The organism is Actinomadura graeca (genome assembly GCF_019175365.1).
Lineage (GTDB): Bacteria > Actinomycetota > Actinomycetes > Streptosporangiales > Streptosporangiaceae > Spirillospora > Spirillospora graeca.
Genome location: NZ_CP059572.1, coordinates 4,834,444 through 4,890,465, shown reverse-complemented (window position 1 = coordinate 4,890,465; position 56,022 = coordinate 4,834,444). Strand labels below are relative to the sequence as shown.

52 protein-coding genes are annotated in these 56,022 nt (G+C 72.1%); 18 read left to right on the top strand and 34 right to left on the bottom strand.

Annotated elements, in window-relative coordinates; all coding sequences use genetic code 11:
• Window positions 1–617: 617 nt before the first annotated feature.
• The gene (locus AGRA3207_RS21750) at window positions 618–1,361 is read left to right on the top strand and encodes an IclR family transcriptional regulator (RefSeq protein ID WP_273699581.1); all 744 of its coding nucleotides are present in this window, start codon (window positions 618–620) and stop codon (window positions 1,359–1,361) included.
• On the opposite strand, the gene AGRA3207_RS21745 is transcribed toward AGRA3207_RS21750, so the two are convergent.
• A complete protein-coding gene (locus AGRA3207_RS21745) occupies window positions 1,358–1,717 on the bottom strand; it encodes a YkvA family protein (protein ID WP_231328881.1) in 360 nt (119 codons plus the stop codon). The genes AGRA3207_RS21750 and AGRA3207_RS21745 overlap by 4 nt on opposite strands.
• 284 nt (window positions 1,718–2,001) lie before the next feature.
• Between AGRA3207_RS21745 and AGRA3207_RS21740 the strand changes: the two genes are divergently transcribed.
• Window positions 2,002–2,970 carry a prolyl oligopeptidase family serine peptidase gene (locus AGRA3207_RS21740; RefSeq protein WP_231328880.1) on the top strand — a complete coding sequence of 323 codons (969 nt, stop codon included), beginning with the start codon at window positions 2,002–2,004 and terminating at the stop codon, window positions 2,968–2,970.
• 559 nt (window positions 2,971–3,529) lie between these two features.
• Here the strand turns inward: AGRA3207_RS21740 and AGRA3207_RS39880 are convergent.
• From AGRA3207_RS39880 to AGRA3207_RS21715, 5 genes are all read right to left on the bottom strand, one after another.
• Window positions 3,530–4,069 carry a septal ring lytic transglycosylase RlpA family protein gene (locus tag AGRA3207_RS39880; protein WP_273699578.1) on the bottom strand — a complete coding sequence of 180 codons (540 nt, stop codon included), beginning with the start codon at window positions 4,067–4,069 and terminating at the stop codon, window positions 3,530–3,532.
• A 494-nt stretch (window positions 4,070–4,563) separates the two neighbouring features.
• The gene (locus tag AGRA3207_RS21730) at window positions 4,564–5,520 is read right to left on the bottom strand and encodes a hypothetical protein (protein ID WP_231328879.1); all 957 of its coding nucleotides are present in this window, start codon (window positions 5,518–5,520) and stop codon (window positions 4,564–4,566) included.
• A 297-nt stretch (window positions 5,521–5,817) separates the two neighbouring features.
• Window positions 5,818–6,921: a ferritin-like domain-containing protein gene (locus AGRA3207_RS21725; protein WP_231328878.1), complete on the bottom strand. Its 1,104-nt coding sequence runs from the start codon at window positions 6,919–6,921 to the stop codon at window positions 5,818–5,820.
• A 183-nt stretch (window positions 6,922–7,104) separates the two neighbouring features.
• Window positions 7,105–7,713, bottom strand: a complete 609-nt coding sequence (locus AGRA3207_RS21720) for an LURP-one-related family protein (RefSeq protein ID WP_231328877.1) — start codon at window positions 7,711–7,713, stop codon at window positions 7,105–7,107.
• A 134-nt stretch (window positions 7,714–7,847) separates the two neighbouring features.
• Window positions 7,848–8,471: a TetR/AcrR family transcriptional regulator gene (locus tag AGRA3207_RS21715; RefSeq protein WP_231328876.1), complete on the bottom strand. Its 624-nt coding sequence runs from the start codon at window positions 8,469–8,471 to the stop codon at window positions 7,848–7,850.
• Between the two features lie 140 nt (window positions 8,472–8,611).
• Here AGRA3207_RS21715 and AGRA3207_RS21710 point away from each other — a divergent pair, with 140 nt between their 5' ends.
• Together AGRA3207_RS21710 and AGRA3207_RS21705 are read left to right on the top strand one after the other, a co-directional pair.
• Complete coding sequence (locus AGRA3207_RS21710) at window positions 8,612–9,958, top strand: GH1 family beta-glucosidase (protein ID WP_231328875.1); 1,347 nt, start codon at window positions 8,612–8,614, stop codon at window positions 9,956–9,958.
• Between the two features lie 59 nt (window positions 9,959–10,017).
• Window positions 10,018–11,730 (top strand): protein kinase domain-containing protein, encoded by a 1,713-nt coding sequence (locus AGRA3207_RS21705; RefSeq protein ID WP_231328874.1) that lies wholly within the window; start codon window positions 10,018–10,020, stop codon window positions 11,728–11,730.
• Here AGRA3207_RS21705 and AGRA3207_RS21700 read toward each other — a convergent pair.
• Window positions 11,702–12,640, bottom strand: coding sequence for a sigma-70 family RNA polymerase sigma factor (locus tag AGRA3207_RS21700; protein ID WP_231328873.1), 939 nt, complete (start codon window positions 12,638–12,640; stop codon window positions 11,702–11,704). The genes AGRA3207_RS21705 and AGRA3207_RS21700 overlap by 29 nt on opposite strands.
• Window positions 12,641–12,762: 122 nt before the next feature.
• Here AGRA3207_RS21700 and AGRA3207_RS21695 point away from each other — a divergent pair, with 122 nt between their 5' ends.
• From AGRA3207_RS21695 to AGRA3207_RS21685, 3 genes are all read left to right on the top strand, one after another.
• Window positions 12,763–13,428: an FMN-dependent NADH-azoreductase gene (locus tag AGRA3207_RS21695; protein ID WP_231328872.1), complete on the top strand. Its 666-nt coding sequence runs from the start codon at window positions 12,763–12,765 to the stop codon at window positions 13,426–13,428.
• Between the two features lie 226 nt (window positions 13,429–13,654).
• Window positions 13,655–13,987, top strand: coding sequence for a hypothetical protein (locus tag AGRA3207_RS21690; protein ID WP_231328871.1), 333 nt, complete (start codon window positions 13,655–13,657; stop codon window positions 13,985–13,987).
• A gap of 83 nt (window positions 13,988–14,070) precedes the next feature.
• Complete coding sequence (locus AGRA3207_RS21685; protein ID WP_231328870.1) at window positions 14,071–14,304, top strand: hypothetical protein; 234 nt, start codon at window positions 14,071–14,073, stop codon at window positions 14,302–14,304.
• A 62-nt stretch (window positions 14,305–14,366) separates the two neighbouring features.
• Here the strand turns inward: AGRA3207_RS21685 and AGRA3207_RS21680 are convergent, their stop codons facing one another.
• The 5 genes from AGRA3207_RS21680 to AGRA3207_RS21660 form a co-directional block, all read right to left on the bottom strand.
• Window positions 14,367–15,266 carry an alpha/beta fold hydrolase gene (locus AGRA3207_RS21680; protein WP_231328869.1) on the bottom strand — a complete coding sequence of 300 codons (900 nt, stop codon included), beginning with the start codon at window positions 15,264–15,266 and terminating at the stop codon, window positions 14,367–14,369.
• Window positions 15,267–15,304: 38 nt separating this feature from the next.
• Window positions 15,305–15,868 (bottom strand): GyrI-like domain-containing protein, encoded by a 564-nt coding sequence (locus AGRA3207_RS21675; protein WP_231328868.1) that lies wholly within the window; start codon window positions 15,866–15,868, stop codon window positions 15,305–15,307.
• Window positions 15,868–16,623: a MerR family transcriptional regulator gene (locus AGRA3207_RS21670; RefSeq protein WP_231328867.1), complete on the bottom strand. Its 756-nt coding sequence runs from the start codon at window positions 16,621–16,623 to the stop codon at window positions 15,868–15,870. Before AGRA3207_RS21670 ends, AGRA3207_RS21675 begins: the two co-directional genes overlap by 1 nt.
• 39 nt (window positions 16,624–16,662) lie before the next feature.
• A complete protein-coding gene (locus AGRA3207_RS21665) occupies window positions 16,663–17,760 on the bottom strand; it encodes a CapA family protein (protein WP_231328866.1) in 1,098 nt (365 codons plus the stop codon).
• A 139-nt stretch (window positions 17,761–17,899) separates the two neighbouring features.
• Window positions 17,900–18,964: a CapA family protein gene (locus AGRA3207_RS21660; RefSeq protein ID WP_231328865.1), complete on the bottom strand. Its 1,065-nt coding sequence runs from the start codon at window positions 18,962–18,964 to the stop codon at window positions 17,900–17,902.
• Window positions 18,965–19,122: 158 nt separating this feature from the next.
• On the opposite strand from AGRA3207_RS21660, the gene AGRA3207_RS21655 reads away from it, so the two are divergent.
• Together AGRA3207_RS21655 and AGRA3207_RS21650 are read left to right on the top strand one after the other, a co-directional pair.
• The gene (locus AGRA3207_RS21655; protein ID WP_231328864.1) at window positions 19,123–19,557 is read left to right on the top strand and encodes a Fur family transcriptional regulator; all 435 of its coding nucleotides are present in this window, start codon (window positions 19,123–19,125) and stop codon (window positions 19,555–19,557) included.
• Window positions 19,558–19,606: 49 nt separating this feature from the next.
• Entirely contained in the window at window positions 19,607–21,052 is a 1,446-nt protein-coding gene (locus tag AGRA3207_RS21650; protein WP_231328863.1) for a catalase, read from the top strand.
• A 322-nt stretch (window positions 21,053–21,374) separates the two neighbouring features.
• Here AGRA3207_RS21650 and AGRA3207_RS21645 read toward each other — a convergent pair whose 3' ends face one another.
• The 3 genes from AGRA3207_RS21645 to AGRA3207_RS39875 are packed head-to-tail and all read right to left on the bottom strand — an operon-like array spanning window position 21,375 to window position 23,115.
• Window positions 21,375–22,415 (bottom strand): CU044_5270 family protein, encoded by a 1,041-nt coding sequence (locus AGRA3207_RS21645; RefSeq protein ID WP_231328862.1) that lies wholly within the window; start codon window positions 22,413–22,415, stop codon window positions 21,375–21,377.
• On the bottom strand, window positions 22,412–22,996 hold the full coding sequence (locus AGRA3207_RS21640; RefSeq protein WP_231328861.1) for an RNA polymerase sigma factor: 585 nt from the start codon (window positions 22,994–22,996) through the stop codon (window positions 22,412–22,414). Before AGRA3207_RS21640 ends, AGRA3207_RS21645 begins: the two co-directional genes overlap by 4 nt.
• Window positions 22,993–23,115 (bottom strand): hypothetical protein, encoded by a 123-nt coding sequence (locus tag AGRA3207_RS39875; RefSeq protein ID WP_273699569.1) that lies wholly within the window; start codon window positions 23,113–23,115, stop codon window positions 22,993–22,995. Before AGRA3207_RS39875 ends, AGRA3207_RS21640 begins: the two co-directional genes overlap by 4 nt.
• A 133-nt stretch (window positions 23,116–23,248) precedes the next feature.
• Here AGRA3207_RS39875 and AGRA3207_RS21635 point away from each other — a divergent pair, with 133 nt between their 5' ends.
• Both AGRA3207_RS21635 and AGRA3207_RS21630 read left to right on the top strand, forming a co-directional pair.
• The gene (locus AGRA3207_RS21635) at window positions 23,249–25,468 is read left to right on the top strand and encodes a molybdopterin dinucleotide binding domain-containing protein (protein WP_231328860.1); all 2,220 of its coding nucleotides are present in this window, start codon (window positions 23,249–23,251) and stop codon (window positions 25,466–25,468) included.
• Between the two features lie 181 nt (window positions 25,469–25,649).
• Window positions 25,650–26,567 (top strand): Rieske (2Fe-2S) protein, encoded by a 918-nt coding sequence (locus AGRA3207_RS21630; protein ID WP_231328859.1) that lies wholly within the window; start codon window positions 25,650–25,652, stop codon window positions 26,565–26,567.
• Between the two features lie 56 nt (window positions 26,568–26,623).
• Here the strand turns inward: AGRA3207_RS21630 and AGRA3207_RS21625 are convergent, their stop codons facing one another.
• From AGRA3207_RS21625 to AGRA3207_RS21615, 3 genes are all read right to left on the bottom strand, one after another.
• Window positions 26,624–26,869, bottom strand: a complete 246-nt coding sequence (locus tag AGRA3207_RS21625; RefSeq protein WP_231328858.1) for a hypothetical protein — start codon at window positions 26,867–26,869, stop codon at window positions 26,624–26,626.
• Between the two features lie 98 nt (window positions 26,870–26,967).
• The gene (locus AGRA3207_RS21620; RefSeq protein ID WP_231328857.1) at window positions 26,968–27,741 is read right to left on the bottom strand and encodes a sulfite exporter TauE/SafE family protein; all 774 of its coding nucleotides are present in this window, start codon (window positions 27,739–27,741) and stop codon (window positions 26,968–26,970) included.
• 146 nt (window positions 27,742–27,887) lie between these two features.
• On the bottom strand, window positions 27,888–28,676 hold the full coding sequence (locus AGRA3207_RS21615) for an ABC transporter ATP-binding protein (protein ID WP_231328856.1): 789 nt from the start codon (window positions 28,674–28,676) through the stop codon (window positions 27,888–27,890).
• Between the two features lie 200 nt (window positions 28,677–28,876).
• Between AGRA3207_RS21615 and AGRA3207_RS21610 the strand changes: the two genes are divergently transcribed.
• Window positions 28,877–29,632, top strand: coding sequence for a hypothetical protein (locus AGRA3207_RS21610; protein WP_231328855.1), 756 nt, complete (start codon window positions 28,877–28,879; stop codon window positions 29,630–29,632).
• Between the two features lie 88 nt (window positions 29,633–29,720).
• Here AGRA3207_RS21610 and AGRA3207_RS21605 read toward each other — a convergent pair whose 3' ends face one another.
• The 5 genes from AGRA3207_RS21605 to AGRA3207_RS21585 form a co-directional block, all read right to left on the bottom strand.
• Window positions 29,721–30,440 (bottom strand): RDD family protein, encoded by a 720-nt coding sequence (locus AGRA3207_RS21605; protein WP_231328854.1) that lies wholly within the window; start codon window positions 30,438–30,440, stop codon window positions 29,721–29,723.
• An 88-nt stretch (window positions 30,441–30,528) separates the two neighbouring features.
• Window positions 30,529–30,969: a DUF2752 domain-containing protein gene (locus AGRA3207_RS21600; RefSeq protein ID WP_231336340.1), complete on the bottom strand. Its 441-nt coding sequence runs from the start codon at window positions 30,967–30,969 to the stop codon at window positions 30,529–30,531.
• Between the two features lie 232 nt (window positions 30,970–31,201).
• Complete coding sequence (locus AGRA3207_RS21595) at window positions 31,202–31,987, bottom strand: PP2C family protein-serine/threonine phosphatase (RefSeq protein WP_231328853.1); 786 nt, start codon at window positions 31,985–31,987, stop codon at window positions 31,202–31,204.
• Window positions 31,988–32,023: 36 nt separating this feature from the next.
• Complete coding sequence (locus tag AGRA3207_RS21590; protein ID WP_231328852.1) at window positions 32,024–32,728, bottom strand: response regulator; 705 nt, start codon at window positions 32,726–32,728, stop codon at window positions 32,024–32,026.
• Window positions 32,725–33,930, bottom strand: a complete 1,206-nt coding sequence (locus AGRA3207_RS21585; RefSeq protein WP_231328851.1) for a GAF domain-containing sensor histidine kinase — start codon at window positions 33,928–33,930, stop codon at window positions 32,725–32,727. Before AGRA3207_RS21585 ends, AGRA3207_RS21590 begins: the two co-directional genes overlap by 4 nt.
• Before the next feature lie 214 nt (window positions 33,931–34,144).
• Here AGRA3207_RS21585 and AGRA3207_RS21580 point away from each other — a divergent pair, with 214 nt between their 5' ends.
• The 3 genes from AGRA3207_RS21580 to AGRA3207_RS21570 are packed head-to-tail and all read left to right on the top strand — an operon-like array spanning window position 34,145 to window position 37,217.
• Window positions 34,145–34,825 carry an SDR family NAD(P)-dependent oxidoreductase gene (locus AGRA3207_RS21580; protein ID WP_231328850.1) on the top strand — a complete coding sequence of 227 codons (681 nt, stop codon included), beginning with the start codon at window positions 34,145–34,147 and terminating at the stop codon, window positions 34,823–34,825.
• Entirely contained in the window at window positions 34,822–36,195 is a 1,374-nt protein-coding gene (locus AGRA3207_RS21575; RefSeq protein ID WP_231328849.1) for an MFS transporter, read from the top strand. The genes AGRA3207_RS21580 and AGRA3207_RS21575 overlap by 4 nt, the downstream gene beginning before the upstream one ends.
• Window positions 36,192–37,217, top strand: a complete 1,026-nt coding sequence (locus AGRA3207_RS21570) for an S-adenosylmethionine:tRNA ribosyltransferase-isomerase (protein WP_231328848.1) — start codon at window positions 36,192–36,194, stop codon at window positions 37,215–37,217. The genes AGRA3207_RS21575 and AGRA3207_RS21570 overlap by 4 nt, the downstream gene beginning before the upstream one ends.
• Before the next feature lie 12 nt (window positions 37,218–37,229).
• Here the strand turns inward: AGRA3207_RS21570 and AGRA3207_RS21565 are convergent, their stop codons facing one another.
• Window positions 37,230–37,685: a winged helix-turn-helix transcriptional regulator gene (locus AGRA3207_RS21565; RefSeq protein WP_231328847.1), complete on the bottom strand. Its 456-nt coding sequence runs from the start codon at window positions 37,683–37,685 to the stop codon at window positions 37,230–37,232.
• A gap of 243 nt (window positions 37,686–37,928) precedes the next feature.
• Here AGRA3207_RS21565 and serB point away from each other — a divergent pair, with 243 nt between their 5' ends.
• Window positions 37,929–39,161 carry a phosphoserine phosphatase SerB gene (serB, locus tag AGRA3207_RS21560; protein ID WP_231328846.1) on the top strand — a complete coding sequence of 411 codons (1,233 nt, stop codon included), beginning with the start codon at window positions 37,929–37,931 and terminating at the stop codon, window positions 39,159–39,161.
• Window positions 39,162–39,323: 162 nt separating this feature from the next.
• Window positions 39,324–41,585: an FUSC family protein gene (locus AGRA3207_RS21555; protein ID WP_231328845.1), complete on the top strand. Its 2,262-nt coding sequence runs from the start codon at window positions 39,324–39,326 to the stop codon at window positions 41,583–41,585.
• Here the strand turns inward: AGRA3207_RS21555 and AGRA3207_RS21550 are convergent.
• The 4 genes from AGRA3207_RS21550 to AGRA3207_RS21535 form a co-directional block, all read right to left on the bottom strand.
• Window positions 41,560–42,027 carry a SixA phosphatase family protein gene (locus tag AGRA3207_RS21550; protein ID WP_231328844.1) on the bottom strand — a complete coding sequence of 156 codons (468 nt, stop codon included), beginning with the start codon at window positions 42,025–42,027 and terminating at the stop codon, window positions 41,560–41,562. The genes AGRA3207_RS21555 and AGRA3207_RS21550 overlap by 26 nt on opposite strands.
• 408 nt (window positions 42,028–42,435) lie before the next feature.
• On the bottom strand, window positions 42,436–44,883 hold the full coding sequence (locus AGRA3207_RS21545; RefSeq protein WP_231328843.1) for a sodium-translocating pyrophosphatase: 2,448 nt from the start codon (window positions 44,881–44,883) through the stop codon (window positions 42,436–42,438).
• Between the two features lie 1,607 nt (window positions 44,884–46,490).
• Window positions 46,491–46,931, bottom strand: coding sequence for an ATP-binding protein (locus tag AGRA3207_RS21540; protein ID WP_231328842.1), 441 nt, complete (start codon window positions 46,929–46,931; stop codon window positions 46,491–46,493).
• A 19-nt stretch (window positions 46,932–46,950) separates the two neighbouring features.
• The gene (locus tag AGRA3207_RS21535; RefSeq protein ID WP_026402937.1) at window positions 46,951–47,304 is read right to left on the bottom strand and encodes an STAS domain-containing protein; all 354 of its coding nucleotides are present in this window, start codon (window positions 47,302–47,304) and stop codon (window positions 46,951–46,953) included.
• Window positions 47,305–47,551: 247 nt separating this feature from the next.
• On the opposite strand from AGRA3207_RS21535, the gene AGRA3207_RS21530 reads away from it, so the two are divergent.
• Window positions 47,552–49,858 (top strand): DEAD/DEAH box helicase, encoded by a 2,307-nt coding sequence (locus tag AGRA3207_RS21530; RefSeq protein ID WP_231328841.1) that lies wholly within the window; start codon window positions 47,552–47,554, stop codon window positions 49,856–49,858.
• Here AGRA3207_RS21530 and AGRA3207_RS21525 read toward each other — a convergent pair.
• The 6 genes from AGRA3207_RS21525 to AGRA3207_RS21500 form a co-directional block, all read right to left on the bottom strand.
• On the bottom strand, window positions 49,855–50,244 hold the full coding sequence (locus AGRA3207_RS21525; protein ID WP_231328840.1) for a hypothetical protein: 390 nt from the start codon (window positions 50,242–50,244) through the stop codon (window positions 49,855–49,857). The two genes, AGRA3207_RS21530 and AGRA3207_RS21525, sit on opposite strands and share 4 nt — an antisense overlap.
• A 468-nt stretch (window positions 50,245–50,712) precedes the next feature.
• Window positions 50,713–51,996 (bottom strand): hypothetical protein, encoded by a 1,284-nt coding sequence (locus tag AGRA3207_RS21520; RefSeq protein WP_231328839.1) that lies wholly within the window; start codon window positions 51,994–51,996, stop codon window positions 50,713–50,715.
• A 259-nt stretch (window positions 51,997–52,255) separates the two neighbouring features.
• On the bottom strand, window positions 52,256–52,639 hold the full coding sequence (locus AGRA3207_RS40285) for an Rv3654c family TadE-like protein (RefSeq protein WP_420830762.1): 384 nt from the start codon (window positions 52,637–52,639) through the stop codon (window positions 52,256–52,258).
• A 642-nt stretch (window positions 52,640–53,281) separates the two neighbouring features.
• Window positions 53,282–53,623: a TadE family type IV pilus minor pilin gene (locus tag AGRA3207_RS39870; protein WP_273699559.1), complete on the bottom strand. Its 342-nt coding sequence runs from the start codon at window positions 53,621–53,623 to the stop codon at window positions 53,282–53,284.
• Between the two features lie 26 nt (window positions 53,624–53,649).
• Window positions 53,650–53,844, bottom strand: a complete 195-nt coding sequence (locus AGRA3207_RS21505) for a DUF4244 domain-containing protein (RefSeq protein WP_231328838.1) — start codon at window positions 53,842–53,844, stop codon at window positions 53,650–53,652.
• 184 nt (window positions 53,845–54,028) lie between these two features.
• Complete coding sequence (locus tag AGRA3207_RS21500; RefSeq protein WP_231328837.1) at window positions 54,029–54,664, bottom strand: type II secretion system F family protein; 636 nt, start codon at window positions 54,662–54,664, stop codon at window positions 54,029–54,031.
• Window positions 54,665–56,022: the final 1,358 nt, after the last annotated feature.

The following is a 56,022-nucleotide window of genomic DNA, read 5'->3' as shown; positions in this document are numbered from 1 at the left end:
CGGATCACACGCGAGGACGTGTTGGCGGCACTCGCCGCCATGACGACGGTCAGCGCTTTCGTCGTGACAGCGGACCTGGGCACACGGACCGTGGCCGCCCGCTCCGTCATGGACGAATCGACGTCCCCGAGGGGACAGCGCAATCGCTGCTCGGTGGCGACACAGTCGGGCGGATGGCCCGTCCAGGACATGGGACGTTGCGCCGTCAGAAGGACGACGGCATCACGCGCGACCCCATCGGTCGCATGGACCCGCACCGTGTAGGTCACCCGGAAGTCGGAACCGGCGCCCTGTCCCCCGCTCATCTCCAGGTCGGCGACTAAGCGCACCAGTGGCGGGTTGTCCGCCCCGGTCAAGGCCCCCGCGGACGGGCTCGCCAGCGTCATCGGCGGGACGGCGAGCACGCAGCCCGCTACGATCGCGCCCAAGCGTCTCCCTCGGCCCCCCGTGTGCACCCGATCCCCTCTCCGTCGTTGGCTGCCAGGGGGGCGGCGACATCGGACGCCGGGCGTAGACAGTTATTGCCACGCGGTGGCCGCGCGTAACCGTGGCGCTCCATTTTCGCGTGGCGAAATTTTCTCCGTAGACTCAGATGATCGCGAAGAGGGGGAGGACCTGTGGCGGAGGCCGTACGGTCGCTGGAGCGCGCGTTCGAGCTGCTGGAACACCTGGCGGACGCGGGCGGCGAGATGGCGCTGTCGGAGCTGACGGAGGTCTCCGGGCTGCCGATGCCGACGATCTACAGGCTGATGCGGACGCTCGTGAGCCACGGGTACGTCCGGCAGGAGCCGTCCAAGCGCTACGCCCTGGGCCCCCGCCTGATCAGGCTCGGCGAGGGCGCGAGCCGCCTGCTGGGGACGTGGGCCCGGCCCGTCTTGAGCCGGCTCGTGGACGACGTGGGCGAAACGGCCAACATGGCCGTGCTCGAAGGCGACGAGGCCGTGTACGTCGCGCAGGTCCCGTCCAAGCACTCGATGCGGATGTTCACCGAGGTCGGACGGCGCGTCCAGCCGCACTGCACCGGCGTCGGCAAGGCACTGCTCTCACAACTGCCGGACCAGAGGGTCAGGGAGATCCTCACCCGGACGGGCATGGACGCGCACACGCCCAACACCTTCACCGACCCCGAAACCCTCATCACGGAGCTGGCACGCATCCGCGAACAGGGCTATGCGGTAGACGAGGAGGAGCAGGAGATCGGCGTGCGGTGCATCGCCGTCCCGCTGCGGGGCGCGCCCGCGCTGACGGCCCTCTCGGTGTCGGGGCCGTCCGCGCGGATGACACGCGAGACCGTCATCGACGTCGTGCCCATCATGCGCGACGCCGCAGAGCGGTTCACCAAGGAACTCGGTCCGCCCTAGTCGACGGGCTCTCCGACCACCACGGTGGGCCGGCCACCCCTCTCCCACATGACGAAGTCCCCGGCGGACTTGACGAGCGCCGCCGCGAGCCACAGCGCCATACCGGTGTCGTCGACGATGCCCACGACGGGGAACACGTCCGGGATGGCGTCGATCGGGGACACGATGTAGACGATGCCCAGCGCCAGCAGCCCGAGCGTCCCGAAGGACATGCCCTTGTACTGCCCGCGCAACACGGCCTTCAGCATCCGGGGAACGGCGCGCACGCGCTCGAACAACCCCGGTGCGTCAGGTCGCAGGGTCTCACTGTAGATCTGCCACGCCTGCCCGGCGGCGGCCGCACGCTTCCTGTCCACAGACCCTCCTATCGCACGTCCGGAGGGCGTGCCCCCGCAACGCCCACGACTAACTACGACGTGACAAGTGCCCGAAATGTTCCCCTTCAACGGCCATGAGGCCGGTCACAGCACGGCACCCATGAATTCAGTTACCGGAAGTGAGTTCTGTATCACTCTCGTGCCGATCCGGCCGCGCCGCCCCACGTCCGCTGCAACCATGAGATAGGGGGATCTCTAGCTTCGGGGGAGGAGCGCCGCCTCCCTGGCCTGGCCGTCCAGCACCGCGGGAGCCGACGAACGACATGAGCGGCGACGATCCGATCGACTTCACCCTTCCCGTCCACGGCACGGCCGCGGGCGTCGCCTACATCGCCCTGCCGCCGACCGCGGTGGACGCGGTCGCCTCGGGCCCGCCCCACCTCATCGTGGCGTGGCCCGGCTTCGACCCGCCCCGCACGGCGGGTGCGCTGGCCGCCGCCGTCCCGATGACCGGCGTGCCCGCCTGGCGCGTCTTCCTCGACCTCGGCCAGGCGCCCGGCGGCCTCGGCTCCGGCGCGATCCTTGAGACCGAGACCATCGACGCCTACTGCGACGCGATGGAACGTGCCGTTGACCGCCTCCCCGACACCGTCGCGCACCTCCGCCACGACCTCGGCGTCCCCGACGGCCCGCTCGGCCTGGCCGGTTTCAGCGCGGGCGCCTCGGCCGCCCTGCTCGCCGTGGCACGCGGCCCGATGCCCATCGCCACCGCCGCGCTCATCGCCCCCGTCATCGCCCCGTCCCGCGCCGCCCGCGCCGTCGAGACGCGCGCCGCCCGCGACCGCGCCTGGACCGACACCGCCCGCGCCCGCGCCGACCGCCTCGACCTGAGCGCGCTCACCGACGACATCGCCGCCCGCGACACGGCGCTGCTCCTCATCGCCGGCGCCAAGGACCGCGTCGTCCCGCCGGGCGAGGTCACCGCCCTGTGCGACAGCCTCCGCAAGGCCGGCGCACCCGCCGCCGAGTCCGTCACCCTCCGCATGGGCCACGCCCTGACCCCGGAACCCGGCACCGAGCCCACCCCGCCCATCACCGAGGCCGTCCGCGTGGACAGCGTCCTCACCGACTGGTTCCGCGACCGCCTGGCGAGCCCACCCTCAGAGGACGTCCCGCCCTTCCAGTTCAACCTCCCCGATCCCCCCGCACCCGCCCCGGCCCCGACCCAGAACCCGGCCCCGCTCCACCCGGACGAAACCCTTCCCCGGGCCACAGCAGCCCACCCCCACTGACAAGGCAGCCCGCCCGCAGGTCAGCCACACGCACCAAGCGTCCGCCGCACACTGCGCAACTATGCACCTCATCTGGTTGAACACACGTGTGAGCAGAGCAAGGCGCCGTCCCCAGCGAACGCCCTCGACCGCGCCGGCAGACGCACACCGCGCGGTCGAGGATCACAGCGGCGTCCCAGGGCTCGCACACCTCACGGAGCCTTCAACCTGAGCCACCGGTTACGTGACAAGCACGCGAAGCAAGCCCACCGAGCGCAGTGGGTATCCCCGGCGCGTCACCTCCCCGCAACGCAGCGAGTGCAGCGAGCGGAATGGAGGAAACCCGTGCCGCGCACCCGGGCCCCCAGGCAAACACGACCAGTACGCCTGCCCCTGCAGGCTGAGCCACACCCGGCAGGGCGAGGCCCAGCCAACGGCTACGGGAGGCACGCGCAGCGAGCCGAGCAGGTATCCCCTCCGCGCCGCGACCCCACAACGCAGCGAGTGCAGCGAGCGCAGTGGAGGAGACCCGTGCCGCGCAGCCGGGGGGTCTGGGGGGTTGCCCCCCAATGAATGCCGGTTACGCCAGGACTTCGTAGCGGACTGGGATGACGCCTGAGCCGGTTCCGCCCACCTTGACCATCGCGGCCTTGGAGAGGTCCAGGCAGCGGCCGCCGGCGTAGGGGCCTCGGTCGTTGATGCGGACGATGACCGAGCGGCCGTTGTTCTTGTTGGTCACGCGGACCTTGGAGCCCATGGGCAGGGTCTTGTGCGCAGCCGTGAGCTCGCTTGGGTCGAAGGGTTCGCCGCTGGCGGTCATCTGGCCCTCCCAGTAGTAGGAGGCTTGGCACGAGCCGGACTGCAGCACCTTGCGGGGCTTCTTCTTCGGCTTGGGCCTCGGCTTGCTCTCGGGCTCGGTGTTCTTCTCGGGCTCTGGGGAGCGGGTGCCGCCTCTGCTGGCACGGGTGGGCGCGGTTCTCGGCGGGTCTGCCTGCGGTCTGGTCGCCTGGGGCGATGTCTGCGCGGCTTGTGCGGATTCGGTGGAACCGTCGCCGTTGAAGAGGGCGAAGGCGCCGGCCGTGAGAAGGGCGACGGCGACGCCGGTAGCGATCAGGATCATGCGAAGGCGTGCTTGAGGGCTACCCACGAAGGAGTCCTTTGGTCGGGGACAGGGCCCCGGACGCCCGGTGTTTCGACACCACCGTGCAGCGGCGTGCTCAGGTGACCTTCGTGTCCCCGAACACCGTGCCGCCCGCGGGCGTTGAGGCCCGTCTTCGCGCCGATCTCTAGGCGCGTCCGCTTCGTCGCGGATCCGGCGTCCGGCAGGTGCGGCGGGAACGCATCTTCACTTTTTGATCACCGTAGGCGCCGCACAAGTCCTTGACCGTACGGTGTGTCCGCCATGAATCAAGCCCCAGAACCCCCGTTTGTGGGGTTTATCACCTCCTTCTTTGCCCTCCGAAGTTGATCAACTGCGCGCGGTGACTGGATTTGAAGATCCACTTTACTGGCACTGGAAGATGTGATTTCGGGCAGATAACGTGCACTTTCGTGACATGGAAACGGGGCGTTCCACATAGCGTGGAACGCCCCGTCCGGGGTGGCGGGAGGTCGTCAGACCAGGCCGTTGGTGGGGAGGCCGCCGGTGTTGACCGGCAGGCGCGGCAGGCCGTTCAGCGGCCCGGCGGGCGGCTTCGGCCGGGCGGTGCGGGCGGTCTGGGCCATGCCGGGCGGCATCTGCGACTGCTTGATCGGCATGGCCGCGGGCCGGGTGGCCGGGCGGTCGTCGGCCTTCAGGACCTCGACCACCTGTCCGCGGGTGGCGTCGACGCCGGTGGCCGTCTCGCGGACGACGTCGCCCGCCTGGTCGAGGACCTGGTCGGGCGCCGGGCGGCCGAGAGCGCGGCGGTGGGCCGGTGGGAAGAGCGCGGCGTAGCTCACGGGGAGGCCGGCGGCCTCCGCCGAGCGGACCGCGCCGGGGACGACGCCCATCGCGTCGAGGCCGCGCCGCTCGTCGGAGGCGCGGCGGGCGTTCCGGAGGAGCGGGGTGGTGGAGGCGGACCGGGTGACGGCGGCGACCTTGCCGAGGGGGCCCGCCTGGACCTTCTTGGTGGCCTTGGAGGCGTTGCCGACGACCTTGCTGGTGCTGCCGACGACCTTCCCGGCGGCGTCGACGGGGTTGTTCGGGTTCGGCTTGGCGCGGCGCTGGTTCTCGGGGCAGGCGCGGCGGCCGGTGCCCGCCGGGATGGAGAACGGCTTGGCCAGGTCGTCCAGGATGCAGCGGGAGGCGCCCGCGTCCCTGGCGGTGCGGGGCCGGGGCCTGGTCGGCCTGTCCTTGAGGACACCGTCGACGGTCCCCGTGGTGAGCTTCGCGGCGTGGCCGGCGGGGGCCGTGGTCGGTTCGGGGACGACGTCGGACGGGAGGGTGTGCGCGACCGGCGCGACCGTTCCGTAGAGGAGTTCGGCGGACGGGCCCCGCGCGGCGCTCGACGGGGCGGTCGCCACGGCGAGCGCCGCGGCCGCCGGGACGAGGACGGACACGCTGAGCAGGTTTCTGGCGGATCGATGCATTTTCTTTCCCCCTGGTTTTCGGAGTGACCGCGCGCGGTGTGCGCCCGCGTTGTCCGGCGCACCATCGACCGGGGACGTTAGTACAGACCGCCACCGCGCACCCTCGATACGGGAATCAATTGGGGGAGAAAATAAAGATCGCGGGAATTGATCGGAGACATTCCGTCCGACATAGGCGGTAAAGCCGGACGTTCCTCCTAGGAGAATCCGGGACGACCCCGGCCCCGGCGCGGCCGGGCACGCGAAGCGGGGGCGTTCCTTTACGGATCCGGAACGTCCCCGCTTTCTACCTGTCCGCTACTCGCCGCCGAGCGTGATGGCCTGCTCGACCTCGTCCTTGCGGGAGGCGAGTTCGGCCGCGTACCGCTCTTCGTCGATCTTCTCGGCCACCTCCTCGTCCTGGCGCATGAGTGCTTCAAGGTCGGCCTTCGCGTGGTCGAGGACGCCCATGTCGGCGTAGGCCGCCTGCACCTTCTCACCCCAGAGGCCGACATCCCTGACGCACGGGACGATCCGGCTGAACAGCAGGGACTGATAGAGCGAGTACATTTCGGAGTTGTCAACGAATTCCATGCACTTGTCGACGGGGAGATCGAGCTGCTCGAATATCTCGCGTCCCTTGAAACGGTCGCGCATCAGGTAGCAGCCCTCGACGACGAACTCCTCGCGCTCGCCGCGCTCCTTGTCGGTGAGCCCGGCGTAGTAGTCCTTCAGCGCGAGCCGGCCGAACGCGACATGCCGCGCCTCGTCCTGCATGACGTAGGCGAGGAGCTGCTTGACCAGCGGGTTCGTCGACATGTCGCGGTAGAGGCCGAAGGCGGCGAGGGCCAGGCCCTCGATGAGCACCTGCATGCCCAGGTAGGGCAGGTCCCAGCGGCTGTCCTCCAGCGACTCCGCCAGGAGCTTGGCGAGGTCCTGGTTGATGGGGTAGTACATGCCGATCTTCTCGTGCACGAACTTCCCGTACAGCTCCACATGGCGCGCCTCGTCCATGGTCTGGGTGGCGGCGTAGAACTTGGAGTCCAGGTCGGGGACGGACTGGACGATGCGGGCCGACACGTTCAGCGCGCCCTGCTCACCATGCAGGAACTGGCTGAACAGCCACGCACCCTCGTGGCGCCCGAATTCATCCTGTTCCTTCTTATTCATCCTCTCCCAGATGTCCGACCCGTAGAGGGGGTTGAAGTACTCCGGCAGGCCCGCCGGATTCAGCGGATCCACCTCCAGGTCCCAGTCGATGCGCTTCTGGGCGTCCCACTGTTTGTCCTTGCCCTTTTGATACAGGTTGAGCAGCCGGTCGCGTCCCTCGTCGTACTCCCAGGTGAAGCGGGCATCACCTGCCATCTGGACATTCCACGTATCGGTGGGCACGGGCGTGGAGTACAGGTCAAAGGAACTCACGAGAGGGCCTCCTCCGGGCATGGGCGCAGCGTTCGCGGCGTGGACGCGGTCCGCCGCTGGCTTTACATCCCTTCGTAACATGTAAAGCAGGCGGAGGCCATACCCCCCAAGGTGCCGATTCACGTGGACGTCCCACCGGGAGGGAACTGCCCCCGGTCCCTTGCAGGGACGCCCCCAGCCTGGTCAGCGGGACTGGAGCGCGTCCAGTCCGATGGCCTGCGCGATGACCAGGCGGCGGTCCAGCCGCGGGTCCTTGATGTCGACGACGTACCGGTCGCGGAAGCCGAACTTCTTCTCCACCGAGAAGGCGATCTGGTCACCGGTATAGAAGTCGAAATGGTACGGCCAGGCGAACGGCAGCGACTCGGCGTACGGGATGACCTGCCAGACGCGCCGCAGCAGTGCCACGAACTTGTTGCGCTCGCTGCCGGTCGTCACGCCGAGACCGGGCTGCTCCAGGTGCCAGGTCGAGGCGAGCAGGGACTTCTTGAAGTCCTTGCGGAAGACGCCGATCGCCCGCCCGGAGGCGTCGGTGATGTCGTAGGCGGAGGCCAGGTCGATGCGCTTGCGGGCCTTGAACCCGAGGAGGGGACGGCTCTTGGAGTCGTCGGCGTACAGGGTGACCTGCTCTTTGAAGGCCATCCTCTTCTGCTGGGCGAAGGCCAGCAGTTCGCCCTCGCCCCCGCCGGGGGTCTCGGCGTGCACCTCGTACTGGTTCACCATCAGCCGCAGCCGCTGCCGCACCAGCAGCCGGCTCTGCTTCTGGAGGCCCTCGTCGTCCAGCGAACTCACCCGTCCTGATCGTGATTTTGTGAATCAAAGGCGGATTCTGCCATAGGTGGACTAAAACGGGCGGCAGATCCACCGGCCACGGATCCACGTGGGCGGGACGGGACGGAGGAGCCGGAGGGGCGCGTCCGGCGCGGTCAGGACTCCTGGATGTGCGAGGCCAGGTAGCCGTGGATGAGGCGCTCCGCCTCCGCGAGGATCGCCGGGTCGCCGTCGGGACTGCGGCGGAAGGCCAGCTTCAGGACGGCGTCGCCCGCCTCCACCGCGATGGCGAGCGCGTTGGCGAGGCCCGGGCCGTCCTGCACGGCGAAGGTCTCGACGATCATCGTGCGGATCCGGCCCGCGACGACGGCGTTGTTGTCGGCGTCGGAGTCGAGCAGGTTGACGTCCGCGACGTCGCCGAACCGCAGGACGCGGAAGCCGGGGACGGTGCGGTGCATGTCCACGAAGATCTCGATGATCGCGCCGACCGTGTCGGACCAGTGGGCGAAGGAGCCCTCGGCGAACGTGCGGGAGATCCGCTGCCCGAACATCTCCAGGTTGCGCTGGGCGAGCGCCTGCGCGACCGCGCGCTTGTCGGGGAAGAACTGGTAGACCGAGCCGATGGCCACCTCGGCGCGCTGGGCGATGCGCGTGGTGGTGAGGCCGTCGTAGCCGTCCTCGTCGAGGATCTCCGCGCACGCGTCGAGCATCCGCTGGACGCGTTCGGCGCTGCGGCGCTGGGCGGGGCGGCGGCGGAGCGGGGTCCGGATCTCGGTCACCGCCCTATTGTCACCGAAGCCGGGCGTATGGCGTCAGCGTCTCATTGCACATCCGGTCCCCGCGGACATGGGAGTCTTCCGCCCGGACCACCGCACACCCTAGGGTCCGAATCAGATTCATCTTTCGGTGTGGGGAGGGGATGGGAGTGCCGGAGGGATTCCGCTGGGGCGTCGCCACGGCCGCGTACCAGATCGAGGGGGCGGTCGGTGAGGACGGCCGCGGCCCGTCCACCTGGGACGTGTTCTCGCACACTCCCGGCCGCGTCAGGGACGGCCACACCGGCGACGTCGCCTGCGACCACTACCACCGGTGGCCGGAGGACGTCGCGCTGATGGCGGGGCTCGGCGTCGACGCGTACCGGTTCTCGATCGCGTGGCCGCGCGTCCAGCCGTCCGGCGGAGGGCCGGTGAACCGCGCGGGCCTCGACTTCTACGACCGCCTCGTGGACGGCCTGCTGGACGCCGGGATCATGCCCGCCGCGACCCTCTACCACTGGGACCTGCCGCAGCCCCTGGAGGAGGCCGGCGGCTGGATGGTGCGGGACACCGCCCACCGGTTCGCCGAGTTCGCCTACCTCGCCGCCGAGCGCCTCGCCGACCGCGTCGGCATGTGGATCACCCTGAACGAGCCGGCCGTGGTCATGGCCTACGGCTATGCCCTCGGCGTGTTCGCGCCCGGCCGGACCCTCATGCTGGACGCGCTGCCCACCGCGCACCACCAGCTCCTCGCCCACGGTCTCGCGACGACCGCGCTCCGCGCCCGCGGCGCCCGGGAGGTCGGCCTGACGAACCACTACTCGCCCGTCTGGGCACAGGACGCGGCCTCACCGGACGACGCGCGCGCCGCGTCCGCCTTCGACACGCTCATGAACCGCCTGTTCACCGACCCCGTGCTGCACGGCGCCTACCCGGACGTCACCGGACTCGGCGTACCCGACATGTCGGCGTTCGTCCGTCCCGCGGACCTGACGGTGATCGCGTCGCCCGTCGACTTCCTCGGCGTGAACTACTACCAGCCGACGCGCGTCCGCGCGCCGTCCGAGGGCGGCGCGCTGCCGTTCGACCTGGTCGACATCACCGAGTACCCCCGGACGGGCATGGGCTGGCCGATCGTCCCGGACGGGCTCGCCTCGATGCTGCGCACCCTGCGCGACCAGTACGGGGAGGCGCTGCCGCCGCTGTACATCACCGAGAACGGCGCCGCGTTCCCGGACGCGCCCGGCCCGGACGGCACGGTCGACGACACCCCCCGCATCGCGTTCCTGGACGCCCATATCGCGGCGATGCGGGCCGCGATCGGCGAGGGCGCCGACGTCCGCGGCTACTTCGCCTGGTCGCTGCTCGACAACTTCGAATGGGCCGAGGGCTACCATCCGCGCTTCGGGCTCGTCCATGTCGACTTCGCGACGCAGGCGCGCACGCCGAAGCGGTCCTATGCCTGGTTCCGCGATCTGATCGCGGACGACCGGCGGCGGGGAACGGGCTGAGCTCGACCGGCTCGCACGGATAGTCTGCTTTCGCCCTTTCTCAGGTGGAGGTCTCCGCGATGCCCGATCCCCGTCCTCTGCGTCCGAACGACCCCACCGAGGTCGGCGGATTCCGGCTCACGGGACGGATCGGCGAAGGCGGCCAGGGGACCGTGTACGCCGGCGAGTCGGACACCGGAGAGCGCGTCGCGGTGAAGCTGCTGCACGCCGACTTCGAGGGCGACGAGCAGGCCCGGCTGTACTTCGAGCGCGAGCTGGCGACGGCCCGGCAGGTCGCGCCGTTCTGCACCGCCCGGATCATCGCCGCGCGGGCGGACGGCGAGGCGGCGTACATCGTCAGCGAGTACATCGACGGGCCGTCGCTGCGGCAGCTCGTCGCCGAGCGGGGCGTGCTGCCCGCCGGTGAGCTGGACCGGCTCGCCATCGGGACCGCGACAGCGCTGGCGGCGATCCACGAGGCGGGCGTCGTCCACCGCGACTTCAAACCGGCCAACGTGCTGCTCGGCGAGGACGGGCCGAAGGTCATCGACTTCGGCGTCGCGCGGCCCCAGGAGGCCACGTACGCGACCCTGACCGGGGCGGTCGGCACGCCCGCGTACATGGCGCCCGAACAGGTCGCCGGGACGTCCGGCGGCCCGCCGCTGGACATGTTCGCGTGGGGCTGCACGATGGCGTACGCGGCGAACCGGGTGCCGCCGTTCGGGCACGACTCGATCCCCGCGACGATGCACCGGATCCTGCACGCCGAGCCGGAGCTCGGCGCGCTGGGCGGTGACCTGCGCGAACTGGTCACCGCCTGCCTGGACAAGGACCCCGGGCGGCGGCCCACGGCGGTGCAGGTGCTGACGCGGCTGCTGGACCTCGGGACCGGCGGGGACCTCCTCGCGGAAGGGACGTCGGCGGCGGCGACGCTGACGCCCGCCGTCCGCACCGTCCCGGCCCCGCCCCCGCCGCCGGGCCTCCAGGCTCCGGCTCCCGGGCCGGTGATCGGTGACCCGACGGGACCCCGCACCGTCCCGGCGCCGTCGTTCGGACGTCCGCCGGCGCCGCCCGGACGGCGGGGGCGGGTGCTCGCGGTCACCGGCGCCGCGGCCGGCGTCGTCCTGCTCGCGGCGGCGACCACCGCCGCGGTGCTGATCGGCAACGGCGCCGACGGCAAGGGGAGCGGGCACGCGACCAGCGGCGGGAGTTCCGCCGCGGTCGCCTGCGCCTACCTTCCGGCGGACGGCCCGGAGCTGAAGGACGTCGGCAAGCCGCCGGCCAACCCGCCGGCCCGCGGCCTCGTGCGCGCCACCGTCACGACCAACCTCGGCACGATCGAGATGGAGCTCGACGGCGCCAAGGCGCCGTGCACCGTGAACTCGATCGTCTACCTGGCGGTCACGGGGTTCTACAACGACACGTCCTGCCACCGGCTGTCGACCAACGCCTCCCTCAAGGTCCTCCAGTGCGGCGACCCGTCCGACACCGGCACGGGCGGCCCCGCCTACCGCTTCCCTACGGAGAACACGGCCGGCGCGCGGTACGACCGGGGCGTCGTCGCCATGGCCCGCGCGGAGAGCCCGGTCAGCAACGGCAGCCAGTTCTTCATCCTCTACGGCGACTCGCCGAGCCTTCCCCCGTCGTACACGGTGTTCGGCCGGGTCACGTCGGGGATGCGGATCATCGACGACGTCGCCGCGGCGGGCGTCGCTCCGGGCGCGAGCGTCGCCGACGACGGCACGCCGAAGAAGAAGATCACCATCACGGCGTTCCGCACGGTCCCGGCATGACGGCGAGGCCGAGCGCGCGGAGCCGCCCGGGGTCGGTGACGACGTCGATCGCCGTGACACGGCCGCCGTCGATCCGCAGCCTGAGGACCAGCTGAAGCCGTCCGAGCGGCGCGACGACCGCCCCGGGTGCGCCGTCCACCAGCGCGGGCCGGGCGAAGCGGGCGCGGGCGGCGTTGGTGCGCGTCTCCTCGGCGATGCGCCGGGCGCCGCGCAGTTCGGTCACCTCGGCGCGGTCGGTGCGGCGGACGGCGTCCGGGGCCAGGACGGCGAGGAGCGCGTCCAGGTCGCCCGCGCGCGACGCGGCCAGGAACGCCTCGACGACCTCCCGCTGCCGGGCCAGATCTGCCGCCGCAGCGGCGGACCTGCCGTGGCCCGTGCCGCCGCCCGTGCCGTGGCCCGTGCCGCCGCCCGCGTCGGGGTCCGTGCCGTGGACCCGGGCGCGGGCGCGGCTCGCCAGCTTCTTCGCCGCGGCGGGCGACCGTCCGACGATCCCGGCGATCTCCGCGAACGGCACGGCGAACAGGTCGTGCAGGACGAACGCGACGCGCTCGGCGGGTCCCAGCCTGTCCAAGACGACGAGCAGCGCGAGCCCGACGGAGTCCGCCAGCACCGCCTCGTCCTCGGGACCGGCGGCGTCGCCCGCGAGCGTCTCCAGCCCGGCCAGGTCGGCGGGCTCCTCACCGCGGCGGCGCCGTGAGCGCAGCAGGTCGAGGCAGACGCGGCCGACGATCGTGGTGAGCCACCCGGTCACGTTCGCGACGCCGCCCGCGCCCGCCCGGCTCGCGCGCAGCCAGGTCTCCTGGACGGCGTCGTCCGCCTCGTCCGCCGATCCGAGCATGCGGAAGGCGACGGCCCGCAGATGGCCCCGGGCCCCGTCGAAGTGCGCGGCCAGCTCGGCCTGATCGTCCATCGGTCACCATCCCTGGTCACGTGCCGTCATATCGGTGAGGAGAGACGACGGACGAGACAGGGAGACCGGAACATGGCCATTCTAAGCGCGCGGCACGGGGGTGGGCGGTGACGGGGGCGTCGTTGCTGCATCTCGATTCCAGCCATTCCGGCGACTCCGTCACCAGACGGCTGACCGCGCTTTTCGCCGACACCTGGCGGAAGGCGCACGGGCCGTCCGGCCACCGGCACCGGGACCTCGCCGCCGACCCGGTGCCTCCGGTGGCCCCGGCCTACTGCGCGCTCGGACGGCGGGTGGAACGCCACGGCCCCGTCCCGCCCGCCAAGGTGGAGGCACTGGCGGAGGACGCGGACGAGCGGCGGGAGTGGGCGCTGACCCGTCCGCTGATCATGGAGCTGCTGGCCGCCCGCACCGTCGTGATCGGCGCGCCGATGTACAACTTCTCGGTGTCCACCGCGCTGAAGGCGTGGATCGACCGGGTGACCTTCCCCGGGGCCTTCTCCGATCCGGGCTCGGGAGCGAGCCTGCTCGACGGCACCCGCGTGGTGGTCATCACGGCGCGCGGCGGCGCGTACGGCCCCGGCACGCCGCGTGAGGGGTTCGACTTCCAGGCGCCCTACCTGCGGGCCTACTTCGGCGGGCTCGGGGTGGCGGAGGAGAACCTGGAGCTCGTCCACGCCGAGATGACCCTCGCCTGGCTGGTGCCGGAGCTCGCGCGCTTCCAGGACATGGCGGCCGCGTCGCTGGCGGCCGCCGAGGCGAGGATCACCGCGCTGGCCACCGCCTGACCACGCCGGGCGGCGGTTCCGGGCGGGCACCGGACAGGTCAGGACGCGCCGCCGCCCGTCGCGTCGATGACCTGGCCGGTGATCCACCGGAGCTCACCAGCACCGCCGACCTCGCCCTCGCCGCCTGGGCCGTCCGCGAGACCTGAGCGCGACCTCCCCCGGCGATCCTGGACGGGCCGGACCGGGCGCCAACCGGCGGCCCCGGCCGCCCGCGGAGGGAGGACGCGTGGACGGGGACGATCCGCACATCCATGTCGAGTCCAGGGTGGTCCACCGCGACGCGGCCGTCCGTGACGTGACGGCCTCGGTGTTCGGGCTGGCCGGTGACCTGCCGAGCCGCGTCACCAGCGGATGCGGGCTCCGGGTGCCGTACGCGATGACCTCACCGCACCCGGAGCGCGTCACCTGCCTCGCCTGCCGCGAGCACGCGCGGGCCGAGCACCTGCGCTTCGCCGGGCAGGTCGAACGGCTGGGCCGCATGCCGGGGTCGGTCATCGGCGTCGACGAGGCGAGACAGGCCGCGGACCGGCACCGCGGCCTCGCCGAGAGGTTCTCCTGAGCATGCCGCGGGGGTGACCTCCGGACCCGCGCTATCGACCTTGGTCGCTATCCGCGGGCGCACACGCGCGGGAACCTGGACGCATGAACGACCCGAAGTCCTATGACGGGCTGTCCGGCTTGGTCCTGTTCGTGGGGTTTTACGAGGGCGCGATGCCGTTCGTGGCGAAGCTGTGGGACGGCAAGCCGCTGCTGGCCCTGCCGACACGGCTGCCCGGCCCCGCCTGGTGGATCGTGTCGTCGGCGGTGCTCGTGGCCGGGTTCCTGCTGCTGTGGTGGATCGACGCCGCGAAGAAGCGCCGCTTCCCCGACGCCTAGGGACTGCCTCGAAGCGGCCTCGGCCACGCGCGCGAACGCGTGAGCGAAAGTGGGCCGGGACTTCACAACACCTCGGGGGTCTCCGGGCCGCCGCCGACGTGCTCGGCGAACTCGGTGATCCAGCGGGCGATCAGGTCGGGGTGGCTCCGCGCCACCCAGTGCCCGCCGGGTGCGCGGCGCACGTACAGGCGGGACGCGTGGCCCCGCGCGGACAGCAGGAGCGGCTGCGAGCCGTACCGGTCCCTGACCGGGACGATGAGCTGGACGGGCACGTCCGTCCGCCCGTCGCCGGGCGGGCCCGCGCCGCGTCGCATGTTGGCGCGGTAGAGGCCGAGGCCGTTGCGGGCGTCCCGCGCGAGGGAACCGGCCGGGTGCCCGGGACGCGGCTCGGCGCCCTCGCGCAGCCGCAACCCGCGCGCGAACCCGGCCGCGAGGAGGCGGGCGGCCAGCTCACCGATGCGGGGCGCCATCAGCACCGGCATGTAGACGCTGCGCAGCGCCTGGTCGAGCACCTCCGCGATCCCCCGCGGGCCGGACCGGACGGCCCGCCGCGCCCACGCGGCGACGTGCCGCCGGTCCGGCCCGGAGATCGAGGTGAACGAGGCGATCCGCCCGCGCAGCCGGTCCCCGGTGACGGCCTCCCAGCCCTGCACCGAGCCCCAGTCGTGTCCGGCCAGGTGGACGGGCCCGTCCAGGCCGGCGCCGTCCAGGACGGCCTCCAGATCGCCGATCGAAGCGTCCAGCCCGTAGTCGAGCGGGTCGGACGGGGCCGACGAGCCGCCCGCGCCGCGCACGTCGTAGACGATCACGCGGAAGCGCACGGCGAGCCGGTCCGCGACCTCGTCCCACATCGCGCCGGTGTCGGGGTAGCCGTGGACGAGGACCACCGCCGGGCGGTCCCCGTCGCCGCGTTCCCGCACGGCCAGCTCGATCCCGCCCGACCTCACCCGGTACTCCCGCACCGCGTCCTCCCGCCGCTCGATGGCGTCCTCAGGAGAACCTACGCCGCAGGTGCCGCCGCCCGGCGCACGGGCTGGCGGAGGATGGTGCGCATCTTCTCCGGGTCCGTCTCGGACGGATCGGACAGGTAGATCTCATGGTGCAGGCCGTTCCGGACGAGCCCCTCCGCCGTCATCAGCGCGTCCATGCGGGCGAGGCTCGCGGGCTCGTCGGAGTAGGCGCCGCGATGCAGCATCTGCACGCAGCGGCCCACGGTGAACGTCACCTGCTGGACGCGCGCCGCGGCGGGCACACCGGCACGGACCTCCTCGATGACGGCGTCGACCGTGCCCGAGAGGCCGCCGGTCCCGTCGGGGAGGCGGATGAACAGGTGCCACCGCCACTCGTCGCGGGGGACGTCGAACGGAGAGCGCTCGTCCTCGACCCACCAGCGCCCTTCCAGCGGCGCCATGGGCGCGCCGAGCGCCCCCATGACCGCGTACAGCGCCCCGACACTCGCCCCGTAGGCCGCTCCCCCGGGCGCACCCTGCCCGGACACCGACAGTCCCGAGACCGGGCCGAACTCCGCAGGCTCCGGCTCCCCGGCCGCGTCGTACCAGTTCATCACGCATCCTCCAGTCGGATCATCACCTGCGTCCTCAGGCGGCCGGGGTCCGTGGCGGCCGGGTCGTCGAGGTAGACCTCCCGTACCGGGCCGCCGGGCGCGTGCCCGTGGTCCCCGATCCACGCGAGAACGCCGTACACCGTGAGCGGGATCTGGTCGTACGGGCCGGTGTGGGTGGCTACGGCGAACGGGCCGCCGGGCAGCAGGTCGTCGCCGTCGGGCGCCTCTAGGGCCACGCGGACGTCGAACTCGTCCGTCATGTCCAGCGGGAACAGCCCGATGAGCGCCCCCTGCGGGACGCCCCCGGCGAGGACGCGCCGCACGCACGCCGAGGTCGCCCCCGGGATCGTGGACGGCGTCGCCGCCTCCCGCGCCACGCGGACCCTCCGCGCGGGCTCCCGGACGATCGTCACCCGCGCCTCCGGCAGCCCCTCCGCGAGCACCCGGTCGAGCAGCCGCAGGCCGCGGCGGCGCCGGTCCAGGTCGTCCTCGATCCGGTCGCGGGCCTCCTTCAGCGCCTGCGCGGCATCCCCGGACAGGACGCGCGCCACCACGGGCAGCGGCACGTCCAGCGCCCGGAGCAGCCCGATCGACAGGGCGTCACGTGCCTGGTCCGGCCGGTAGTAGCGGTACCCCGACGCGGGATCGATCCAGGCAGGGGCGAGCAGCCCCAGGTCGTCGTAGTGCCGCAGCTGCTTGACGCTCAGCCGGCACAGCCGCGCGAACCGCCCGATGGGCAGCAGATCATTGCTCACACCCCCACCTTGACCTCTCCCACGGGGGGAGAGTCCAGCTCAGGGCCTGGCCTTGAGGCCGGTGCAGCCGCGCAGGCCGTTCCAGCGCTTGACCTCGGCCGCCGCGGCGGCGCCCTTCAGCGGGATGGGAAGGCCGCCCGAGATGCGGGCGGGCTTCCACTTGTCGGCCGTGACCTTGCCGTCCTGGACGCGCAGCAGCAGCACGCCGGAGTTGGCCGTCTGGCCGGAGGCGGACGAGAAGACGAAGTTGCCCATGCCGTAATGGACGTACTTGCCGTCCATGTAGCCGCCCCCCAGCGGGACGTGCGCGTGACCGCCGACGACGATGTCGGCGCCCGCGGCGACGAGGCGCCTGGCGAGTTCCTGCTGGCGGGGCAGCGGGCACGCCTTCAGTTCCTGGCCCCAGTGCAGGTGGACGATCACGATGTCGGACCCCTTGCGGGCCTCCTTCACCGCCTGCTCCATCCGGGGCACGTCCTTCGCCGACGCGAGGCCGCCCTTGCTGCCGGTGGCCGTCCACGCCTGGATCAGGTTGTCGTCGAGGACCTGCGTGGCGCCGACGATCGCGAGCCGGTTGCCCTTCACGGTGACGCGGTAGGGGCGGTACGCCTCGTCGGCGTTCCTGCCGATGCCGACGACGGGGAAGCGGGTGCGCTTGATCGCGGCGAGGGTGTCGCGCAGGCCGCCCTCCATGTAGTCCATGCCGTGGTTGTTCGCCATGGACGTGACGTCGACGCCCGCGCCCCTCAGCGCCGCGAACGCCGACGGCGGCGCACGGAAGGTGAACTGCTTGCCGGGCGCGGGCGTCCCGCCCGTGGTGATCGCCGTCTCCAGGTTCACCATGGCGAGGTCGGCGCTGCGGAGCTGCGCGGCGATCGGGCCGAGCGCCGTCCTCGGCCGGGCGAGGCGGGAGCGGAGCTGTCCTTCGAAGTGCGTGTCACCGCCGAACGCGATGATGATCGGCTGCTTGGCGGACGGCGTCTCCGGGCTCTCCCCCTGGCCCGCCGGACCCGACGCGGCCGGTGCACGTGGCGAGGTCGCGCCCTGCGCCTTGGGATCGCCCGACCCGCCGCACGCGGCGGCGACCAGCGCCGTCACCCCGGCGACGGCCGTGACCGCGACAGTCTTCCCCCGCATCGGACCTCCCTTTTCCGCTCGGCCAAGCATGCCACGGCCCGCCCGGCGTCCCGCCGGTGGCCGCCCGCCCGATGTCCCGCCGGGGGTCGTCCCCCGATGATTCACGTGAAACGCGTCCCTTTGCCGAGCCGGGCCATGATCATGCGGCGGCCTTGACGTCCGCGCAGCGGCGCAGGCCCTCCCACTCCGCGCGGGCCTGCTGCGCGGCCGTGCCGGACAGCGGCTGCGGGACGCCGTCGGAGATCACGGCCGGTGCCCAGTCGGCGCGGGTCACGCGCGGGGCGGCCCCCTTCGCGGACGGGTCGAAGGTGAGGGTGAGCACGCCGCTCTGCGCCGTCCTGCCGGAGGAGTTGTAGAACACGAAGTTGCCGAGCCCGTAGTGGACGTACTTGCCCTTCAGGTAGCCGCCCGCGAGCAGGACGTGCGCGTGGCTGCCGACGATCGCGTCCGCGCCGGCGTCGGCGAGCTGCGCGGCGAGCTGCCGCTGGACGGGCGTGGCACAGGAGTTGAGCTCCTGCCCCCAGTGCAGGTCGACGATGACCACGTCCGTGTCCTTCCGCGCCTCCTTCACGGCCTGGACGAGGCGGGGCGCGTCCTTCGCGGAGGCCAGCCCGGGTTTGGCGTCCGTCGCCGTCCACGCCTGGACGAGGTTGTCGTCCAGCACCTGGGTGGCGCCGATGACCGCGACCCGCGCGCCGTTGACCGTGACGCGGTGGGGACGGAACGCCTCGGCGGCGCCGCGCCCGATGCCGACGACCGGGAACCCGGCCTGCTTCGCCGCGGCCAGGGAGTCCTGGAGGCCGGTGTCGCCGTAGTCCATGCCGTGGTTGTTCGCCATGGTGGCGACGTCCACGCCCGCGGATTTCAGGGCCCGGAACGCGGTCGGCGGCGCGCGGAACGTGAACTGCTTGGGCGCGGGCGTGCCGCCCGCGGTGACGGCCGTCTCCAGGTTGACCACCGCGAGGTCGGCGCGCCGGAGCTGCTCCGCGACCGGGCCGAGCGCGGTGTCGGGGGAGGCGTCCAGCCGGGCGCGCAGCGCGCCCTCGAAGTGGACGTCGCCGCCGAAGGCGACGGTGAACGGCTTCGCCGCGGGCCGCGGGTCGCCGGTGGCGCCGGCGAGCATCCCGCATCCGGCCAGCGCCGTCACCAGAACGGGCCCTCCCAGCAGGGCGAACGCCCGCCTGATCGTACGTGCGGTCGTCATGGCGGCTCCCAGCTCCGAATCACTTGTGCAGGCTTGGACTCGGGTGATCAAGCGGAGGTTCGCGGCGAGGGCCTCCCGGCCACCTGACGGACGCCGGACCAAGACACGCAGCCTTCAATAATTTGAATAATTCAAGTTATGGCGGGTAGGTTGGCGGCATGACCGAGTCACGGACCCCGAACCCCGCCGCCGACCTGCGCGACGCGGGTCTGCGGGTGACGGCGGCCCGCGTGGCGATCCTGGAGGCCGTCCGCGCCGGGGACCACCTCGGCGTCGACGCGATCGCCGGGAACGCCCGCGACCGCGTGGGACACGTCTCCCTCCAGGCCGTCTACGAGGCCCTTCACGCGATGACCGCCGCCGGGCTCGTGCGCAGGATCGAACCCGCCGGAAGCCCGGCGCGCTTCGAGGGCCGGGTCGGCGACAACCACCACCACCTGGCGTGCCGGAGCTGCGGGACGGTCACGGACGTCGACTGCGTCGTGGGGCACGCCCCGTGCCTGCGGCCGGCCGGCGACGCCGGCTTCCTGGTCGAGGAGGCCGAAGTCACGTTCTGGGGCCTGTGCCCCGGATGCCGGTCCCGGTCCCGCTGACGACGTCCCGCGGACCGGACCACCAACGGAGCGAGGAGGAACCGCGCCCATGTCCGACAGGCCCACCACCACGACCGACGCCGGCATCGCCGCGCCCAGCGACGAGCATTCGCAGTCCGTCGGCCCGAACGGCCCGCTGCTGCTCCAGGACCACTACCTGATCCAGAAGATGGCGCACTTCAACCGCGAGCGCGTGCCCGAGCGGGTCGTGCACGCCAAGGGCGGCGGCGCCTTCGGCGTCCTGGAGATCACCGAGGACCTCGGGCAGTTCACCAAGGCGAAGCTGTTCCAGAAGGGCGCCCGCACCGAGTCGCTCGTGCGGTTCAGCTCCGTCGCCGGCGAGCTCGGCAGCGCCGACGCCGGGCGCGACCCGCGCGGCTTCGCGATGAAGTTCTACACCGAGGACGGCATCTACGACCTCGTCGGCAACAACACGCCGGTCTTCTTCATCCGCGACCCGCAGAAGTTCTCCGACTTCATCCACTCGCAGAAGCGCCGCGCCGACAACCACCTGCGCGACCACAACATGCAGTGGGACTTCTGGACGCTCTCGCCCGAGTCGGCGCACCAGGTCGCGCTGCTGATGACCGACCGCGGCACCCCGGCGAGCTGGCGGCACGTCAACGGCTACGGCTCGCACACCTTCCTCTGGTACAACGCGGCGGGCGAGAAGTTCTGGGTCAAGTATCACTTCAAGACCGACCAGGGCATCAAGAACTTCACCCGGCAGGAGGCCGACGCCGCGGAGCAGGACGTCCACATCCGCGACCTCTACGACGCCATCCAGCGCGGCGACCACCCGTCCTGGACCGTCCAGGTGCAGATCATGCCGTTCGAGGAGGCCGCCGACTACCGCTTCAACCCGTTCGACCTGACCAAGGTCTGGCCGCACGGCGACTACCCGCCGATCACCATCGGACGGTGGACGCTGAACCGCAACCCCGAGAACTACTTCGCGCAGATCGAGCAGGCGGCGTTCGAGCCCGCCAACCTCGTCCCCGGCATCGGCGCCTCGCCCGACAAGATGCTGCAGGGCCGCCTGTTCTCCTACCCCGACGCCCACCGGTACCGGATCGGCCCGAACTACCTGCAACTGCCGGTCAACCGGCCGGTGAGCCCCGTCCACAGCTACAACAAGGACGGCGCCATGGCCTACGTCAACCCGGGCGACCCGGTGTACGCGCCGAACAGCGCGGGCGGCCCCGTCGCCGACCCCGAGCTGTGGAAGGGCGACTCCTACGAGGTGGCGGGCGAGATCATCCGCAGCGCCTACACCCTCCACCGCGAGGACGACGACTTCGGCCAGCCCCGCGCCCTGTGGGAGAAGGTCCTGTCCGACGTCGACCGCGACCACATGGTCGGCAACATCGTCGCCCACGCCACGGCCCCCGAGGTCACCGGCGACATGAAGAAGCGCGTCGTGGCGTACTGGCGCAACGTCCACAAGGACCTCGGCGACCGCGTCGCCGCAGGACTCGGCGTCAACGGCTCCTGACCCTGCCTCGCAGGCCAGGGGCGTTACAGGAGACCGGCCGCCTCTAGCAGAGGCGGCACCGGAGAGGGCGGCACCGCACCGGCGCCGCCCTCTCCGCACGCTGGGCTGTGTTTTCAAGTCCAGGCCCACCTCGCCCGCCCAGCGGCTCGCCACGCAACCGGACCCGGGCGAACGCGGCTCCGCGTTCGCGCGCGTGGCCGGGCGGGGCTTGCCTTCGGCATTGCGCAACCCGGCCGGATCGTGAGGCGATATCGCACTCACAAGGCACGGTCACGGGACGGGCCGCGAGCCCGGTGGGCCGGGGCTAGGACGGATTGCGCCCTCAGCGGGGGATTTGGCCCGCCCTGTCGGTCACGGCCATCCTGACCTCGGCCGAGGCGTAGACGACGGAGCCCTGAGCGCCGGTCCCTCCGCCGTCCCCCGTGCCCGGGGACGCGGTGGCGCCGGGTGGTGGCGCGCCTTGGCCGTCGACGAGGGTGCGCTCGCCCAGGAACGCGTACGTCGCCGCGTCGAAGATGAGCTCCTGGCGGTGTCCCTGCCAGGTCTGGCCGACGGCGATCCCCTTGCGGCCGAGGAGGTCCGTCACGCCGCGGGTCACGGTGACCCCCGGGATCCGCGCCGCCGCCGCAAAGATCACCGACAGTGTCCGAGGCTGGACGTACCGCTCGCGGATCGTGTCCCCGACGGTGATGAACGCCTGAACAGCCGGTGGATTCTGACCGTTTCGGTGGTCGAAGAGCCAGCGGCGCATCGCCTCGACATTGTCCGGCATCCCGGTCAGCCGCACGTCGTCGTTACGGCAGCCGGTGGGCGGGTGCGCGAGGTCGATCGGCGGCTCCCGGCCCTCGGCGCTCGCGGCGGCCTCCCGCTTCGCCAGTTCCCCGGAGCCCTCGCACAGCCAGATGCCCTCGTCACCGGAGTTGCGGATCAGCCCGGCGCGGCTGCCGTCCACCGAGAACCAGGCCCGCCGGTGCCCGGACTGGGGCCGCTCCAGGCCGCCGGAGCCCATCTCCGCGGCCTGGTAGTCCCGCGACTCGAAGTAGAGGAACTGGTCCGGGCGCGGATGGAGGCCGGGACGGGCCGCGGCGGCGCGGGACGCGCGGTTCAGCACCTCGGTCGCGGCGGCGTTCATCACGACCGGCCCGCGCTCCTTCCCGTCCCCGGGGACGAGCAGGACGGCGGTGACGGCCGCCGCCAGACCGGCCGCGGTGACGCCGCCGAAGACGAGGCGGCGGCCCGAGAAGCGGAACGGGAGGCCGCGCGGACGGCGCGCGGCGGCGAGCTCGCCGGCCAGGTGCGCGCGGCGGGCCTCGTGCCGTCCGGCGGGCAGGTCCCGGCGCGGCGGCGGGGCGAGATCGTTCATGGGGTCTCCTCCGAGAGGTGGGGCGTGGGGTTCCCGGGGACGTCGCGGAGCCGGGCGCGGGCGCGGGCCAGCCGTGACCGGACGGTCCCGACCGGCACGCCGAGCGCCTCCGCCGCGTCCGCGTAGTCCAGGCCCTCCCAGACGCACAGCGCGAGGACCTCCTGGTCACGGCGGGGCAGCGCCCGGATCGAGTCCATCACCCGGCGCATCCGGCGCTCGGCGTCCAGCCGGGCCGCCGCGTCGTCGGCGCCGTCCGGCTGCGGGGGCGGCGCGGGCAGCCGGGCCAGCGCGGCACGGTGCCGGCGCAGGCTCCGCCGGTGGTTGTGCACGACGTTCGTCGCGACGCCGTACAGCCAGGGCAGCAGCGAGCCGGACGGCAGGGGCACCGCGGCGCGGCGCCGCCAGGTCTCCAGGAAGACCACGGAGGTGAGGTCCTCGGCCTCCGACCAGCTCGCCGTCCGGCGGAAGCAGTAGTTGTAGACCGTGCGCGCGTGCCGGTCGAAGAGCGTGCCGAAGGCCGCCGCGTCGCCGTCGCGCGCCAGGCGCCACAACTCGGCGTCCGGGGGGGTGTGCGGGTTCATACCCTGAAGGTGTCCGCTCGGCGGCGCGGGTTCCCGCCCAGGGTCAACCGGCCCGCGGTCAGCAGTTCGGCGATGCCGAGCAGCGCCGCCACCGGCAGCCGGGCGATCCACGCCTCCATGGCGACTCCCTGAGGCGGGCAAGAGTCCTCTTTCTGAAGGTAACTCTGTCAAGGCCGCCGAGACAGGCCATGCGATGGCGCCGCCCGAGGGGGCGCGCCATGATGAAGGGGGTCCGGTTGACGAGGAGTCTCGATGGGCGACCGCACGGCCTTCCGCACCTGTCCTCTCTGTGAGGCGTTGTGCGGGCTTGAGCTGACGCTGGACGGCTCGGGGGCGGTGACGGGCGTCCGCGGCGACAAGGACGACCCGTTCAGCAAGGGGTACATCTGCCCGAAGGGCGCGACGCTCGGGAGTCTGGACGGCGATCCCGACCGCCTCACCGGGCCCCTTGTCCGCGACGAGGGCGGGCATGTGCCCGCGACCTGGGAGAGCGCCTTCGGGGCCGCCCGGCGGGAGATCGGCCGCCTGATCGCCCGGTATGGAACGGACTCCGTGGCCGTCTACGCCGGCAACCCGACCGGCCACTCGATCGCCGGGCCGCTGTACACCGAAGCGCTCGTCAAGGCGCTCGGCACCCGCAACCACTTCTCCGCCAGCACGACCGACCAGATGCCCAAGCACGTCAGTTCCGGTCACATGTTCGGCGATCCGCATGCCATCCCCGTCCCCGACCTGGACCGCACCGACCACCTCCTGATGCTCGGCGCCAACCCGCTGGAATCCAACGGGAGCCTCTGCTCGGCACCCGACTTCCCCGGGCGGCTCAAGGCCATCCAGGCGCGCGGGGGCAACGTCACAGTCGTGGACCCCCGCCGCACACGCACGGCCGCCCTGGCGAACGAGCACGTGTTCATCCGCCCGGGGACGGACGCGTTCCTGCTCATGGCGCTCGTCCACACCCTGTTCGCCGAGGAGCTGATCGTCGCCGCCGAGCACCTCGCCGGGCGGGTCAACGGGCTGGACGACCTGCGCGCCCTCGCCGTCGACTTCCCGCCCGAGCGGGTCGCGCCCGTCACCGGCGTCCCCGCGGCGACCGCCCGCCGCATCGCCCGCGAGCTGGCCGGGGCCCGGCGCGCCGCCGTCTACGGCCGCGTCGGCACCTGCACGCAGTCGTTCGGGACGCTCAACAGCTGGCTCGTGGACGCCCTCAACGTCCTCACCGGGAACCTGGACCGGCCGGGCGGCGCGATGTTCCCGCGCCCCGCGCACGCGCCGGTCCACCGCCGCCGGAGGCCGTTCACCACCGGGCGGTGGCGCAGCCGTGTCCGCGGGCTCCCCGAGGTCAACGGCGAGCTGCCCGTCGCCACCCTCGCCGACGAGATCGAGACGCCCGGCGAGGGCCGGGTCAGGGCGCTGATCACGATCGGCGGCAACCCGGTGCTGTCCGCGCCGAACGGCGCGCGGCTGGACCGCGCGCTCGCCGGGCTCGACTTCATGGTCAGCGTCGACCCGTACCTGAACGAGACGACCCGGCACGCGCACGTGGTCCTGCCCCCGCCGCGGCCCGCGCAGACCCCGCACTACGACATCGAGCTGACCCGGTTCGCCGTCCGCGACTATGCCCGCTTCTCCCCGCCCGCCGTGCCGCCGGACGGCCGTCCCAGCGAGGCCGACCTGCTCACCCGGCTCGCCATGATCGCCTCGGGGGCGGACGGCGACCCGTCCGCGCTCGACGAGACGATCATCACGTCGACGCTGAAGCGGGCCGCCGCGCTCACCGGCTCCCCGGTGCACGGCCGCGAGCCGGACGAGCTGCGCAAGATGCTCGACACCGGGACCCTCGCCGAGCAGCGGCTCGACATGATGCTGCGCCTCGGCCCGTACGGCGACGGCTTCGGCGCCGACCCGTCCGGCCTCACCCTCACGCGGCTGCGGTCCGAGCACCCCCACGGCCTCGACCTCGGCGCCCTCAAACCCCGCCTGGACGAGGTCCTGTGCACCACCTCGGGCCGGGTCGAGCTGTGCCCGTCGACGTTCGCGGCCGACGTGGGCCGCCTCCACGCCGCCCTCGCCGGCCCGGCGTCCGGGATGGTGCTGATCGGCCGCCGCCAGCTGCGCTCCGCCAACAGCTGGCTGCACAACGTCCCCGAGCTGGTGGACGGCTCCAACACCTGCACCCTCCAGCTCAACCCCGCCGACGCCGCGCACCTCGGCATCGCCGCGGGCGATACCGTCCGGGTCGTCTCCCGCACCGGGACGATCGAGGCCGTCGCCGAGCCCACCGACACCGTCATGCCCGGTGTCGCCAGCCTCCCGCACGGCTGGGGCCATGATCGTCCCGGTACCCGCGCGGCCGTCGCCGCCCGGCACGCGGGCGTCAGCGCCAACGCCGTGACCGACGACCGCGAGATCGACCCGCTGTCGGGCAACGCCGTGTTCAACGGCGTCCCGGTGACCCTCGAACGCGGCTGACCGGCGGGTCCGGCAGGTCCGGCCGGGCCGCCCCGGTCCCGGTGTTTAGGCGTTCTACCTGCAGGTACGTATCCTTCGCCGCCCCCGGGTGGCCCATGCCGAACGCGGAGGCTAGTGTCACCAGCGTCCCATTACGGCCGTCTCAATACTCCGAACCGGATGCACGCACCCGAGGAGGGACATGAACCGACGGGCGAGCAACATCTTCCGGCGGTCCGGCCCGCAGCGCTCCCAGCGGCTGGTGGACGCGACCGAGGGGCTGGAGCAGGCCCGCGCCCTCGACCGCGCGATCCGCCCGATCTCCGCCGCCGTGCGGCGGACGCTGCGTCCCGGGCCGGTCAAGGACGTCCTGCACGGCGTCCCGTTCGGGCATCCCGCGCACCCCCCGCTGACGGACGTGCCGATGGGCTGCTGGATCTCCGCCGCGGTGCTGGACCTGGTGCCGGGCACCCGGCGCGCCGCCCAGGTCCTCGTGGGCGCCGGGCTCGCGGCCGCCGTCCCGGCCGTGCTCACCGGGATCGCCGACTGGTCCGCGCTGCACCGCGAGCAGCAGCGGGTCGGGCTCGTCCACGCGGCCGGGACGGCGACGGCGAGCATGCTGTACTCGGCGTCGCTGCTCGCCCGCCACCGGGGCCGCGACGGCGCCGGGCGCACCCTCGGGTTCGCCGGCCTCACCGCCCTGATGGCGGGCGGCTACCTCGGCGGCCACCTGGCGTTCCGGCAGGCGGCGGGCGCCAACCACGCCGACCAGCTGGCGCACCTGGTCCCGCTCGGGTGGCACGACCTGTGCCAGATCGAGGACCTCCCGGACGGCTGGCCCGTCGCCCGCAGTCTCGGCTACATCAGCCTGTTCGTCCTGCGGACCGGCGAGGACGTGCACGTCCTCGCCGACCGGTGCAGCCACCTGGCCGGGCCCCTGCACCAGGGCCGCGTCCTCACCGACGACGACGCCGAGACCTGCGTCGTCTGCCCCTGGCACGGCAGCACCTTCCGCGTCCGCGACGGCTCGGTGATCCACGGCCCCGCCACAGCCCGCCAGCCCGCCTTCGAGACACACGTGACGAACGAGGGCCTCATACAGGTCCGCCCCCGGGGCTGAGGCTCCCACCGCGCGAACCCCGCCACACCGGGCAAGGCCGGTCGCGGCCGGCACGGTCAGGCGGGGGCGTCGTCGGGGTGGGCGGTGTCGGCGCTCGGGTACTCGACCAGGGCCAGGACGCGGCTGGCCATGAAGCGGGCGGTGCGGACGGCGGTGCCCGTGCGGGTGACCTCGCTGACCTCGACCACGCCGCGTCTGGTCGCGACCTCCACCCGGCGTCCGGCCCGGCTCGCGACGACCTCGTACGTCCGCGTCCCCTCGCCGCCGGCGTCGATCATGATCTCGACCCTGTCGCCCTTCATCGGCGAACCTTCCGTCGTCGAACATATATTCGACCTATACCCGCACGGGCCGTCCGCGAACCCCGCCGGCAGGTACCGGGCGCATCGAAAACCGCTGGTCAGGCCAGCAAATTGATGATCGCGACGACGCCCACGATCACGATCACGCCGCGCAGCACCAGGGGCGGGATCCGCCGTCCGACCCGGGCGCCGATCAGCCCGCCGACCGTGGATCCGGCGGCGATCAGCAGTACCGCCCACCAGTCGATCCGCGTGCCGGAGAAGATCCACAGCGCGATGAACAGGACGGCGGCCGTGCCGTTCACGACCGCCGACAGCACGTTCTTGGCGGCGTTGGCCCGCTGGAGGTCGTCGTCCAGCGCGATGCCGAGCATGGCGATGAGCACGATGCCCTGCGCGGCGCCGAAATAGCCCCCGTACACGCCCGCGAGCAGCACGCCCGCCCACAGCCACGGGCCGCCGTGCGGGTGGTGCTCCTCGCCCTCGCGGCGGCGCAGCATCCAGCCCTGGAGGCGGGGCTGCGCGATCACCAGGACCAGCGCGATGACGATCAGCGCGGGGACGATGACCTGGAAGGCGCCCGCGGGCAGGCCGAGCAGGAGCAGGCCGCCGGCGATCGAGCCGGTCACCGACGCGCTGCCGAGGCGCAGCAGCCGCTCCCGCTGCCCCTTCAGCTCGTTCCGGTACCCGTACGCGCCGGTCACGCCGCCCGGGACGAGCCCGATGTTGTTCGAGACGTTCGCGACGACCGGGACGTAGCCGAGCGCCAGCAGGGTCGGGAACGTGATCAGCGAGCCGGAGCCGACGACCGTGTTGATGCCACCCGCGGCGACCCCCGCCGCGAACACCGCCACCGCGTCGAGCAGGTTCACGGGCGTCCCATCCAAGCGCTCGGCGTTCCCAACAGCGATCACGATGGTAGAGACCGCGCGGTTCCGCGAGCCGAACGGGGGTCTTTTTCGGTATCGGCGGGCGAACGCCGCGTCACGGGCGGCCCGCCGGACGAGGGTGACGCAGGTCAGCGGGAGGCGCGCGCGTACCAGCGGCCGTGCTGGCGGTCCACGTCGAGCGCGAGGCCGAAACAGGCCGACAGGTGCTCCGGGGTGAACACCTCGTCCACCTTGCCCTGCGCGACGGCCTCGCCCTTGCGCAGCAGCAGCGCGTGGGTGAAGCCGTCCGGGACCTCCTCGACGTGGTGCGTGACCATCACCATCGTGGGAGCGCCGGGGTCGTCGGCGAGGCGGGCGAGGCGGGCGACGAGGTCCTCGCGGCCGCCGAGGTCGAGGCCGGCGGCGGGCTCGTCCAGCAGCAGCAGCTCGGGGTCGGGCATCAGCGCGCGGGCGATCTGCACCCGCTTGCGCTCGCCCTCCGACAGCGTGCTGAAGGTGCGGCGGATCAGGTCGCCGCACCCGAGCGCGTCCAGCAGCCCGACGGCGCGGGACACGTCGGTGGAGTCGTACTCCTCCCGCCAGCGTCCGAGGATCGCGTACGAGGCGGTGAGCACCAGGTCGATGACCTTCTCGCCCTCGGGGACCCTCTCGGCGACCGCCGAGCTGGCCAGGCCGATCCGCGGGCGCAGCTCGAAGACGTCGGCGCGGCCGATCTCCTCCTCCAGGACCTCGACCGCGCCCTCCGTCGGGTGCAGCATCGCCGCGGCGACTTGGAGCAGGGTGGTCTTGCCGGCCCCGTTCGGGCCGACGATCACCCACCGCTCGCTCTCGTTGACCGTCCATGTGACGTCGCGCAGGAGGGCTGCGCCCCCGCGCCTGACCCCGACTCCGCGGAGCTGCAGTACCTCGCCGGCCATCGCGCGCCCTCGACCTCGATCCCGCAATCCAGGTGGTCCCGTTCAGGAAAGAACCTATGCGATTGGCGGCGCGCGCCGTCCGCCGCCTCCCCGCCGGAGCGGCCTCCCGGGCGGGCGGCGCGCCACACGTGGTCCGGTGGCACCGGCGATCCCAGCGCTTATGGTGGTTCGCATGCCCATAGGGGAGTGTTGGGAATCGGATGAGTAAGGACGTGGCGACCACGCTGGTGGCGTGGGGCAACGCGTGGCTGACGGGGCACGTCGGCCTGGACGAGGCCGCGGACGCGGTCGAGCGGGCCGCGGGCCCGCAGATACTCGGCGTCGCGCCCGCCGAGGTGCCGCTGCGGCGGGGCCTCGGCGACCTGCGCGTCGGCGGCATGAGCGCGTTCCGGCTGGCCCTGCCCGGGCCGGGCGACCCGCTCGGGCTCACCGGCCCGCCGGACTTCAACCGCGCGGCGATCGACGCCGGCGCCGCGGTCGTCGTCAGGCTGGGGGAACGTGCCATGGGCCTCGTCCCGGCCGAGGACCGGCGCGGCTCGTCCTACGTCGGGATCCGCTGGACGACCTGGGACGCCGCGCCCGGCCAGCCCGACGTCCCGTCCCTCGCCGACGCCGACCGGCAGCTGACCCTCGCCATGCGGGACGCGACGGAGGCGCTGCTGACGGTGGACGGCGTGTCCGGCGTCCCCGCGGAGATCGCCGACGCGCTCGCCGACCTGCGCGACCCGGACCGCGGCGACCATCCCCTCGCCCCCGGCTACCCGCCCCGCGCGCACCGCGTCGCGGCGCTCGCCGACCGGTTGTCCCTGGTCGTGGACCTTGCCCGGCGGATGGATGACCGTGGCCTCACCGCCAACCAGATGTTCTGTCGCGGTGAGGCCCTGCGGCTGCTCGACGGGGCCGTGCGGCGCGCCCTCGTGGCCGCGTGCAACAGCGCGTTCGACCCCGTCCCATAGCCGGCCCGCTCGCGGTGGGCCGGCCGGTCAACGCGAAGCGGGGCGCCCCGGGCTGGGGGACGCCCCGCTCGAACCGCGGCCGGGCCGCTCAGGCGCGGACGACGATCGTGTTGCAGATCTTGTCGGCGAAGGTCTGCTTGCGCTCGTCCCACAGCGGCCAGAGGAAGCCGATGTAGCACAGGAAGCTGTCGGCGATGTGCGCGAGCTTGCGGACGAACGCCATGCCGAAGCCGATGGGCTGGCCGGTCTGCGCGCTGACGAGGCGGATGCCCATCTGGCGCTTGCCGATGGACTGGCCGGTGGTGCCCTCCTGGTAGCAGATCCACAGGCCGCCCGCGATGGACAGCGCCAGGCCGATCAGCATGAACAGCACGCCCAGCAGCGCCGCGCCGCCGCTGCCCGAGCCGCCGAGCAGCACCCCGAGCAGGTACAGCACGAACGTCGGGGCGGCGAAGATCAGGTAGTCGATGATGTACCCGCCCGCACGCGAGCCCCACTCGGCCAGCTGGCCCGTCGAGCCGTAGTGGTGGTGGTGCACCTCCTGGTACCCGGACTGCCCCGGCGTGGTCGGGGGCTGGCCGTAACCAGGCTGCGCGGAGGGCTGGCCATAGCCGGGCTGCGCGGGCTGCTGCCCGTAACCGGGCTGCGCCGGAGGCTGGCCGTAGCCGGGCTGCGAAGGGGGCTGGCCGTAACCCGGCTGCGCGGGCTGCTGGCCGTACCCGGGCTGGGCGGGAGGTTGCTGGCCGTACCCGGGCTGCTGTTGCCCGTAGCCCGGCTGCTGACCGTAGGGGTCGTAGGGGTTACCCACACTTGCTCCTTATTGATTGACCCTGTGGATATGTGACGCCCGCCGGACCCGGGGGGCTCCGCAAGTCTGACCGACGACTGAACGCGGCTCACACCCGCAAGAGACCGAGCCGGACGAGCTGCCACAACTCCGACCCCACCAGGGCGGAGCCGAGCAACCAGGCACGGGTCTTCGGCTGGAGTGCCCACCACCGCCGTCCCGGCCCCAGCGGCGCGAGGGCCACGCCGAGCGCGGCGGTGAAGGCCACCGGGTTCGCGAGCACCGCCTGGGCCGGACGGCCCGAGCCGAGCTCGATGAACACGGTGGTCCCCCCGCACAGGGGACACGGGATGCCGGTGAGCGCCCGGAGGGGGCAGAGCACGCCGGGGTCGTTGACGCGGTGGATCCAGGACGCGCCGACGGCCGCCAGGGCCATCGCCGCCACGCGCAGCACCACGCCCACGGGGCCGTGCCGCGCCGCGGTGAGGGTCCGGCTGACGATCCCGCCGAGCGCACCGTCCGGTACGCCCGCGGCCGCCGCCCCGGGCACTCCCCCCAAGGAATCCTCCGCCTCGATGACATTCGTCTGAGTGATCCGTATACCGGGTCCACCCCGCGGTGGGTCAAGTCTCGGCGACCATCCGCGATCTGACCGTTACCGAGAGCGTGACCGACACCACCTCGGGCAAGAGTAGGACAAACCGCCAGCTACATGCGCACTTTTCTGCTCCGGCTACCGCGAAAACGTTCAAAGGAGTGATGCAGGAAGGAAGCGGGCAGGTTCAGGCGTTGGCGGCGGCGCCCACGATCTGGGGGGCCAGGGTGTCGGAGATGTGCTCGGACTCGACGACGTCGGCGACGACCGCGGTGATGTTGTCGGGCCCGCCGTTGTCGCGGGCCTGCTCGATCAGCACGGCGACCGCGCGGTGCGGCTCGGCCTCCGCGGACAGCACCTCGTAGATCCGCTGCGCGTCCACGGGGCCGCTGAGCCCGTCGGAGCACAGCAGGTAGCGGTCGCCCAGACGGGCCTCGCGCAGCCGCAGGTCGGGCTCGCGGTCCTCGCGTCCGTCCAGCACCCGGTACAGGACGTGCGACAGCCGGGACGTCTCGGCCGGGTCTGCGGTCTGCCCCGCCTGTTCCGCCTCGGCCTTGAGCAGCTCGTCCATCGTGTGGTCCTGCGTCATCTGGAAGAGCTCGCCGTCGCGCAGCAGGTAGCCGCGCGAGTCGCCGATGTGCGCCAGCGCGACGGACGCCCCCGACCACAGCATCGCGGTCAGGGTCGTGCCCATCCGGCTCAGATCGGGCCGCTCCTCGCGGACGATGCGCAACTTCTCGTTGGCCTCGGCCACCGCGCGGCCCATGATCTCGACAAGGTCGTCACCATGGGCGCCGGTGTCCAGCGAGCGCAGGGAGCCGATGACGGTCGAGCTCGCGACCTCGCCGCCGGCATAGCCCCCCATGCCGTCCGCGACCGCGATCAACCGCGCACCGGCGTAGCCCGAGTCCTCGTTGTTCTCTCGGTTGCACCCGATGTCACTGCCTGCTGCGTACCTGATTGCTACGTTCATACCAATTTCGATGACGATCCTGTCAGAGGAGTTGTCTCAGTCACGGGCGGTCTCCCCGGCGGCTCCGACACCATGCCCGCCGGCGTCTCCGACACCATGCCGGACGGCGTACAGCGCCGCCTGCGTCCGATCCTGGACTCCCAGTTTCATGAGCAGATTACTGACGTGCGTCTTGACCGTCTTCTCCGAGACGACGAGCACGCGGGCGATCTCCCGGTTGGACCTGCCCCGCGCGATGTGCACGAGCACCTCCCGTTCCCGTTCGGTCAGCGCGGCCAGGCCGCGGTTCTCCTCGGACGCCCGCTCCGCCCGCAGCATCGCCTCCGCCGCGTCGGGCGCGAACAGGACATGCCCGTCGTGCACCGCTCTGATCGCCTGGACGAGCGCCTGCGGGTCCACGTCCTTGTACAGGTACCCGGCGGCGCCCGCCCGTACTGCCGGCAGCACGTGTCCGCGTTCCGTGACGCTGGTCAGGATCAGGACCCGCGCGGCCACCCCACGAGCCCGCAGCTCCGTCAGCGCGGTCAGGCCGTCGACGCCCGGCATCTTGAGGTCCATCAGCACGATATCGGGCTTCAGCGATTCGGCCAGCGTCACGGCCGACGTGCCGTCACCGGCCTCGCCGACGACCTCGATGTCGTCCTGGATCCCGAGGTAGGTGCGCAGCCCCTGCCGGACGACGGGATGGTCGTCGGCGATCAGCACCCTGATCGCCTCGCGGCCCGCGCCGCCCGCGCTCACAGCGGCACCTCCAGCCGGACGGTCGTGCCCCGGCCGGGCGCGGCGTCGATCGTCAGCGTGCCGCCGATCGACAGCGCCCGCTCGCGCATGGACGCCAGCCCCAGGCCGCCCGCGTCGCCGTTCCCCTGGCCCCGCTCGCCGCCCCGGCCCGGTCCGCCGCCCTGGCCGGGTCCGCCGCCCCGCCCCGGCTCGGACGCGTCGAACCCCGAGCCGTCGTCGGCGACCTCCAAGACGACCCGCTCGCCGTCGCCCGCGAGACGGACGTCCACGGCCCGCGCCCCGGCGTGTCGCAGCGCGTTGTAGAGCGCCTCCTGCGCGATGCGGTAGGCGACGGCCTCGTGCTCCTCCGGCAGGACGTCCGCGCCGTCGGCGGCGAAGCGGACCTCGGTCTCGTGGGCCCGGTCGAGCACCTCGACGTGCTTGCGCAGCGAGGCGGCCAGCCCGTCCGCGAGGTCGGCCGGGCGCAGCTCGAAGATCACGGCGCGCAGCTCGGCGAGGGCCTCCGCGGCGAGCCGCTCGACCTGCTCCAGCTCCCGGACGGTCCGGACCGGGTCGCGTTCGGCCAGCGCCGAGGCGGTGCGCGCGGTCAGCCGCAGCGAGAACAGCTTCTGCGCGACCGCGTCGTGCAGCTCGCGGGCGAGCCGGTTGCGCTCGGCGACGACCGTCAGCTCGCGGTTGTGCTCGTACAGGCGGGCATTGGCCATGGCGATGGCGGCGTGCGCGGCGAAGAGCCTCAGCAGTTCCTCGTCGCCGTCGGTGAAGCCGCCGGGGACGCGCTTGTTGGCGAGGAACACGATGCCGAGGACGTCCTCGCCGTCGCGGATGGGTACGCCGAGGAAGTCCTTCAGGACGGGATGCGCGGCAGGCCAGCCCTCGAACTCCGGCTCGCGGCGGATGTCCGCCAGCCGCTTCGGCGTGTCGCCGCGCAGCATCGCGGCGAGCATCCCGTGCTGGCGGGGCAGCGGGCCGATCCGCTCCCACTCCTCGTCCGTGACGCCCTCGACGACGAACTCGGCGAACGAGCCCTCGTCGTCGGGCACGCCGAGGGCCGCGTACCGGGCGTCCAGCAGCTGCGCGGCGGCGCGGACGATCACCTGGAGCACCTCGTGGACCGACAGGTGGCGGGTGACCGCGAGCACGGCGGAGCTGACGGCGCGGAGGGTCGCGCCCTCGTCACCGCAGCGGCCTTCCTCGATGACCATCCCGGCCTCTCGTGTCCACGGCGGGCGCCGCCCGGCACCCGCATGTGAAGACCGTACTCTCTGGCCAGGTCGTCCCGAATCAGCCCGAGGGCCTACGTTCGGGCCGCGTCGCTCCTCCCGGGGCCCCCGACGGGGGTCCTACGACCATGTGACCACCATCGGGGGACTTCGCGGCCGATGTCGTGAAGTGCACGGAATCCCTAGTGTCAAGGGCATGAGGACCGCATTGATCACCGGGGGTTCCCGGGGCCTCGGCCGGGCGCTGGCCGCCGGGCTGGCCCGGGACGGCTGGACGATCGTCATCGACGGGCGCGGCGCGGCGGCCCTGCACGCCGCCGCCGCGGACATCGGCGGGTCCGTGACCGCCGTCGCCGGGGACGTCGCCGACCCCGCGCACCGTGCCGCGCTGTCCCGTGCCGCGGCGGACGCGGGCGGGCTCGACCTGCTCGTCAACAACGCCGGCACGCTCGGGACGACGCCGCTGCCCCGGCTGGCCGAGCAGCCCGTCCGGGACCTGGAGGAGACCTTCGCCGTCAACGTGCTCGCCCCGCTCGCGCTGATCCAGGCCGTCCTGCCGGGCCTGCGGGCGCGGCGCGGCGCCGTCCTGAACATCACCTCGGACGCCGCGGTGGAGGGCTACGAGACGTGGGGCGGCTACGGGGCCGGCAAGGCGGCCCTGGAACAGATCTCCCGCGTCCTCGCGGCCGAGGAGCCGGACCTGGCGGTGTGGTGGGCCGACCCGGGCGAGATGCGCACCGACATGCTCCGCGCCGCGGGCGAGGACGCCGACGCCGCGCCGCCGCCGGAGGAGGCCGCCGCCGCGCTGCTCCGCCTGATCTCCGACCGCCTGCCGAGCGGCCGCTACCGTGCCGCCGACCTCGCCGGTGCGCGATGACGACGACGCTCGGACCCGGACCCGCCGGCCGGACCGAGGGCGCGCCCGCGCAGCGGCTGCTGGCCCCCGGGTACCGGGGCGTGACGGTCGGCATCGTCCTGCTCGTCACGCTCCTGGCGTTCGAGAACATGGCCGTCGGGACGGTCATGCCGGTCATCGCCCGGAACCTGGACGGCCTGTCCCTGTACGCGTGGGGCTTCAGCGCCACCCTGATCACGAGCCTGCTGTCCACCGTCGTGGCGGGCGGCTGGGTCGACCGGTCGGGTCCCGCGCGCCCGTTCCTCATCGGGGTCGTCACGTTCGTCGCCGGCCTCGCCATCGCCGGCGCCGCCCCGTCCATGTGGCTGTTCGTCGCCGGACGGGCCGTCCAGGGCCTCGGCACCGGCGTCCCCATGGTCGCGCTGTACGTGCTGGTCGCGCGCGCCTACCCGGAGGAGCTGCGCTCGCGGGTCTTCGCCGCCCTGTCGGCCGCCTGGGTCCTGCCCTCGCTGATCGGCCCGGCCGCGGGCGGCGTCCTGGCCGAGCACGTCGGGTGGCGGTGGGTGTTCCTCGGGCTGATCCCGCTCGTGATCCCGCCGACGCTGCTGCTGCTCCCCGTCCTGCGGCGCCTCGCGGGGCCCGCCGCGTCCGCCGCGCCCGCCCGGTCCCGCCACCTCGCGGCCGTCGCGGTCGCGGCCGGCGCCGGGATCCTCCTCTACGGGCTGGACGGCCACGGCTGGGCGGCGGTCCCCCTCGTCCTCGCGGGCCTGGCCGGTCTGGGCCTCGGGCTGCCCCGGCTGCTTCCCCCCGGGACGCTCCGGATGCGCCGCGGGCTGCCGAGCGTGGTGCTCGTCCGCGGACTGCTGTCCGGGGCCTTCTTCGGGACGGACGTGTTCATCCCGCTCGCCCTCACCTCCCTGCACGCGTTCAGCCCCACCCAGGCGGGCGTCGTCCTCACCGTCGGATCGCTCGGCTGGTCGGCGGCGTCCCAGTTCCAGGGCAGGTCCGAGCGTCCCCGCGAGTTCTTCGCCCTGCTCGGCGCGATCCTCATCGCCACCGGCATCGTCACCGCGACGATCGCGCTCCGGTTCTCCGGCTGGGCCACCGCGCCCGCCTGGATCATCGGCGGCGCCGGCATGGGCTTCGCGATCGGCAGCCTCAGCGTCCTGACCCTCGGGATGTCCGCCGAGGACGAGCAGGGCGTCAACTCCTCCGCGCTCCAGATCAGCGACACCCTCGGCTCGTCCCTCGTGGTCGGCGCGGCGGGCGCGCTGGTCGCCGGCTTCGGCGAGGACCGGCTCGGCACGGGACTGGTCGTCGCGGGGGCCCTGTTCACCGCGATCGCCGCACTCGGCGTCATCGCCGCACTCCGCCTGGAGGCCGCCCCATGACCGACACCCTCGACTTCGACCTGCCCCCGGCGCTGGAGGCGCACGAGCCGCCCGAGGCCCGCGGCCGGACCCGCGACGGCGTCCGCCTGCTGGTCGGACGCCGCGGCACCGGCGAGGTGTCCCACCACGAGTTCGCCGACCTGCCGTCCCTCCTCGCCCCCGGGGACCTGCTCGTCGTCAACACCTCGGCGACGCTGCCCGCGGCCGTCCGGCTCGATCGGATCAGCGTGCACTTCTCCACCCCCCTGCCCGGGGACGACGACGACCTGCTCTGGCTCGTCGAGCTGCGCCGCCTCACGGGCAAGGCCAGCCGCCCCTACTCCGGCGGCTCCCCGGGCGAGTGGATCCCCATGCCCGGCGGTGCCACCCTCACCCTCATCGGACGGCGGACCGACCGGCTCTGGCAGGCGCGGCTGAGCACGCCCGTCGTCCCCTACCTGCGACGCCACGGGACGCCCATCCGGTACGGATACGTCCGCCGCGACTGGCCCACCGCCGCGTACCAGACCGCGTTCGCCCACGACCGCACCACCGGCAGCGCCGAGATGCCGAGCGCCGCCCGCCCCTTCACCCCCGAGCTCGTCACCCGGCTCGTCTCCCGCGGCGTCCACATCGCGCCGATCACCCTGCACACGGGGGTCGCGTCACCCGAGGCGCACGAACCCCCGTACGCGGAGCGCTACGAAGTCCCCGAGCCGACCGCCGCGCTTGTGGAACACGTCCGCGCGCGCGCCGGACGTGTCATCGCCGTGGGTACGACCGCCGTCCGCGCCCTGGAAACGGCCGTGGACGCCACTGGACACGTCCAGGCGTCCGCCGGATGGACCGAGCACATCGTCACCCCGGAGCAGGGCGTCCGAGCCGTGAACGGGCTTCTCACCGGCCTGCACGAGCCCAAGTCGTCCCACCTGATGATGCTCACCGCCATCGCGGGCCGCCCTCTGCTCGCGGCCACCTACCGGGCCGCGCTGAACGAGCGCTACCTGTGGCACGAGTTCGGCGACGTCAACCTCCTGTTCTGAGGACGGGCCCGGTCACACCGCCGCGGCGCCGGGACCCGGCAGCGGGTCCACGTCACCCGCGTGCATCGGCTCGCCGCAATGGGCGCAGCGCAGGTCGACGCGGCTGACCTCGCCGCACGCGTGGTGACGCAGGAGCACGGGCGGCCCCGCCTCCCCCGCGAGCCACCTGTCCCCCCAGCCGGCCATGACCATGAGCAGGTCGACGAGCTCGGTTCCCTTGTCCGTCAGCCGGTACTCGTAGCGGGGCCGCCGGTCGTAGGGATGACGTTCGAGCACACCCTGCGCGACGAGATGGTTGAGCCGCTCGGTCAGCACCTTGCGCGAGATCCCGAGATCGGCCTGGAGCTGGTCGAACCGCGTGATCCCCACCCAGACGTCACGCAGGATCAGTGGCGACCAGGGCTCTCCGATCACGTCCAGGGTGCGCGCGATGGAGCAGGCCATCTCCGCGAAGTTCGTCCGTTGCATGGGACCACTCTAGCCCTCAGAGTTCCCTTACGGAACTCCGAGGGCGGTCGCCGACCGGCGGAGCGTGGGCCGACCCCGCCGACCAGGCGCTCGTCTCAAGTCGTGACACCGGTAAGTCCACCTGACTCGCGGTTGTCAACCTTCTGCTCCCATGATCTTAAGGAGCATGTCACGGAGCCGACGTCTTGCATTGTGGACGCCAGGAACGACGCACGCGCCACGCCCGGTACCGTGGTGAGCAGCATGGACGGTCCAGCGCAGCGCACGCTGCTCATCACACTCACCGGACGCGACCGCCCCGGCGTCACGTCCCGGCTCTTCCGCACGCTCGCCGAGTTCCCCCTCACGGTCGCGGACGTCGAGCAGGTCGTGATCCGCGGACGGCTCGTCCTCGGCGTCCTCCTCACCTACATCGAAGGCGCCGACATCGGCCGCGTCTGGAACGCCGCCGAGAAGGTCGCGAGTGACCTCGACATGGAGATCGAACTCTCCACCGGCCGCGAGAAGCGCCTCCCGAGGCGCCGCGGCCGCCTGCACGTCACCGTGCTCGGCAACCCGCTCATGCCCGCCGCCATGTCCGGCATCGCCAGCCGCATCGCCGCCAACGGCGCCAACATCGACCGGATCGAACGCCTCGCCTCGACCCCCGTCACCTGCATCGAGATGGACGTCTCCGGCGCCGACCCCGACGCCCTGCGCGCCGGTCTCGCCGCCGAGGCCGCCGAGCGGCGCGTCGACATCGCCGTCCAGCACGGCGGCCTGCACCGCCGCGCCAAACGGCTGATCGTCATGGACGTCGACTCCACCCTCATCCGCGGCGAGGTCATCGAGCTGCTCGCCGAGCACGCGGGCTGCCTCGACGAGGTCGCCAAGGTCACCGAGGCCGCCATGCGCGGCGACCTCGACTTCGAAGGCTCCCTCCGCGAACGCGTCGCCCTCCTCGCCGGCCTCGACGCCTCCGCCATCGACGACGTCCGCGACAGGCTCCAGCTCGCCGCGGGCGCCCGCACGATGGTCCGCACCCTCAAGCGCCTCGACTACGAGTTCGCGATCGTCAGCGGCGGCTTCACCCAGGTCACCGACGCCCTCGTGGAGGACCTCGGCATCGACTACTCCGCGGCCAACACCCTGGAGATCGAGGACGGCAAGCTCACCGGCCGCGTCACCGGCCCGGTCATCGACCGCGCGGGCAAGGCCGCCGCCCTGGAGCGCTTCGCCCGCGAAGCCGGCGTCCCCCTCAGCCAGACCGTCGCCATCGGCGACGGCGCCAACGACCTCGACATGCTCCAGGTAGCCGGCCTCGGCGTCGCCTACAACGCCAAACCCGTCGTCCGCCAGGCCGCGGACACGGCCGTCAACTTCCCCTACCTGGACACCATCCTCTTCCTCCTCGGCATATCCCGAGAGGAAATAGAAGCCGCCGACGCGGCTGATCCCCAGGGGAGCGACCCCGTGGAACCTCCGGCCACGAAGTAGCACGCTGCGCGCCGGACATGCACCCGCAGTGATCGGCGGACGCCCGGTGCCCTCACCCCGCGCCGGATGCCGGGTGAGGACGTCCGACGACGCCCCCCGGTGCGGTGGACGGGCCGCTGGGTATTGATGATCACATGGCGGCCCACTAGCAGCGGAGGCGCGGTGCTCAAGCGTGCGCGGGAGGCGTACGCCCAGATCAACGGGCAGACGGCGCCCTACTACGGCCTGGCCGCCGCCATCGCCATCGCCGTTCCGCTGCTGGCCGGCTCGGTGTCCGGGCACGCCGCGCAGGGGTCGATGACCGCGCTCGGCGCGTACCTGGTGGCGCTGCGGGCGCCGGAGGGACCGTACGGGGCGCGGGCGCGGGACCTGGCCGTCGGGGTGCTCATGGTCGCGATCGGGGCGGGGGTCGGCGGGGTCCTCGCCGGGCACACCTGGCCGACCGTGATCGTGGTGCCGCCGCTGATCGCGCTCGGCGTCGCGGTCCCGCGGATCGGCGCGACGGCCGGGCTCGCGGTGCTGCTGAGCGCGATCCGGCCGCCGTCCGCCGACGTGATCGGCACCGGGCTGCTGGAGCTGGTCGGCGGTCTGCTCACCGCCGGGCTGCTGCTCGCGCCCTGGCCCGCGCGGCGGCTGCGGCCCCTCAGGGAGGCGCTCACCGAGGCCGCCAACGCCGTCGCCGAGGCGCTGGACGCCGTCGCGCAGGACGTGGGCGCGCCGGACCCCGGCCCGCTGGACGACGTCGAGCTCACCGACCCCGGCCTGCTGGCCGTCGCCCGCAAACCCGACTGGGAGAAATGCCGCCGCGGCGCGTCCGAGGCGCTCACCGCGGCGCGCGCCACGTTCCGGCTGTACCGGACGGGACGCGGCCGCAGCGATCCGACCCGCCCCGAACGGCTGATCGACGCCCTGTCGCGCGTCCTGCACGAGACGGTGACGCTCCAGGCCGTCGTCGAGGCGGCGCGCAACTACCCGCCGGACCGGGAGTGGGAGCTGGAGACACGGACGGCCGTGTCCGCGCTGGCGGCGAGGCTGCGGCTGCTGGCGGGCGCGGTCGAGACCTCCGGGGACGCGCCGCTCGGCGGCGAGGAGTCCGGGGCCGTCCGGCGGCTGGGACGGGCGGTCGAGCAGATCCGCCGCGCCGGTCTCGCGGGCGACGAGGACCTCGTGGCCGTCTCGCTGATCGGGCAGGTGCGCCGGTCCGTCGACCGCATCGCCGGTGAGGTCGCGTCCGCGCGGCGGATCATCGCGGGCGGGCTGCGCATCGGCTTCGGCCCGCCGCGGATGCCGGGCACCCCCCACCCGCTGTCGGGCCTGGAGCGGCTCAGGAAGGCCGTCCGGACGCGCTCGCCCCTGTTCCGGCAGGTGGCGCGGGTGTTCCTCACGGCCGTGGTGTCGATGACGCTCGCCGCCGCGCTCCGGCTCCCGCACGGGCACTGGATGACGATCACGGCGATGCTCAGCCTCCGCGCGAGCTACGGCGAGACCATCGAACGCGCCCTCCAGCGCGCCGGTGGCACCGCGGCGGGCTCCGTCGTCGCCGCGCTGCTGCTGACGCTGGCCCCGGACGAACCCGTCATCGTGCTGACCGTCTTCTGCTTCGCGCTGGCGGGATTCGCGCTGCGGCCGGTGAACTTCGCCTACTGGGCGCTGTTCGGGACGCCTCTGACGATGATGCTGCTGGACTTCTCCACCCCCGCCGACTGGCGCACCGCAGGAGAGCGGATCGCGCTGACCGTCGCGGGGACGCTCCTGTCGTTCCTCGCCGTCCGGCTGCTGTGGCCCACCGGGCACCACGAGCGGCTGCCCGCCAAGCTCGCCCGGATGCTGTCCCAGCACGCCGCCCTCGTCCGTACCACCGCGGACGTGATCGGCGGCGAGCGCGTCCGGCTGCCCCACGACACGATCGTCGCCGCCGGGCGCGCCGCCGAGTCCGTCGACGAGACCGCGACGCGGCTCGGGCACGAGCGGCTGCCCGACACCGAGCTGATCACCCGGCTGAAGACGGTCGTGCGGTCCGCGCACCGCGTCCGCGACCACCTGATCGCCGTCGCGCGGATCTCGCGGGAGAAGGCCGTGGACACCGGGCCCGTGCCCGAGATCCTCGACCGTCTCGCCGACCAGCTGGAGGAGGCCGCCACCGCGCTGGAGGAACCACCGGGGAAGGGCGCGCCGGAGGCGTCCTCGCCCGTCCGGGAACTGGAGGAGGAACTCGCGGCCCTGGACGACCACCTGGCCACGCTCACCCGGCGCCGCCGCGCCGAGATCACCTCGGGCGTCGACCGGGACGAGTTCACCCCGCTCCGGCAGGCCCTCCTCCAGGTCTCCGGCACCCGCCACACGATCCGGTCGCTGCGCCGCGACACGGGCCGTCTCATCGACGGCGCCCTGACCGCCGTCAGCCCTTCGGCGTCCGCACCGTGACGAGGGTGCCCGCGCCGGGACGGACGTCCGCCCACCCGTCCGGCAGCGCGATCACGGCCAGCGCGCACGTCGGGAACGCGTCGGGCGCCTCCCCCGTCAGGTCGTGCACGAGCTGGTGCACCGACGGGTTGTGCCCGACCAGCAGGAGCCTGCCCACCTCGCCCTGCGTCCCGCTCACGAGATCGAGCAGGTCACCGGGGTCGTTGTCGTAGATCCGCGGCTCGAAGAGCACGTCCGCGCCGACCGCCAGCCGCTCCAGCGTCTCCCGCGTCCGCGCCGCGACGGAGCACAGCACCCGGTCCGGGACGAGATCGTTCTCGCGCAGCCAGTCACCGGCCGCGGCGGCGTCACGTCGCCCGCGATCGTTGAGCGTGCGGTCGATGTCGGGAATCCCCAGACCGGACACGGCCTTGGCATGGCGGAGCACGATGAGCGTGGGCATGACTCACCTTAATTCAATCCAGGCCCAGAAAGGCTCGCCCCTCCGACCGCGCGTAGGCGGACGTCATCGCTTCGGCGCCCGGGTCGGAGTCGACGACCGGGTCAGGGTGCGACGAGCGCCGCCAGCGTCCAGAGCACGAGCATGACGCCGAGCATTCCGCCGAGCACGAGCGCGAAGCCCTTCGGCCCCGACATCGCCGGCTTTCCGCCGCCCGCCACCGCGCACCTCCCGATCCTCCGCGTCCGGCCGCGCGGCGCGGCCGTCCCGCATGTCCGCCTACAGCGTACGGCCGGGTCCGCGCGCCACCGCACACACCCCCGGGCACGGGGCCCGGCACGCGGAAGGGCCGGCGGCCCGAAAGCCGCCGGCCCCAGGGCCTGGACGGGCACGCGCCGGTGCCCGGGCAGGTCAGCCCTTCTTCGCCGCCGATCCCTCACCGGCGGGCTCGGCCTCGGCGTCACCGGACCCGGCGGCCACCGCCGGCTCCCCGGACGCCTCGACCGCGCCGCCTCCGGCCGTCCCGCTCCCGACGGAGCCGGACGTCCCGGCGCCGTCCCCGGACGGCTCGGCGATCGGGTCGGCGCGCCGCTTGGAGACCACGATCGCGGCCACGACGACGCCGACGGACAGGACGGTCACGCCGATGCGCAGCGGGGTGTTGCCCGCGTAGGTGACGACCGCGTCCGCGATGAGCAGCGCGACGAGGTTCATCACCTTGATCAGCGGGTTGATCGCCGGCCCGGCGGTGTCCTTGAACGGGTCACCGACCGTGTCGCCGATCACCGTGGCCTCGTGCGCCTCGCTGCCCTTGCCGCCGAGGTGGCCCTCCTCGACGAGCTTCTTGGCGTTGTCCCAGGCGCCGCCGGAGTTGGCGAGGAACACCGCCATCAGCACGCCCGCCGCGATGGCACCGCCCAGGAACGCGCCGAGCGGCGCGTACCCGAGGGCGAAGCCGACCGCGATCGGCGTCATGATCGCCAGCAGCCCGGGAGTGGCGAGCTCGCGCTGCGCGTCCCGGGTGCAGATGTCCACGACCCGGTCGTAGTCGGGCTTCTCGGTGAAGTTCATGATCCCGGGCTTGGTGCGGAACTGCTCGCGCACCTCCACCACGACCCGTCCCGCCGCCCGGCCGACCGCCATGATCGCCAGCCCGGAAAACAGGAACACCACGGCCGCGCCGATGATCAGCCCGATCAGCACGTTCGGGTTGTCGATCGACAGGCTGAACACCTTGAAGTCGCCGAGCGCGTCCTTGGCGTCCGCCGAGGCGTCGGCGAGCGCCGACACGACCGTCGTCCGGAACGACCCGAACAGCGCCGTCGCCGCCAGCACCGCCGTCGCGATCGCGATGCCCTTGGTGATCGCCTTGGTGGTGTTGCCGACCGCGTCCAGCCGCTCCAGCACGGCCGCGGCCTCGCCCTGGACGTCGCCGGACATCTCGGCGATGCCCTGCGCGTTGTCGGAGACGGGACCGAAGGTGTCCATCGAGACGATCACGCCGACCGTGGTGAGCAGCCCGGTCCCGGCCATCGCCACCGCGAACAGCGCGACGGTGGTGTTGCCGAAGCCGAGCAGGAACGCGCCGTACACCGCCGCGCCGATCACCAGCGCGGTGTAGACGGCCGACTCCAGCCCGAGCGAGATCCCGGACAGGATGACGGTCGCCGGGCCCGTCCGGGCACTGCCGGTGACCTCCTGCACGGGCTTGCGGTTCGTCTCGGTGAAGTAGCCGGTGAGCAGCTGGATCGCGCTGGCCAGCACGATCCCGATGATCACCGCGCCGAGCGCCACCCAGCGCGGATCGGCGTCCAGCCCGCGGATGTCGGGGTCGGTGACGCCGGACAGGTCCGCGAACGACGACGGCAGATAGGCGAACGCGGCGACGGCCACCAGCACCGCGGAGATGATCGCGGAGATGAAGAAGCCCCGGTTGATCGCGGACATGCCGGAACGGTCGCCGGCACGGGGCGCGACGGCGAAAATCCCGATCACCGCGGTGATCACGCCGATCATCGGCACGATCAGCGGGAACACCAGGCCCTCGGTGCCGAACGCCGCGGTGCCCAGGATGAGCGCCGCGACGAGCATCACCGCGTACGACTCGAACAGGTCCGCGGCCATCCCGGCGCAGTCGCCCACGTTGTCGCCGACGTTGTCGGCGATGGTCGCGGCGTTGCGCGGGTCGTCCTCGGGGATGCCCTGCTCGACCTTGCCGACCAGGTCGGCGCCGACGTCGGCGGCCTTGGTGAAGATGCCGCCGCCGACACGCATGAACATCGCCAGCAGCGCAGCCCCGAAGCCGAAGCCCTCCAGCACCTTCGGCGCGTCGCCCTTGTAGGCGAGGACGACGACCGCCGCGCCGAACAACCCGAGCCCGACGGTGAACATCCCGGCGACGCCACCGGTGCGGAAGGCGATGCGCATCGCCTTGCGCTCGCCGCCCTCCTCACGGGCGGCCGCGGCGACCCGGACGTTCCCCCGGACCGCCAGCCACATGCCGGTGAACCCGGTGACGGCCGAGAAGATCGCGCCGATGACGAAGAAGACCGACCGTCCTATCCGTTCGGACGTCGAGTCGGCCGGCAGAAGCAGCAGTACGAGCGGGATGAGCACCACGAAGACGCCGACCGTGCGGAACTGGCGTTTCAGATAGGCGCTCGCGCCCACCTGGACCGCCCGCGCGATCTCCTGCATCTTCTCGGTGCCCTGACCCGCGGCCAGCACATCGCGTACCAGACCTGCGGCGACGGCCAGTGCCAGCAGTGCGATCACGGCGACGACGACGACCAGGGTAAGGTCGCCGCCGCCGAGATCCACCTCTGCGCTGGCCGGGCTTGACAGGGAAAGCCCAGACATCCGTCCTCCTCGACAGGGGCGTTGCGCTCTCGACCGTCAAAAGACGATCTTTACCGCGTACCCCGCGAGTCATGACTTCGAACGCCTCGCACGGCAGCGCGGGTGCCGGGAGTCTACGCAGGCCGCACGCGAATGAGAAGGCCGCGACATCCCTTACGAAGATGTCACGGAAAAGCAATGTGCGTTACGTCGGAAATTGACCTTTAAGTGCTGTCGGTGATTGTTGCCGCAGGTCAGCACCAGGCAGCATCTTCTTACCTCGCGGATACCTTGACAGGCCGACACCGACGGCCACCGCGTCCGATCCCTCGGCGTCCGCTATTTAAGCTAGGCATTAACACAGAAAATGTCCAGACCCAAATCGGGTCAGATCGAGATCAACCACAAGAAGATCCCACACACCCCAACACCCGCCCGCACCCGGGTCCCCGCCTCCATATGCCACCCCCGCACTCCGGACCAAACGAGCACCGCGATGCCCCGAAACGCCAGGAACCGCCGTCCTCGTCCCCCCTGCACACCCCCCGCCCACGAACCCACCCCACCTTCGGCACACCCCCGCCCCCCACACCGTCCGCCCAACCACGCGGGCTACACCAAGAACACGAACATCAACGAGCGCCACCCGTCGCCCCTCCACTGACCGTTGGCCCCGACCGCACCATCCGCGTCGTCCCGCCGCGCCATCCACGCCGCCCGGCCACGCCTTCCGGCCCACCCGTCAGCGCTGCCCGTTCCCTCCCCACGCACCGCTTGGCCATGGCGCGCTATCCCCCGCGCCACATCGGCCGCCACACCGCGCCCCACCGGCCGCCACACCGCGCCCCACCGCTCCCGCTCACCCGTCCGCGCTGCTCGTTGCCCGTCCACTGACCGTCAGGCTCCGACGCGCCATCCTCCTTGTGCCGGACGCACCGCGACCTCCGGCTCGCCTCTCGTCACACCGACTGGTTTGCGGAGCCGTGCTGTCCGTACCGCGCTGTGGGCACCGCCCCCCCACGCCCCAGCACCTACCGAGTGGCCTACGTCGCTCGGAGCGCGCCACCCCGCCCAATCACTGCCGTCCGTCCGTCCGCTCAAGCGGCATCGTCTTCGCGCTGTCCGCCCGGACAGTTCAGCGGCGCCCTATCGACCACACCGTCCCGGCACCATCCGTCCTGCGGTGACCACCCGCACTGTCCACCAATGGCAACCCACCGCGCCGACTCACCATCCAGCCGCGCCTGTCCGGTCCGTCCCCCACGCTCGCGCGCGGTCCTCGCTTCGCAGGTTCCTCACCATCGAGCGCCCGCAATCCGCGCTCTCCTGCGGCTCCCCGCCACCACGTGCTGCCGACACCGTCCACCCGCGGCATCCTCTGGACGGACGCTGTCCTGCGCCGCAGGACATCGGTCGCGACCGGTCGAGTTCGCAGGCGGGCGACCGGCCTACGCAACGCAGGTGACGCGACCGCGCCGACCGTCCCGCGCCCACCCGCGTGCGACCCCCTGGCCGCCGGCCAAACGCGAGGGCCGCAGGCGCGAGGCCATGCGGGCGGTCAGGACAGGAGAAAGGCGAAGGCCCCGCCGGTGGGGCGGGGCCTTCGGTCGCGTCGGAAACGGGCGCGGTCAGATCGTCGCTTCGGCTTCGGCGGGCCAGCTCATCCGTATCTGGACCCCCTTGGGCGTGGCCTCGATCTCCACGTCGTCGGCGAGCCCGGCGATGACGGCCAGTCCCAGCTCCGCGGTGCCCTCCCCGAGGCCGTACTCGAACTCCTCCGCCTCCTCGACCGAGGGGATGCCGCCCGTCGCGTCGTCACCGGGAACGGTGTCGTTCACGCTGACCTCGAAACGGCCGTCGGCCCCGCTCAGCTCAAGCCGCACGGGCTCGTCCGGGCAGTGCCGGCGGTGCGCCTCGACGGCGCGCGAGCACGCCTCCCCGACCGCCAGCCTGACCTCGTCGAGCAACGCCTCGGCGACGCCGCTGCGGCGGGCCACGGCGGTCACGATCAGCCGGGCGGTCCGCACGTGGACGGGCAGCGCACTGAAGGACAGTTCAACGGTCGCCATCTTCTGCTTCCGGGGCCGCCTACTTGGCGCCCTTGCGCTTCTCCTCGGCATCGGCGATCGAGTCGTGAATGCCGAAGACCTTGGTCAGTCCCGTGATACGGAAGATCTTGAGGATGCGCTCCTGGGTGCACACGAGCTCCAGCGAGCCGTCGTGGGCGCGCACCCGCTTGAGCCCGCCGACCAGGACGCCGAGGCCGGTCGAGTCGAGGAACTCCACCTTCTCCATGTCCACGAGCAGGTGGAACTTCCCCTTGTTGACCAGGTCGATGAGCTTCTCGCGAAGCTTCGGCGCCGTGTAGACGTCGATCTCGCCCTCCACGTTGATGACGGTGAGGCCATCGTCAGTGGTGTAGTCGTTCACCTTCAGGTCCACAAATCCTCCAGCGCCGTGCAGCACAATCTGATCTCGCCATTCCGAGCCGGAGCGGCGTTCGGTCAGCGAGACTTAGCCGTGATTCAACCACGCTCCGGCGCCGTACACGCACGTTATCGCCCACTCGGGCGAAAGTTCGCGCCATCCCGTCTGACCTGCTGATCTAATGGGTCAGGGCAGGGGGGACGGGCCCTCCGGCGCCGGGGCGTTCCCGTAGTTTTGCCCCGGCTGGCAAACTGAAAACCTGATGGCCGCCCAGAGATCCCGCACCCCCCTCGCCAGGCTTCTCGCCGACCCCACGCGCCGCGACCGCATCACCCACGTCGAGGACGTTCCCGCACGTGAGGGCCGTCGCGCGGCATGGCCCGACTGGTCGACGCCGCTGCTCGTGGAACGTCTGGCCGCCCAGGGCATCGAGTCGCCGTGGAAGCACCAGTCCGACGCGGCCGAACACGCCCGGGCCGGACGCTCTGTGATCATCGCCACAGGGACCGCATCCGGTAAATCCCTTGCCTACCTGCTGCCTTCCGTCGCCGCCATCTACGCCGGGGACGAGAATCACCACCGCGAGGGGACGATCCTCTACCTGTCGCCCACCAAGGCCCTGGCCGCGGACCAGCTCCGTGCCCTCCGCGGCCTCCGCCTCACCCGCGTGCGCGCGGCGACCTACGACGGTGACACCCCCCGGGACGAGCGGACCTGGGTCCGCCAGCACGCCAACTACGTCCTCACGAATCCGGACATGCTGCACCGGTCGATCCTGCCCGCCCACGCACGCTGGTCCTCCTTCCTGCGGCGCCTCCGTTACGTGATCATCGACGAGGCGCACGGATACCGGGGCGTCTTCGGCTCGCACGTCGCGCACGTCCTGCGCCGCCTGCGCCGGATCTGCGCCCGCTACCACGCCGACCCGACCTTCATCCTCGCCTCGGCGACCACGTCCGAGCCCGCCGCGACCGCGTCCCGCCTCACCGGCCTGGACGTGGTCGCGGTCGACGACGACGCGTCCCCGCGCGGCCCGGCCACGTTCGCCCTCTGGGAGCCGCCGCTCACCGAGCTGCGCGGCGAGCGCGGCGCCCCCGTCCGCCGGACGGCCACCGCCGAGGCGGGCGACCTCCTCGCCGACCTCGTCGTCGAGGGCGTCCAGACCCTCGCGTTCGTCCGGTCCCGCCGCGGCGCGGAGTCGGTGGCGCTCGGCGCCAAACGCGCGCTGCACGAGGTGTCCCCGGACCTGGCCGGCCAGGTCGCCGCCTACCGCGCCGGTTACCTCCCCGAGGAGCGCCGCGCCCTCGAAGCCGCCCTGCGCTCCCGCGCCCTCGTCGGCCTGGCCAGCACCAACGCCCTCGAACTAGGCGTGGACGTCTCCGGCCTCGACGCCGTCCTCGTCTGCGGCTGGCCCGGCACCCGCGCGTCCCTCTGGCAGCAGGCGGGACGTGCCGGACGATCCGGGCAAGCCGCGCTCTCCGTTCTCATCGCCCGCGACGACCCCCTCGACACCTTCCTCGTCCACCACCCGGAGGCGATCTTCGGGACGCCGGTCGAGGCGACCGTCCTCGACCCCGACAACCCCTACGTCCTCGAACCCCACCTTTGCTCCGCGGCGTCCGAGATGCCCCTCACCGAGGACGACCTCCAGCTCTTCGGCCCGGCGACCGCCGGCCTCCTGCCCGACCTCGTCCGCCGCGGGTTCCTGCGCCGCCGTCCGGCGGGCTGGTACTGGACGCGCCGCGACAAGGCCGCCGACCTGGCCGACATCCGCGGCGCGGGCGGCGACCCCATCCAGGTGGTCGAGGCCCTGACCGGACGGCTCCTCGGCACCGTGGACGAGGCGTCCGCCCACACCACCGTCCACGAGGGCGCCGTCTACATCCACCAGGGCGACTCGTTCGTCGTCCAGACCCTCGACCTGGACGACTCCGTCGCCCTCGTCGAATCCGCGGAACCCGACTACTCGACCACCGCCCGCGACGTCACCGACATCGCCATCGCCGAACGCCTGCGCTCCACCTCCTGGGGCGAGGCCACCCTCTGCTACGGCACGGTCGAGGTCACACGCCAGGTGGTCGCCTATCAAATGCGGCGCCTCCAGACGGGCGAGATGCTCGGCGAGAAGCCCCTCGACCTCCCGCCCCGCACACTCCGCACCCGCGCGGTGTGGTGGACGCTCTCAGAATCCCAGATCGACGCCTTGGACGACCTCGACCTCGCCGGCGCCGCCCACGCAGCCGAACACGCCGCGATCGGCCTGCTCCCCCTCTTCGCCACCTGCGACCGCTGGGACATCGGCGGCGTCTCCACAGCCGTCCACCCCGACACCGGCCTGCTCACCGTCTTCGTCTACGACGGCCACGAAGGCGGCGCCGGTTTCGCCGAACGCGGCTACGGCGACGCGTCCGAATGGCTCCACGCAACCCGCGACGCCATCGCCTCGTGCGAATGCGAGTCGGGCTGCCCGTCCTGCATACAGTCACCCAAGTGCGGCAACGGCAACGACCCTCTGGACAAGCAGGGCGCCTTGGACCTCCTGGCCGTCCTCCTGGCCGAGGCCCCCTAGCCCTGGGGCACCCGCTGAGCCGGAACCGTCGGCTCCTCAAGCCCGCGCCGCGCCTGCGCGAGCGCCTGCTGGAGCTTGCGCCTCTCCAGCTCCAGCGTCTGCAGCGACTCCTCGTGCTCGTCGCGCAGGTCCCGCAACTCCCGGCGCATGCCCATCGCCCGCTTGAATCCGAGCGCCGCCACCGCGGTCCCCGCCATGAAGACGATGGCCACTACGGCACCGGCCATGAAGACATGCCACTGCGCGGTGACCCCCGGCACGCTGTCCCCGAACACCGCCAGCTGCGTTCCGTCCGTGTTGTCCATAACCACGGCCGCCCCCACCACCACGGCGGCGAGCGCGATGACCAACCCCAGGAAGATCATGTGGAGGCTCTCCTCTCCCATTGCCGGACGACGGGGGATCCGACTGGCAAGGCAGCCTAGACCGTGGACATAGCAGCCGCTACCCCACCAACCCGCACCTCACGCCCCGTCACCGCCTCCAAAAGCACCGATCATCAGAGCCAATGCACAGCGATCCGCCCCCAGAAACGCCGAGCATCATCACCAACGGTGATCCCGCCTCCACCCAGCCATCCATTTCAACGAAACCGGACGCGGCTGGCGGCCGCACGCGCCCGGGGCGAATGCGCAGCGCAAAAGGAAGCGTGGGGAAACACGAGCCCCACCGCCCAGCGAGCACACCCCGCCCGCATGGATCATCTATCTCCCCACCACAGAACCACCACCCGCCCGGCTGCCCACACCGTTATGGCACAAGCCGCCAGGCGAGCACTGTTACCGGGCCTGGGCTGTGAAACGTCGCTTAGACGTACCGACAGAGGGCCGCGCCAGTGCAGCTGGCTGGTGAGATCACTTATGGCGTCGGCTGCTGTCCGTGTGCTGACGGCCGGAGGTCGGCTTTCCCGAAGCGGGCGCGGCGATACGCACGCTGACGCCACCGGAACGGCCAACGCCCCGTGAACTGCTGACGCGACTGGAACTCTTGCCGAGGGTCGCGGGTCGGCGTGCGGCCTTACCGCTGGGCTTGGACGCGGGAGGCTGGGTGTCGACCGGCTTGACCGGGGCCGTCTTGGCGATGGCCTCGGCGCGTGCGATCTTCTGGCGCGCCGTGCTGACACGCTTGCGGCCGGTTCCGCCGCGTGCGATGCGTGCGGCCATGCCGAGGCTGCTCGTCCCCGACTGTGAGACGCGCAGTTGCCGTGTCCAGGTGCCGAGGTGCGCCGCGACGATCAGCAGGACGAGTGCGATGCCGACGCTCTTGCCCCATTGCAGCCGATCGGTCGCGGCGACGTTCTGTGCCTTGGGCGAACCGGCGATCTGCGGCGTGGGGTAGGTGAATCCGGGGGTAGCGCCATCGGGCTGGACCGACGGCAACGTCACCGGCGACCGATCATTGAACGGGGTCAGCGGAGCACTGCCGCTGGGCGCCATGGCACCGCCGGGAACCGACGGTGCGGAGCCGGACGGCTGCGAGCCGGTGCTGCTGCCGCTCACGATCGCACTCGCCGAGACGGTGCCTGAGTACACCGAACCGCCGTTCCCGGTTGAGCGTCTCGCTCGGACTCCCACTGAGACGGGACCACTCTTCCGGGTCAGCGAGAGGCTGGCGGAACAGTTCGACCCCGAGCAGAGGGAACCGACCGAACCCGACTTGGAGCTGACGCCGGACCCCGACAGCGCATAGCCGTTCAGGTCCACCTCGGAACCGAGATTCCACTTTACGAGCAGCTTGCTGCTGGACACCCGCGCGGACACCCCGCTGGGAGCGGCGGGCGGGATGCGAACGGTGAAGTTGCTGGAGTCGTAGACCTGCTTGGTCAGCGCGCCTTTTAGATAGACCCTGTAGCTACCGTTCCTGGGAAGGTCGATCGGTGCGGACATGTCACCCGACCAACTCCGCTCGCGGAGAACCCTGTAGCCGGTCCCCGGAGCCTCGACGCCCAACTGCATCTTGAGCGCGAGGTCGAAGTGGGCCTTGGCCGTCACCGTCGAGCCGCTGGTGATGACCGTTCCCTCTGCGGGGGCGAGGACTCCGGTCGAGGCTGCCTGCGTGGGCGGCGCGGCGAGAACCGGGAAGCTCATCGCAAGGGGAGTCGCGAGGGCGACTGCACCGATCCTGCGAATGATCGTCACGTCCTCATTCCCTTCATCGACCAGCGTGCCGACAGCCGCTCCCGCTTTGTCCCACCGGGTCCCAGCGTGGACCATTCCGAAGGTGAGGGGGCCGTTGCGGTCGGCGAGCCGAGTGGTAACTGCGGGCCTAGGGAAGCGTAACGTACTCCCCGGTAGCAAAAGTCACAGCTCGATGACAAAGCAGCTTCAGGCCGCCGCATCCGCGCTGCCCACACCCCCTCCCGACCTATTGACATCCGGTGCAACGAGTGGTGCCGCGTCAGGCTACGCCCTCCAGCCCGACGGGACCAGCCCTGGCTCGGGATACGACACATAACGCATCGATCCCCAAGGGCACTCTCGCCGTCATCGTCACCGAGACGTCCACGACCGGCCCCTCGACGGCGCACCGCGTCACACGAGCCCCGGACTCGGCCGCGATGCTCCGGGCACTCGCACACGCCGCCCCCGCACCGTTCGACACCCGCGCCGCCCCGGCCAGTGCCGCGAGATCAGCCGCGGCGTCCCCTCGATGCCGGGCCGTCCGCACTCCGCCAACGGCCATGGCGGTCACTCCGCCCAGCCAGATGATCGAAGTGAAGGCCACCACCCACAGCGTCCCGGATCCTCGATCCCGCTCCCCGATCCGCAGCCACTTCCGCATCCTGCCCTCCTCAACGCTTCAGTTGATTCCCTTCACATCGGCCACGGTTGGCGTCCGTCCCCGGGCCGCCCCAGCACAAGAACCGGCCCTGCGATGTCCGGCCACGTCAACGACCATCACCGACCCCCACTTCAGAGCGGCCAGGCGCGCTGGCGCATGAACCGGTTATCGCCCAGCGCAGCGGTCCGGGCCACTGCTCACCGACGCCCCGGTCGGCGAGCCGCTCGGAATAGTTGTGGGACCGCGCCAGCGGCAGGTCGTCATGAGGGTGCCGCCCACGGGCCGGTGGCCACCGGATGCGCGGTGAGCCCGGTGGGCTGGCCAAGGTCGCGGAAGCCTAGGCAAGACAGCCCACGTCGGCCGATATCCCACACGCCGTCTCACGACCGCCGGCATCACCCGCTACTACTTCCTTTCTCCCTCCGACTCCTGCCGATTCTTCCCTCCAGCTCCTGCCGATTCCGCCCTCCGGCTCCTGCCGATTCCGCCCTCCGGCTCCTGCCGAGCCGCAGCTGCAGAGGTCGTCAGCGAATGCTCAGAGCAACGACAACCTGCCGACAAGGAGCGAGCAAGCTCCCATCTCCCGGGTCGCTCTGCGGACGCCGCGTCTTCGGCGGTTGGCCACCGCCGAAGACGCGGCTGTCAGCCTTCATCTCCGACGCCCGGCTCGGTCACGGCGACCGCGTGGGCCTGGACGACCAGCGGAGGAAGTCCAGCCGCCGCTGGTGCCTGAACCTCAGCGGAGATATCGACCCGCACCGCCGCCGCATCGCGCCGCACCTTCACCATGGCCCCGGCGGGGAGTGCCCGGGCGACCGTGTCACGCACAGCCGATAGGGATTCTCCTCGCGCAGCTGCACGCGCCCCGGTCCGGGCGGCATCCGTGCATGTGAGTTGGACAGACGCGACCGTCACCCCCCAGAGCGCCAGGGCCGTGATCAGAACCAGACTGGGTAGGGCCACGGCTATCTCGACCGTCGCCATCCCACGTTCGCGTTCCGCCCGATCGCTCAGCCTGCGAGCTGGAGCGCTCTCTTGATCACTCCCGTCAGCAAGGTCTTCACCTCCGAACTCGTGACGATCTTGAAAAGCAGACCGGCGAAGGCCGCCGCGGCGATGGTGCCGACGGCGTACTCCGCCGTCGACATTCCTTCTTCTCTGTCCGTTTCGCGCCATCGCCGCACCACCGCATCCATCACCCGCATGACGCCTCCTCTGTTGCTTGGCCAGGACGCCTCAACGCGTCTACTGCAAGCCTGCGATGACGCGCCCCCGAGCAACAGCCGAACGGCGTTCTGTGGATAACCCTGAATCGAGGCGTCGGAGCCCGACACAGTCCCCTCGTCCTGCCTGTTCTTCGTCGTGCAGGGCGACGCCATCATCGCCGCGCTAGGGGATGAGGATCGTCGAGGCGATACCGGCGATCGCCGGCACCACTCCGAGGAGCACGAAAGCCGGTAGGAAACACAGGCCCAACGGAGCGAGCGCGCGTATGCCAGCTGCGCGGGCCCGTGCAGCGGCAGTCGTCCGCGCAATTCTCCGCTGGTCACGGGCGAGACGACTGAGAGACGGGGCCAGCGCGGCACCGCTGGACACTCCGCGGACCGCGGCACGCGCCAGGGGCGCAAGCACCGGATCCTTCGCCAACACCAGCCACGCGTCAGCGGGATCAGCACCGAGCCGGATCTGAACGGCGACGCCACGTAGTGCGTCCCCGAGCGGACCGCCGACGGCGTCTGCGACCGCCTCTACCGCGTCATGCCAAGGCGTTCCCCCTCGCAGGCAGGCGGCGAGGAGGTCCACCGCCACAGGCAGATCGGCGACGAGCCGCGCCTGTTCCCGCTTACGTTCAGCACTTCCCAGCCGACTGAACGAATGCCAGACCGCCATTGCGACCAGGCCACCGGTCACGACCCCGAGCAGGCCGCCCAGCACGACAGCGCACAGCAGACCCGCCGCACCCGATGCGCCGCGCCGCATCAGACGGTCACGTCGCTCAGCCACGGCGCCTACGTCGCCGACCAAGCCTTCCTCTCTGGCACCAGAGGCGGCAACCCACCATCCACCGCCCCTGCTGCCACCACCGGTTCGTCCTACCTGGTTGGTAGCGTCCCCGCTGCCCCCTCCAGGTCGCCGCCCTTGACTCTCTTCTCCGCGCCTGCACGCTTGGGGCCGTCCTTCACAAGGTCCACTGCACCGGGTTTGCGGTGCGCCCCGCCACCGTCCGAGCGGTCCTCGCGAAACCGCATGTCTAGGCGACGCCCGAGGTATCGCACCGGCCAGCCGTCGCGTTGCGGCACCGGTTCCCTTCGGCAAGAGGAAGCCCGCCACAGCGGCACACAGGACCGTTCCGAGCATTGCCATCACACCTCCAGATTTCGAGACTTAAAGCGCCTTATGCGGACGCGATCTTCAATGAACAACCGCCCAGACCCGGGGCACGACGGTCATCCGTTACCTCGTCTCCTCTGGCCGCCCCGGCGTGACCCAGTTCGCCGAAGAGGCTCACCCCACTCGTTTCCGGAGGTGCCACGCACACCGGGCCTTACCAAGACACCCACCAATCCCGGAGGTTGTCGCGTACCGGTAAGTCCACATCCTCAGGCGTCCCATATGCCTACGCTCCTCAGGCATGCTGCTGAGCTTGCACATCGCGAGTCGTGGGACATGGCTAGTGAGCGCCCTGAGGGGCTATTCGGGTCCTGGCGAAGGACTCACATGCTGCTCTGCTCCTGCAAAGGCAGCTATGAGACGGGCGTGGCATCTCGGCCATCGTCCGGGGCGCAGGTCCCGCGGGTCGGCCGGGCGCGTCCTCACCTTCCCCATCTGGCGCCTCCCCGGCCGTCGCCGCCGATCAGCCGGCGCAGCGCCTCGGCGTCGCCCACCATCATGAGGGTCACGGCCGCCGCTACCCGCAGCGGCAGCTCCCCGTCCGTCCAGCGCCAGGAAGACGTTGAGTTACACGCCCACCGCCCCCAACCAGACCTACGAAGCCGTAGATCGTTGCTAGTTCATGAGGCGGGTGTCGACGTGCGTCGCGCGATCGGGAGATCGGGTTCGAGGATCTGGAAGCTAGCGGGTTCATGGGCAGCCCCAGCTCGCATTGAGTGCACCTCCTTTCACACCGAGGCACTCGGCGGCGGACACTCGGCCACACAACAAGTCTTGTGGTGCGTCCTCTCAACGGCGGTCAGCAGGTGGATTGACGAACTCGGTAGCGGATACTCGATCACAGGCCACGCCTTGCGGCTTTGCTCTCCACAGAGGGCGGTCAGCGGGTCGGATCGACGACCTCGGCGGCAGACAATCAGTCACAGGCCACGTCTTGTGGGTGCGTCCTTTATGGAAGGCGGTACAACAGGTTGGGGTTGACGAACTCGGCG

What these genes read in the sequence shown, in the direction of transcription:
- AGRA3207_RS21740 (WP_231328880.1), top strand. Translation starts at nt 2,002, where the DNA reads ATGAGCGGCGACGATCCGATCGACTTCACCCTTCCCGTCCACGGCACG.
- AGRA3207_RS39880 (WP_273699578.1), bottom strand. Translation starts at nt 4,069, where the DNA reads ATGATCCTGATCGCTACCGGCGTCGCCGTCGCCCTTCTCACGGCCGGC.
- AGRA3207_RS21730 (WP_231328879.1), bottom strand. Translation starts at nt 5,520, where the DNA reads ATGCATCGATCCGCCAGAAACCTGCTCAGCGTGTCCGTCCTCGTCCCG.
- AGRA3207_RS21710 (WP_231328875.1), top strand. Translation starts at nt 8,612, where the DNA reads ATGGGAGTGCCGGAGGGATTCCGCTGGGGCGTCGCCACGGCCGCGTAC.
- AGRA3207_RS21705 (WP_231328874.1), top strand. Translation starts at nt 10,018, where the DNA reads ATGCCCGATCCCCGTCCTCTGCGTCCGAACGACCCCACCGAGGTCGGC.
- AGRA3207_RS21700 (WP_231328873.1), bottom strand. Translation starts at nt 12,640, where the DNA reads ATGGACGATCAGGCCGAGCTGGCCGCGCACTTCGACGGGGCCCGGGGC.
- AGRA3207_RS21685 (WP_231328870.1), top strand. Translation starts at nt 14,071, where the DNA reads ATGAACGACCCGAAGTCCTATGACGGGCTGTCCGGCTTGGTCCTGTTC.
- AGRA3207_RS21675 (WP_231328868.1), bottom strand. Translation starts at nt 15,868, where the DNA reads ATGAACTGGTACGACGCGGCCGGGGAGCCGGAGCCTGCGGAGTTCGGC.
- AGRA3207_RS21665 (WP_231328866.1), bottom strand. Translation starts at nt 17,760, where the DNA reads ATGCGGGGGAAGACTGTCGCGGTCACGGCCGTCGCCGGGGTGACGGCG.
- AGRA3207_RS21660 (WP_231328865.1), bottom strand. Translation starts at nt 18,964, where the DNA reads ATGACGACCGCACGTACGATCAGGCGGGCGTTCGCCCTGCTGGGAGGG.
- AGRA3207_RS21655 (WP_231328864.1), top strand. Translation starts at nt 19,123, where the DNA reads ATGACCGAGTCACGGACCCCGAACCCCGCCGCCGACCTGCGCGACGCG.
- AGRA3207_RS21650 (WP_231328863.1), top strand. Translation starts at nt 19,607, where the DNA reads ATGTCCGACAGGCCCACCACCACGACCGACGCCGGCATCGCCGCGCCC.
- AGRA3207_RS21645 (WP_231328862.1), bottom strand. Translation starts at nt 22,415, where the DNA reads ATGAACGATCTCGCCCCGCCGCCGCGCCGGGACCTGCCCGCCGGACGG.
- AGRA3207_RS21640 (WP_231328861.1), bottom strand. Translation starts at nt 22,996, where the DNA reads ATGAACCCGCACACCCCCCCGGACGCCGAGTTGTGGCGCCTGGCGCGC.
- AGRA3207_RS39875 (WP_273699569.1), bottom strand. Translation starts at nt 23,115, where the DNA reads ATGGAGGCGTGGATCGCCCGGCTGCCGGTGGCGGCGCTGCTCGGCATC.
- AGRA3207_RS21635 (WP_231328860.1), top strand. Translation starts at nt 23,249, where the DNA reads ATGGGCGACCGCACGGCCTTCCGCACCTGTCCTCTCTGTGAGGCGTTG.
- AGRA3207_RS21630 (WP_231328859.1), top strand. Translation starts at nt 25,650, where the DNA reads ATGAACCGACGGGCGAGCAACATCTTCCGGCGGTCCGGCCCGCAGCGC.
- AGRA3207_RS21625 (WP_231328858.1), bottom strand. Translation starts at nt 26,869, where the DNA reads ATGAAGGGCGACAGGGTCGAGATCATGATCGACGCCGGCGGCGAGGGG.
- AGRA3207_RS21615 (WP_231328856.1), bottom strand. Translation starts at nt 28,676, where the DNA reads ATGGCCGGCGAGGTACTGCAGCTCCGCGGAGTCGGGGTCAGGCGCGGG.
- AGRA3207_RS21610 (WP_231328855.1), top strand. Translation starts at nt 28,877, where the DNA reads ATGAGTAAGGACGTGGCGACCACGCTGGTGGCGTGGGGCAACGCGTGG.
- AGRA3207_RS21595 (WP_231328853.1), bottom strand. Translation starts at nt 31,987, where the DNA reads ATGAACGTAGCAATCAGGTACGCAGCAGGCAGTGACATCGGGTGCAAC.
- AGRA3207_RS21585 (WP_231328851.1), bottom strand. Translation starts at nt 33,930, where the DNA reads ATGGTCATCGAGGAAGGCCGCTGCGGTGACGAGGGCGCGACCCTCCGC.
- AGRA3207_RS21580 (WP_231328850.1), top strand. Translation starts at nt 34,145, where the DNA reads ATGAGGACCGCATTGATCACCGGGGGTTCCCGGGGCCTCGGCCGGGCG.
- AGRA3207_RS21575 (WP_231328849.1), top strand. Translation starts at nt 34,822, where the DNA reads ATGACGACGACGCTCGGACCCGGACCCGCCGGCCGGACCGAGGGCGCG.
- AGRA3207_RS21570 (WP_231328848.1), top strand. Translation starts at nt 36,192, where the DNA reads ATGACCGACACCCTCGACTTCGACCTGCCCCCGGCGCTGGAGGCGCAC.
- AGRA3207_RS21565 (WP_231328847.1), bottom strand. Translation starts at nt 37,685, where the DNA reads ATGCAACGGACGAACTTCGCGGAGATGGCCTGCTCCATCGCGCGCACC.
- serB (WP_231328846.1), top strand. Translation starts at nt 37,929, where the DNA reads ATGGACGGTCCAGCGCAGCGCACGCTGCTCATCACACTCACCGGACGC.
- AGRA3207_RS21550 (WP_231328844.1), bottom strand. Translation starts at nt 42,027, where the DNA reads ATGCCCACGCTCATCGTGCTCCGCCATGCCAAGGCCGTGTCCGGTCTG.
- AGRA3207_RS21545 (WP_231328843.1), bottom strand. Translation starts at nt 44,883, where the DNA reads ATGTCTGGGCTTTCCCTGTCAAGCCCGGCCAGCGCAGAGGTGGATCTC.
- AGRA3207_RS21540 (WP_231328842.1), bottom strand. Translation starts at nt 46,931, where the DNA reads ATGGCGACCGTTGAACTGTCCTTCAGTGCGCTGCCCGTCCACGTGCGG.
- AGRA3207_RS21530 (WP_231328841.1), top strand. Translation starts at nt 47,552, where the DNA reads ATGGCCGCCCAGAGATCCCGCACCCCCCTCGCCAGGCTTCTCGCCGAC.
- AGRA3207_RS21525 (WP_231328840.1), bottom strand. Translation starts at nt 50,244, where the DNA reads ATGGGAGAGGAGAGCCTCCACATGATCTTCCTGGGGTTGGTCATCGCG.
- AGRA3207_RS40285 (WP_420830762.1), bottom strand. Translation starts at nt 52,639, where the DNA reads ATGCGGAAGTGGCTGCGGATCGGGGAGCGGGATCGAGGATCCGGGACG.
- AGRA3207_RS39870 (WP_273699559.1), bottom strand. Translation starts at nt 53,623, where the DNA reads ATGGCGACGGTCGAGATAGCCGTGGCCCTACCCAGTCTGGTTCTGATC.
- AGRA3207_RS21505 (WP_231328838.1), bottom strand. Translation starts at nt 53,844, where the DNA reads ATGCGGGTGATGGATGCGGTGGTGCGGCGATGGCGCGAAACGGACAGA.